The organism is Streptomyces sp. NPDC056527 (assembly GCF_042794475.1).
Lineage (GTDB): Bacteria > Actinomycetota > Actinomycetes > Streptomycetales > Streptomycetaceae > Streptomyces.
Genome location: NZ_JBHTTQ010000001.1, coordinates 110,174 through 166,682 on the forward strand (window position 1 = coordinate 110,174; position 56,509 = coordinate 166,682).

Annotated in this window: 50 protein-coding genes and 1 pseudogene (2 of these 51 cut by a window edge); 24 read left to right on the plus strand and 27 right to left on the minus strand. The window is 70.5% G+C overall.

Going from position 1 to position 56,509, the window contains the following annotated elements; translation table 11 throughout:
* Positions 1-256, plus strand: the 3' end of a protein-coding gene (locus ACFQ7Q_RS00575) for a hypothetical protein (protein ID WP_383547745.1). The gene continues 458 nt to the left of window position 1, outside the view; the window shows 256 of its 714 coding nt (coding positions 459-714); its start codon lies off the left edge, out of view; its stop codon occupies positions 254-256.
* A 581-nt stretch (positions 257-837) separates the two neighbouring features.
* On the opposite strand, the gene ACFQ7Q_RS00580 is transcribed toward ACFQ7Q_RS00575, so the two are convergent.
* The 10 genes and pseudogenes from ACFQ7Q_RS00580 to ACFQ7Q_RS00625 all read right to left on the minus strand — a co-directional run bounded on the left by ACFQ7Q_RS00580 (position 838) and on the right by ACFQ7Q_RS00625 (position 11,147).
* On the minus strand, positions 838-1,167 hold the full coding sequence (locus ACFQ7Q_RS00580; RefSeq protein ID WP_383547748.1) for a hypothetical protein: 330 nt from the start codon (positions 1,165-1,167) through the stop codon (positions 838-840).
* Between the two features lie 1,068 nt (positions 1,168-2,235).
* Positions 2,236-2,754, minus strand: a complete 519-nt coding sequence (locus tag ACFQ7Q_RS00585) for an RDD family protein (protein WP_383547751.1) — start codon at positions 2,752-2,754, stop codon at positions 2,236-2,238.
* A gap of 554 nt (positions 2,755-3,308) precedes the next feature.
* Positions 3,309-3,989, minus strand: coding sequence for a hypothetical protein (locus ACFQ7Q_RS00590; protein ID WP_383547754.1), 681 nt, complete (start codon positions 3,987-3,989; stop codon positions 3,309-3,311).
* A 1,420-nt stretch (positions 3,990-5,409) separates the two neighbouring features.
* Positions 5,410-6,195 (minus strand): ABC transporter permease, encoded by a 786-nt coding sequence (locus ACFQ7Q_RS00595; RefSeq protein WP_383547757.1) that lies wholly within the window; start codon positions 6,193-6,195, stop codon positions 5,410-5,412.
* Positions 6,192-7,154: an ATP-binding cassette domain-containing protein gene (locus ACFQ7Q_RS00600; RefSeq protein WP_383547760.1), complete on the minus strand. Its 963-nt coding sequence runs from the start codon at positions 7,152-7,154 to the stop codon at positions 6,192-6,194. The genes ACFQ7Q_RS00595 and ACFQ7Q_RS00600 overlap by 4 nt, the downstream gene beginning before the upstream one ends.
* Before the next feature lie 28 nt (positions 7,155-7,182).
* Positions 7,183-7,845, minus strand: a complete 663-nt coding sequence (locus ACFQ7Q_RS00605; protein WP_383548303.1) for a DUF4097 family beta strand repeat-containing protein — start codon at positions 7,843-7,845, stop codon at positions 7,183-7,185.
* Between the two features lie 1,008 nt (positions 7,846-8,853).
* Positions 8,854-9,141, minus strand: coding sequence for a hypothetical protein (locus ACFQ7Q_RS00610; RefSeq protein ID WP_383547762.1), 288 nt, complete (start codon positions 9,139-9,141; stop codon positions 8,854-8,856).
* Entirely contained in the window at positions 9,117-10,058 is a 942-nt protein-coding gene (locus tag ACFQ7Q_RS00615; protein ID WP_383547765.1) for an RICIN domain-containing protein, read from the minus strand. Before ACFQ7Q_RS00615 ends, ACFQ7Q_RS00610 begins: the two co-directional genes overlap by 25 nt.
* A gap of 172 nt (positions 10,059-10,230) precedes the next feature.
* A pseudogene (locus tag ACFQ7Q_RS00620) lies at positions 10,231-10,520 on the minus strand (transposase family protein); the annotation flags it as partial.
* A 99-nt stretch (positions 10,521-10,619) separates the two neighbouring features.
* Positions 10,620-11,147, minus strand: a complete 528-nt coding sequence (locus tag ACFQ7Q_RS00625) for a DUF6584 family protein (RefSeq protein WP_383547768.1) — start codon at positions 11,145-11,147, stop codon at positions 10,620-10,622.
* Positions 11,148-11,910: 763 nt separating this feature from the next.
* On the opposite strand from ACFQ7Q_RS00625, the gene ACFQ7Q_RS00630 reads away from it, so the two are divergent.
* Both ACFQ7Q_RS00630 and ACFQ7Q_RS00635 read left to right on the plus strand, forming a co-directional pair.
* Positions 11,911-12,288 (plus strand): hypothetical protein, encoded by a 378-nt coding sequence (locus ACFQ7Q_RS00630; RefSeq protein WP_383547771.1) that lies wholly within the window; start codon positions 11,911-11,913, stop codon positions 12,286-12,288.
* A gap of 132 nt (positions 12,289-12,420) precedes the next feature.
* Positions 12,421-13,209 (plus strand): hypothetical protein, encoded by a 789-nt coding sequence (locus tag ACFQ7Q_RS00635; protein WP_383547774.1) that lies wholly within the window; start codon positions 12,421-12,423, stop codon positions 13,207-13,209.
* A 207-nt stretch (positions 13,210-13,416) separates the two neighbouring features.
* Here the strand turns inward: ACFQ7Q_RS00635 and ACFQ7Q_RS00640 are convergent, their stop codons facing one another.
* From ACFQ7Q_RS00640 to ACFQ7Q_RS00670, 7 genes are all read right to left on the minus strand, one after another.
* Positions 13,417-13,722, minus strand: a complete 306-nt coding sequence (locus ACFQ7Q_RS00640) for a hypothetical protein (protein WP_383547777.1) — start codon at positions 13,720-13,722, stop codon at positions 13,417-13,419.
* A 19-nt stretch (positions 13,723-13,741) separates the two neighbouring features.
* Positions 13,742-14,128: an alpha/beta hydrolase family protein gene (locus ACFQ7Q_RS00645; protein ID WP_383547779.1), complete on the minus strand. Its 387-nt coding sequence runs from the start codon at positions 14,126-14,128 to the stop codon at positions 13,742-13,744.
* A gap of 72 nt (positions 14,129-14,200) precedes the next feature.
* Positions 14,201-14,524: a hypothetical protein gene (locus tag ACFQ7Q_RS00650; protein WP_383547782.1), complete on the minus strand. Its 324-nt coding sequence runs from the start codon at positions 14,522-14,524 to the stop codon at positions 14,201-14,203.
* A gap of 418 nt (positions 14,525-14,942) precedes the next feature.
* Positions 14,943-17,879, minus strand: a complete 2,937-nt coding sequence (locus tag ACFQ7Q_RS00655; protein ID WP_383547785.1) for an FtsX-like permease family protein — start codon at positions 17,877-17,879, stop codon at positions 14,943-14,945.
* Positions 17,880-17,881: 2 nt separating this feature from the next.
* On the minus strand, positions 17,882-18,619 hold the full coding sequence (locus ACFQ7Q_RS00660) for an ABC transporter ATP-binding protein (RefSeq protein ID WP_383547788.1): 738 nt from the start codon (positions 18,617-18,619) through the stop codon (positions 17,882-17,884).
* 382 nt (positions 18,620-19,001) lie between these two features.
* Positions 19,002-19,859 carry a universal stress protein gene (locus ACFQ7Q_RS00665; protein ID WP_383547790.1) on the minus strand — a complete coding sequence of 286 codons (858 nt, stop codon included), beginning with the start codon at positions 19,857-19,859 and terminating at the stop codon, positions 19,002-19,004.
* A 6-nt stretch (positions 19,860-19,865) separates the two neighbouring features.
* On the minus strand, positions 19,866-20,552 hold the full coding sequence (locus ACFQ7Q_RS00670) for a CBS domain-containing protein (protein WP_383547793.1): 687 nt from the start codon (positions 20,550-20,552) through the stop codon (positions 19,866-19,868).
* A gap of 220 nt (positions 20,553-20,772) precedes the next feature.
* Here ACFQ7Q_RS00670 and ACFQ7Q_RS00675 point away from each other — a divergent pair, with 220 nt between their 5' ends.
* From ACFQ7Q_RS00675 to ACFQ7Q_RS00700, 6 genes are all read left to right on the plus strand, one after another.
* Entirely contained in the window at positions 20,773-21,672 is a 900-nt protein-coding gene (locus tag ACFQ7Q_RS00675; protein WP_383547795.1) for a universal stress protein, read from the plus strand.
* 283 nt (positions 21,673-21,955) lie between these two features.
* A complete protein-coding gene (locus ACFQ7Q_RS00680; RefSeq protein WP_383547798.1) occupies positions 21,956-22,858 on the plus strand; it encodes a universal stress protein in 903 nt (300 codons plus the stop codon).
* Positions 22,855-23,706: a universal stress protein gene (locus ACFQ7Q_RS00685; RefSeq protein ID WP_383547801.1), complete on the plus strand. Its 852-nt coding sequence runs from the start codon at positions 22,855-22,857 to the stop codon at positions 23,704-23,706. The genes ACFQ7Q_RS00680 and ACFQ7Q_RS00685 overlap by 4 nt, the downstream gene beginning before the upstream one ends.
* A gap of 422 nt (positions 23,707-24,128) precedes the next feature.
* Positions 24,129-24,587, plus strand: coding sequence for an Hsp20/alpha crystallin family protein (locus ACFQ7Q_RS00690; protein ID WP_383547804.1), 459 nt, complete (start codon positions 24,129-24,131; stop codon positions 24,585-24,587).
* Positions 24,584-25,087, plus strand: coding sequence for a flavodoxin domain-containing protein (locus tag ACFQ7Q_RS00695; protein ID WP_383547807.1), 504 nt, complete (start codon positions 24,584-24,586; stop codon positions 25,085-25,087). The genes ACFQ7Q_RS00690 and ACFQ7Q_RS00695 overlap by 4 nt, the downstream gene beginning before the upstream one ends.
* 51 nt (positions 25,088-25,138) lie before the next feature.
* Complete coding sequence (locus ACFQ7Q_RS00700) at positions 25,139-25,732, plus strand: hypothetical protein (RefSeq protein ID WP_383547810.1); 594 nt, start codon at positions 25,139-25,141, stop codon at positions 25,730-25,732.
* A gap of 201 nt (positions 25,733-25,933) precedes the next feature.
* On the opposite strand, the gene ACFQ7Q_RS00705 is transcribed toward ACFQ7Q_RS00700, so the two are convergent.
* The 3 genes from ACFQ7Q_RS00705 to ACFQ7Q_RS00715 form a co-directional block, all read right to left on the minus strand.
* On the minus strand, positions 25,934-26,848 hold the full coding sequence (locus ACFQ7Q_RS00705) for a potassium channel family protein (RefSeq protein ID WP_383547813.1): 915 nt from the start codon (positions 26,846-26,848) through the stop codon (positions 25,934-25,936).
* A 208-nt stretch (positions 26,849-27,056) separates the two neighbouring features.
* Positions 27,057-27,707, minus strand: coding sequence for a CBS domain-containing protein (locus ACFQ7Q_RS00710; RefSeq protein ID WP_383547816.1), 651 nt, complete (start codon positions 27,705-27,707; stop codon positions 27,057-27,059).
* A 368-nt stretch (positions 27,708-28,075) separates the two neighbouring features.
* Positions 28,076-28,336 carry a hypothetical protein gene (locus ACFQ7Q_RS00715; RefSeq protein ID WP_383547819.1) on the minus strand — a complete coding sequence of 87 codons (261 nt, stop codon included), beginning with the start codon at positions 28,334-28,336 and terminating at the stop codon, positions 28,076-28,078.
* Between the two features lie 122 nt (positions 28,337-28,458).
* Between ACFQ7Q_RS00715 and ACFQ7Q_RS00720 the strand changes: the two genes are divergently transcribed.
* Positions 28,459-29,232, plus strand: a complete 774-nt coding sequence (locus ACFQ7Q_RS00720) for an HAD family hydrolase (protein WP_383547821.1) — start codon at positions 28,459-28,461, stop codon at positions 29,230-29,232.
* Positions 29,229-31,622: a glycoside hydrolase family 65 protein gene (locus ACFQ7Q_RS00725; protein WP_383547823.1), complete on the plus strand. Its 2,394-nt coding sequence runs from the start codon at positions 29,229-29,231 to the stop codon at positions 31,620-31,622. Before ACFQ7Q_RS00720 ends, ACFQ7Q_RS00725 begins: the two co-directional genes overlap by 4 nt.
* Positions 31,623-31,630: 8 nt before the next feature.
* Here the strand turns inward: ACFQ7Q_RS00725 and ACFQ7Q_RS00730 are convergent, their stop codons facing one another.
* Both ACFQ7Q_RS00730 and ACFQ7Q_RS00735 read right to left on the minus strand, forming a co-directional pair.
* Positions 31,631-32,620 carry an Acg family FMN-binding oxidoreductase gene (locus ACFQ7Q_RS00730; protein WP_383547825.1) on the minus strand — a complete coding sequence of 330 codons (990 nt, stop codon included), beginning with the start codon at positions 32,618-32,620 and terminating at the stop codon, positions 31,631-31,633.
* 23 nt (positions 32,621-32,643) lie between these two features.
* Positions 32,644-33,276, minus strand: coding sequence for a CBS domain-containing protein (locus ACFQ7Q_RS00735; RefSeq protein WP_383547828.1), 633 nt, complete (start codon positions 33,274-33,276; stop codon positions 32,644-32,646).
* Positions 33,277-33,528: 252 nt separating this feature from the next.
* Between ACFQ7Q_RS00735 and ACFQ7Q_RS00740 the strand changes: the two genes are divergently transcribed.
* On the plus strand, positions 33,529-35,265 hold the full coding sequence (locus tag ACFQ7Q_RS00740; RefSeq protein WP_383547830.1) for a GAF domain-containing protein: 1,737 nt from the start codon (positions 33,529-33,531) through the stop codon (positions 35,263-35,265).
* Between the two features lie 6 nt (positions 35,266-35,271).
* Here the strand turns inward: ACFQ7Q_RS00740 and ACFQ7Q_RS00745 are convergent, their stop codons facing one another.
* Positions 35,272-35,958, minus strand: a complete 687-nt coding sequence (locus ACFQ7Q_RS00745; protein WP_383547833.1) for a response regulator — start codon at positions 35,956-35,958, stop codon at positions 35,272-35,274.
* A gap of 163 nt (positions 35,959-36,121) precedes the next feature.
* Between ACFQ7Q_RS00745 and ACFQ7Q_RS00750 the strand changes: the two genes are divergently transcribed.
* Positions 36,122-37,372: an MFS transporter gene (locus tag ACFQ7Q_RS00750; RefSeq protein ID WP_383547836.1), complete on the plus strand. Its 1,251-nt coding sequence runs from the start codon at positions 36,122-36,124 to the stop codon at positions 37,370-37,372.
* Positions 37,373-37,424: 52 nt separating this feature from the next.
* Here the strand turns inward: ACFQ7Q_RS00750 and ACFQ7Q_RS00755 are convergent, their stop codons facing one another.
* The 3 genes from ACFQ7Q_RS00755 to ACFQ7Q_RS00765 are packed head-to-tail and all read right to left on the minus strand — an operon-like array spanning position 37,425 to position 40,367.
* On the minus strand, positions 37,425-38,663 hold the full coding sequence (locus ACFQ7Q_RS00755) for a cytochrome P450 (protein WP_383547838.1): 1,239 nt from the start codon (positions 38,661-38,663) through the stop codon (positions 37,425-37,427).
* Between the two features lie 38 nt (positions 38,664-38,701).
* Complete coding sequence (locus tag ACFQ7Q_RS00760) at positions 38,702-40,096, minus strand: NAD(P)/FAD-dependent oxidoreductase (protein WP_383547841.1); 1,395 nt, start codon at positions 40,094-40,096, stop codon at positions 38,702-38,704.
* Entirely contained in the window at positions 40,086-40,367 is a 282-nt protein-coding gene (locus ACFQ7Q_RS00765; protein WP_383547844.1) for a ferredoxin, read from the minus strand. The genes ACFQ7Q_RS00760 and ACFQ7Q_RS00765 overlap by 11 nt, the downstream gene beginning before the upstream one ends.
* A gap of 364 nt (positions 40,368-40,731) precedes the next feature.
* Between ACFQ7Q_RS00765 and ACFQ7Q_RS00770 the strand changes: the two genes are divergently transcribed.
* The 8 genes from ACFQ7Q_RS00770 (at position 40,732) to ACFQ7Q_RS00805 (ending at position 50,998) form a co-directional block, all read left to right on the plus strand.
* Complete coding sequence (locus tag ACFQ7Q_RS00770) at positions 40,732-41,775, plus strand: GNAT family N-acetyltransferase (protein ID WP_383547846.1); 1,044 nt, start codon at positions 40,732-40,734, stop codon at positions 41,773-41,775.
* 138 nt (positions 41,776-41,913) lie between these two features.
* Positions 41,914-42,810 carry an oxygenase MpaB family protein gene (locus tag ACFQ7Q_RS00775; RefSeq protein WP_383547848.1) on the plus strand — a complete coding sequence of 299 codons (897 nt, stop codon included), beginning with the start codon at positions 41,914-41,916 and terminating at the stop codon, positions 42,808-42,810.
* The gene (locus ACFQ7Q_RS00780; protein ID WP_383547850.1) at positions 42,792-45,056 is read left to right on the plus strand and encodes a tetratricopeptide repeat protein; all 2,265 of its coding nucleotides are present in this window, start codon (positions 42,792-42,794) and stop codon (positions 45,054-45,056) included. Before ACFQ7Q_RS00775 ends, ACFQ7Q_RS00780 begins: the two co-directional genes overlap by 19 nt.
* A 42-nt stretch (positions 45,057-45,098) precedes the next feature.
* Positions 45,099-46,637 (plus strand): phytoene desaturase family protein, encoded by a 1,539-nt coding sequence (locus tag ACFQ7Q_RS00785; protein WP_383547852.1) that lies wholly within the window; start codon positions 45,099-45,101, stop codon positions 46,635-46,637.
* Between the two features lie 158 nt (positions 46,638-46,795).
* Entirely contained in the window at positions 46,796-47,830 is a 1,035-nt protein-coding gene (gene tdh, locus ACFQ7Q_RS00790; protein ID WP_383547855.1) for an L-threonine 3-dehydrogenase, read from the plus strand.
* Positions 47,831-47,832: 2 nt separating this feature from the next.
* Positions 47,833-49,032, plus strand: a complete 1,200-nt coding sequence (locus ACFQ7Q_RS00795) for a glycine C-acetyltransferase (protein WP_383547858.1) — start codon at positions 47,833-47,835, stop codon at positions 49,030-49,032.
* A 25-nt stretch (positions 49,033-49,057) separates the two neighbouring features.
* A complete protein-coding gene (locus tag ACFQ7Q_RS00800) occupies positions 49,058-49,966 on the plus strand; it encodes a LysR family transcriptional regulator (protein WP_383547861.1) in 909 nt (302 codons plus the stop codon).
* Between the two features lie 123 nt (positions 49,967-50,089).
* Complete coding sequence (locus ACFQ7Q_RS00805) at positions 50,090-50,998, plus strand: proline iminopeptidase-family hydrolase (protein WP_383547864.1); 909 nt, start codon at positions 50,090-50,092, stop codon at positions 50,996-50,998.
* A 16-nt stretch (positions 50,999-51,014) separates the two neighbouring features.
* Here ACFQ7Q_RS00805 and ACFQ7Q_RS00810 read toward each other — a convergent pair whose 3' ends face one another.
* Positions 51,015-52,814 carry a serine hydrolase gene (locus ACFQ7Q_RS00810; protein ID WP_383547866.1) on the minus strand — a complete coding sequence of 600 codons (1,800 nt, stop codon included), beginning with the start codon at positions 52,812-52,814 and terminating at the stop codon, positions 51,015-51,017.
* A 170-nt stretch (positions 52,815-52,984) separates the two neighbouring features.
* On the opposite strand from ACFQ7Q_RS00810, the gene ACFQ7Q_RS00815 reads away from it, so the two are divergent.
* The 3 genes from ACFQ7Q_RS00815 to ACFQ7Q_RS00825 all read left to right on the plus strand — a co-directional run.
* On the plus strand, positions 52,985-54,091 hold the full coding sequence (locus ACFQ7Q_RS00815; RefSeq protein WP_383547868.1) for an NAD(P)H-dependent flavin oxidoreductase: 1,107 nt from the start codon (positions 52,985-52,987) through the stop codon (positions 54,089-54,091).
* Positions 54,091-55,641, plus strand: coding sequence for an acyl-CoA synthetase (locus tag ACFQ7Q_RS00820; protein ID WP_383547871.1), 1,551 nt, complete (start codon positions 54,091-54,093; stop codon positions 55,639-55,641). Before ACFQ7Q_RS00815 ends, ACFQ7Q_RS00820 begins: the two co-directional genes overlap by 1 nt.
* Before the next feature lie 71 nt (positions 55,642-55,712).
* On the plus strand, positions 55,713-56,509 hold the 5' portion of the coding sequence (locus ACFQ7Q_RS00825; RefSeq protein ID WP_383547873.1) for an aldo/keto reductase. 229 nt of this gene lie beyond the right edge of the window; 797 of the gene's 1,026 nt are visible here — the first part of the coding sequence; the start codon lies at positions 55,713-55,715; the stop codon falls past the right edge of the window.

The window sequence follows — 56,509 nt, forward strand, 5'->3', positions numbered from 1 at the left end:
CACCCGCCGCATCTTCAGCCTCCTGGGCCTGACCGTTCTCGCGGTCGCGACCCTCGCCTTCTTCGGCCTGCGTGAAGTCGCAGCGTCCATGGAGGCCACCCCCGGCGATGGTCACAGTCACGGCACCGCCGAAGAACCCGCCGCAGACGACCACGCCCCGTCCACAACCCCGGCAACCCCGGCGCCGGGCACGTCTGTCCAGCCCAAGCCCGTCTCCCCGCCCCCGCCTCACAACGACGGACACACCGGCCACTGACCGCTCAGGTCCGCCGGACGTGAGTCCCCTTGACCGTCAGCCTCAGGCTCCTCGGCGTCGAAGTCGATCGCGGCGCCAGATCGCGTAGTGACCGCAGGCCCTGAGCGGGGCCGCTGGCCGCGATGTCGAACAGGCAGCGGCCCAGCGCACGCAGCACCTTCACGGGCGCTTGCAGCATTCGCGGTAGCCGGATGCGGCAACGGCGGCAGCGTAGATCCGGGGTGAATCTGCTTCATTCCCCGCTTGATCCGGCTCGTGACAATTAGGGAGGTGGGGAGTACGAGCAGGCTTGAGCGGCCGCCGCCCTGACGGTCGGTGGCCCCTGGGCATCGGATGTCCTCTGAATCGCGCGCCATGTCCCGCGTGTGCGCGCCTTCCGGGAACGCGCTGGGCAGCTCCTCGACACGGAACTCGTGGAGATGGGCGGGTCTGGGAGGCCGTGGATCGGCTACCCGCACCGGGCCGGCCCCGTGGATGCCGTAGCGACCCTCGCTGCTCCGTGGGTTCTGGTCCGTTCCGGACCAGGACCCACGGAGTCGCAGAGCCCGTGCGGGCAGTGGGCGGCGATGCTGCAGGAGTGGTCAGGAGTACCAGTCGGCCTCCGTCGGACGCGCCCGCCGGGGGAGCTCCCGGGCGGGCATGGGCCTGCGTTCGCCACCCGCGAGCAGGGTGCTTGCCGGATCACCGCCGAGAGCGCCCGGAAGCGCCACCTCGACCTCGATGCCGCGAGGCGGGTCGGTGGGCAGGATCGTGGTCATCACCATCGTCTGTGCGTGGTGGCCATGGGCGCGGGCAGCGGCGACCTGCTTCCCATCCACGAGGAGCTCCAGCTCCCGGGTCCCACCCATCCGCAGGCCCACGGTGACCGAGCAGGCGGCGTACTCGCAATGAAAGTGATACTCGCGGCCCATGATCGCCTCCCTGAAGAGCCCGGCGACGAAGCCCCTTCCTCCCATCGTGGCACTGCGTGGTGGCTGCGCCAGTTCGGCACCGCCACCTGGAGCGTCAAGGCCGGCACCCTGATCCTCACCCGCTACGCCGCCTCTCCCGACCGACCACCGTCGCCGAGCACGGGCGGGCGCTGGCGCTTTTCCTCTCCGACACAGACAGCTACCACGACCCAAGCGCCGCGCCTCGCTGATGACCGATCCACCCACATACGGCGTCCCCTGAGCCCGGGATCGAGGGGCGACTGTCGCCCCCGCGCGAGCGGTACGCACCCCGTCGGCGCAATGCGCGGGCGCAGTCGACCGCAGCCAGTGGGAGGGAACAATCGGTATCGATCGGCCGTGCCGTCACCGCATCACGTATCGAGGAGGTCCGTGGACCAGGATCCCGTGGCACAAGAGGAAGCGGCCCTGCACGCCGGTGAAACAGCGCCTGCACCAGTGCTTCGACAGCTCCCTCGGTGTGCACACCGTTGACCGCGCGGTTGAGACAGCGCGGCGCCGCTTCAATGCGAGCCCTATTCGCTCGCTATCCCGATCCTCGTCGAACGGCAGCGCTTCATGGCCACGAACAACACCGCTGGCGATCACCGGACCGGACCGATCCGGCTCACCGCTGCCCGAGCGGCCACAGATCAGTCGCGCTCCGCGCGGCGGCGGAACAGCCTGGCTTGGCCCGTCGGCCGCTACCATCCCGGCAGGTCCTCCCGATTCTGAACAGTCACCGGGACTGACGCCCGTCGCGTGCCTCTGTGCCCTGTCCGTACCGTCCATCCGGACAGAGCCCCGGGCAGCGCTCGACCGTCTCTGAGCCGTTCTCGAACGAGACCCGGGGTGAGATCGCAGGGGGCAAGCGCTGAACCCGGCGATCGGGGCCACACCGTGGGCAATCGTGTTGCGTCTGGTCAACAGGGAGACTCTCGTGGGACGCAAGCACAGAGCGGCGGTGCGGAATCTCGACCAGCTTGGTCAGCCTCTGCCAGCAACCTTCTCGCCGCCCCCCCGGCGTCGCCGTCCGCCCTGACCGCGCATTCACCGGCGGCGGATCACCGCGCTGCCCGATGCCCTGTCGTGCAGGCCACGGCGGTCCTTGCTGAGGTTGATCGAGGAGACGTTGGCGACGCACAGCACCGGGATGCCGGTCACCACGAGGTTCGTGAGGTGCCGGGCGACGGCCGCGCCGTAGCCGATGCGCTCTCCGGTCTGAAGGTGCACTACTTCGAGGCGCAGGGCCCGTTTGCCCGGAGTCGCGCCCCAGCGCGACACGCTGAACGGGGAGTAGAGCAGGAAGAAGGCCGTGACCCAGAGGGCGGCGGTGGTACGCCAGATCACTGCGGCTTCACCGTCGGCGACACCGACTGCCGTGAGAATCCGGTCGAGGCCGACCAGCGGAACGAGAATGACCGCGACAGCGATGACCAGGTCGATGGCAGTTGCGGCGCACCGCGGCAGGAGACCCGCCGGAGAACCGGGACGGGTGGTCGGCGCCGCCTGGAGCCGACCGAGGTCGCTGCCGGAGGCCATGGACTTGAACATGTCGATCTCGCGCATCGGCGGAATCTTACATTCCGCTGGTATGGAGAGTTCCCCGGCAGGGGCCGCCGTGGCACCGCGAGGAATGCGATAGTCACGGCAGCGTGATCATTCTTGCGATCGGCGCGGCGGTTCTGCCCCCACGCACCTCCGGTCCATGGGGAAGGTGACGGCGGAGACGCACCGGGCGGCCGTCGAAGGGCCGGCTTCGGGAGGGCGAGGCGCTCACAGGGCCGCGCACGTGCGTACGTCGCGGAAGGCCTTGATGTGTCGGAGCGGACGGTGTGGCGCTGGCTCGCGCCGCCGAAGCCGGCCGCGCCCGCCGTTCGCCCGCGCTAGGAGCTGAGTGAGACCGACCGGGACGCGCTCGCCTTCTAACGGGGCAACGTCGCCGCTGTGGTCCGAGCCCGGCGCGCGGTGACCTACGGGGACGGCGCGACGGCCGTCGCCCCGGTGCCTCCCTGCGCTTCGACCATCACTGGTCGTCAGCATCGTGTGACGGAAGCATACGGAGGGCAGCACTCGGCTCCCCGAGGACGTTGGGGGCTGATCTATGCACCCGCGGGGGCCGATCACGGTCTGAACCGTCGGCCAGGACGAGCCACGGGAGAGCGCTGCCAAAGCAGCCGTACGCCCGAAATCCGGGCGATTGCACCCAGGTGGGCGCCTGTGTTGCCGATATACCAGATAGAGCGGTCTTCCCTCGCCCACGCATAGGCCGGCACACCCGCGTCCAATAGGCCCGCCAGGCGCGGCTCCTCAAGTGCCTCTGCCGAGAACTCGTACAGCGCCGGTAGACGGGGCGCGATCATGCCGTAGTCCAGCATGCGAGCAAGTGCATGCTCGTCAAGAATGGCCTGCGCAGTGGGCACCGTCAGCGGGTACTCCGACGGAAAGGATCGACCGAGGTCCAGGAAGAGCTTGACTGTCCGATGACGCGGATCCACCAGACGTGGGCCCAGCCTGGCCAGTCGCCCCAGCGCCAGTCGCGGATTCACCAGCATTGCGTGAGTGAACAGCACGCGGAGCAGAGCAACGTTCATCATGAAGCGCTCCACCTGTAGCTCTGCACGGGCCAGGTCTGCGTACCTTAGGTAGCCCGAAACAATGCTGGCATTGTGAGCGCGGTACCACAGAGCCGGCGACGGCTCCCGAATGAATTCCATCCAGTATTCGACGCTGCGGCTACTCGCTGTACCGGCACCAGCACCGCCACACCGAAGACCGGCTTCAGCCTTGTCCTTGAGAAGCACTTCGTTTACGGAACGCCACCATGGGCTGCCTGGAGGGTTGGCGGTCTCTGGCTCCAGTACTCCGCGAGCAGCAGACCAGCGTAGGAAGCTGAGTTCAGCGTGGCCGTACCGACGAAGAGGCTCGGAAGCGGACCTATAGAACTCTCGTGCCAGCGCAATGCGCCCAGCCGTGTCGTTCCGTACATGTCCGACCTGTCGCTCTGCGCGAGAGGCTGCATCAGTCACGGCGGTCCAATCAGGTTGGAATCATGCGAGCAACCTCAGCACGTCGAGAACGCCGCCACATGTGCGGGGCCGCTGGGCTACAGAGTGCGACGGTATCGCGGTCACGGCAGAACGCTACAGAGTGTCACTACGCGCCGCTTCCGAAGGGTGAATTCGCCCAGCTCACCAATGGAGGTTAGGAGAAGTGGCGGACGCCGGCGGCGATGTTGTGCTGCCCGTGCCGCCGGAGCGCACTGATCGCCAGGTTGCGCAGTGTCGCCATGTTCTCTGGCCCATGGCCGGTGCGGATCTTCAGCGTCCTCGCGGAACGCGGTGTCGCGGACGAAGTGGAGCTGGCTCTCGATAGCCCACTGCGACCCGTCGAGCTGGCCTAGCCGCTAGGGCGTGGCTTGATGCGATGTCAGGTCCGTGATCGCGTGGACCGTCTGGCGGCTGCACCTGCCGCTCTTGAGATCCGTGCAGTGAAGCAGGACGCGCACGGCCTGGACGGCGTGAGGGAAGTTCAGGCCGAGATCGGGACGGTGACGGCCCTGGTCGCGGCTCTCCTTGCGGCCATGGCCGCTCCACCGGCGACAGCCCTGCCACACCCTCCAGAGCAAGCGACTTGACGAGACAGATGGTGGCAGACCGACGGCACATCGAAGCTCTGGCGGTTCAGGGCGACTTGGGAAGGTCACCCCGTTCAAACGGAGCTTCGTTGCGTACGTGACGGGCCCGAACGGACCGCTCTGCCCTGCGGACCCGCGTGGTCGCCAGGGCTTTGAAATGCCCCTGGGCCTGAGGCGACACGCTGGCAGCGAGGTCCTGTACCTCCTTCAATTCGCCGGGCCTCGTGGCGCGCACAGTGCGCTCGATCGTCCGGCGGCGCCGGCTCAGCCGGGCGGGGACGGCTCGACGGGTGCCTGATCACCAGACCAGAGCAATGTCCGGCTTGGGTGAAATGCGGCTTGAGGTCGCGGTCGTGGCGCCGGACCGATGTGAGGCACGCGCCCCCGCCGAGTTTGCGGCATGACTCGCCCAACACCCCGACGGGGGAAGGCGCCACCCGGCTCCTACCGAACACGGTCTCGGTCGCGACCGCAGCTCCATTACCGGTCGGGGACAGCAGCGGGGCGGCGCACTCCGACGGGCGTCGGAGTAGCGCCGCCCCGGGGGTGGGACGGGGTGCGGGTGATGGCCCGCATCGTCATGGCGGTTACTTCGGGTCGCGGTTGAACGAGGCCTTCGACCAGAAGTAGCCGAGCACGGTCAGGCCCAGGCACCAGGTGACGGCGAGCCAGCCGTTGTGGCCGATCTCGGTGCCGAGCAGGAGGCCGCGCAGGGTCTCGATGGCCGGGGTGAAGGGCTGGTACTCGGCGATCGGCTGGAACCAGCCGGGCATCGCGTCGACCGGGACGAAGGTGCTGGAGATGAGCGGCAGGAAGATCAGGGGCATCGCGTTGTTGCTGGCGGCCTCGGCGTTCGGGCTGATCAGGCCCATGCCGACGGCGATCCAGGTGAGCGCCAGGGCGAACAGCGTGAGCAGTCCGAACGCCGCGAGCCATTCCAGGGCCGAAGCGTCGGTGGAGCGGAAGCCGATGGCGACGGCGACGGCGCCGACGAGGACGACGCTCATCACACACTGCAGGACGCTGCCGATGACATGGCCGATGAGGACCGAGCCGCGGTGGATCGCCATCGTGCGGAAGCGGGCGATGATGCCCTCGGACATGTCGGTGGAGACGGACACCGCGGTCCCGATCGTGGTGCCGCCGATGGTCATCATCAGGATGCCCGGGACGACGTACGCGATGTACGCGGAGCGGTCCGCACCGCCGATGCCGGCACTCATCACGTCGCCGAAGATGTAGACGAAGAGCAGCAACAGCATGACCGGCGTGAGCAGCAGGTTCAGGGTCAGCGACGGGTAGCGGCGGGCGTGCAGGAGGTTGCGGCGCAGCATCGTGTTCGAGTTGCGTACCGCGAGGGAGAGGGCGCTCATCGGACTGTCTCCTTGCGCTGGTTGGGGACGTTGGTGTCGCCGGTGAGGGCGAAGAAGACGTCGTCGAGGTCGGGGGTGTGCACGGTCAGCTCGTCGGCCTCGATACCGGCCGAGGCCAGCCGGTCGAGGATGTTGCGCAGGTCACGCTGGCTGCCGTCGCTGGGGATCTGCAGCGCCAGCGCCTCGTCGTCCCTGGTGACCTCGCGCAGTGCGGAGGCGGCGCTCTGGTACGCGGACGGGTCGGCGAAGCGGAGCCGGACGTGGCCGCCGGGGATCAGCCGCTTGAGCTCCTCGGCGGTGCCCTCAGCGGCGATCTTGCCGTTGTTCAGGACGGCGATACGGTCGGCGAGCTGGTCCGCCTCCTCCAGGTACTGGGTGGTGAGGAAGACGGTGACGCCGTCGGAGACCAGCTCGCGGATGATCTGCCACATGTTGTGCCGGGAGCGGGGGTCGAGGCCGGTGGTCGGCTCGTCGAGGAAGATGAGCCGCGGGCTGCCGACCAGGGTCATGGCGATGTCGAGGCGGCGCTTCATGCCGCCGGAGTAGGTGGACGCCGGCTTCTTCGCGGCCTCCACCAGGTCGAAGCGCTCGAGGAGTTCCGCGGCCGTGCGGCGGCCCTCCTGGCGGGAGAGCAGGTGCAGGTCCGCCATGAGGAGCATGTTCTCCTCACCGGTGATCAGGCCGTCGACGGCGGAGAACTGCCCGGTGACGCCTATCGCGGCGCGCACGGCCTGTGGGGCGGTGGCCAGGTCGTGGCCGCCGACACGGATCTCGCCTGAGCCGGGACCGGGGGAGATGAGGGTGGAGAGAATTTTGACGGCGGTGGTCTTGCCGGCGCCGTTCGGGCCGAGCAGGGAGAAGATCGCTCCTTCCGGGACGGCCAGGTCGACGCCGTCGAGCACGGTCTTGTTCCCGTAGGACTTGCGTAGTGCGTTCGCCGCGATGGCCAGGTTGGTCATGAGGGGTGCTCCTTCTGGAGGTTGCGGGTCAGAGGCTGCGGGCGGTGATGTCGCCGTGGGAGGTGGTGGCGCGGATGTCGAGTTCGGCGGTGCCGTCGTTCTTGAGGGCGTTGCTGATGCGGCCGTGGTCGGTACGGGCGTCCAGTGCGGCCGAGATGTCGGCGGCGGCGTTGACCGAGATGTCGCCGGACTGCGTGCTCAGGGTGAGCGTGCCGCGCGCGGCCTCGGCGATCCGGATGTCGCCCTTCTGGGTGCTGATCTCCGCGGGTCCGCCGAGGCGGCCGACCTCGACGTCGCCGTCGAGGACGCTGAGGCGGGCACTCGCGGCCTCGTCGAGCTTGACCGGGCCCTGCGCGGCCGCGAAGGCGACGTCGCCGAGCCGTCCGACGCCCCTCAGTTCGGCGCCGGCCGCCTTCCCCTCGATGCGGGAACCTGCGGGCAGCTGGACGGTCACCTCGATGGATCCGGAAGCGCCGAAGTACTCGTTCTTCACTGGGGTTTCGATCCGCAGGACACCGTCGGCGTACGCGACCGTGGTCTGCTCCGCCGTCTTCGCGTCCCGGCTCTTCGAGGCGTCCGTGGGCCGGACCTCGACCGTGGTGTCGGTGCGGTCGGCGGCGATGAACTGGATGCGTCCGGCGGGGATGTCGAGGACGGCGGTGACGGGGGCGGGGGTGTCGAACTTCTGCATCATGCTCTCCTGCGGCTTGTCGTTTCCGATGACGGAAAAGCTACGTTGCATTCACAGATCTGGCAACACCCGTGTTGCGCTCAACTGGCGTATGCGCAGGTGGAGATGGCAATATCGTTGCAGTGGGTTTGAAACTTAACGCAACGCCCCTCAACCGTGCGTTGCAATAGATTGAGAGTGAACGCTACGGGCGAGGTGCTGACGCCGACTCGGCCACGGCGCCGGAATCAGGGGACGGCCCGGCGCTGCCGAAACTCGTTCGCAGCCTGGTCGGCGGACGCGCGGGATCACCCCGCAGATTCCCCTGAAGGCGCTCACCAAAGGCGGCAGGCGGTCCCGGCCGAGGTGTGGGGAGGGCGGTTGCTCTGTCTGGATGGCTGATCAGCGAGTTGATCGCAGCTGCGGGACAGGGTCGCCGGCGCCAAGCAGTGATGCGGCCGTTGGCGCCGGTGAAGAGGGTCGCACGCGCCACTGGTTGCTCGACCTTCTCGCTTACGGGAGGTCAGCGCCCGAGGTCCAGCCGTACGTTCGCCGTCGTGGTTCCGTCGAAGGCGAATTCGAAGTTCCTCCGTTCTCCCGGCCGCATGCGCTGACCACCTTCCAGTGGTGCCCTCCGCCCGGCCAGACGCTGACATTGGCACAGTCACCCTCTTGCCGAGTGTCCTCGACCCAGCCGTAGGTCTTGAGCGTCTTCCCGCGGCAGTGGGAACCGCGGCCGACGCCGCCACGGTGGGGTGTAGTGGACGACAGTGGTCTCGCAGGTTTCGATGTAGCGGCAGTGCGAGTCGGGCAGCGGCGGGCATCCACTCGGCGGGGTCCTGGTCGGCCATGAGCGGTTCGTCCGCGCGGCTTACTGCTACCTGGTCAGTGGGGGTGCCCTGGTCGTTGGCGTACGCCTCACGGCGCTGCGGCGTCCAGGCGGAGGCGCCAGCCGGCGGGGGGCGCCATTCGAGAAGTGCCGTAATCCGCTCCGACCCCGCATCCGACTCGTGTGTCCGTCTGAGACGACTACGGCAATGCGTCCACCTTGCCGATGAGTTCTGCTGGGGTGGTGTCGGGTGTGATCACCAGGTCGACGTTGAAGGCCTGATTGCAGAAGATCACTTCGATGGACCCTGGCACGTACTGACGGAATACACAGGCGATCTCGGCCGCGTCGGCGTCGATGGAGAGACGTCCGGCAAAATCAAGACCCCACGATCCTCTGGCAAACAGGGTCAGCGGCTCTGTGGCCGAATGCCCGCGTCCACGCCCAGGACGGCGACAACGAACTAACTGGCGTGTCGAATGTTCCATGCCTGGTTGGAGCCGCCGTGACAGGGCCAAATTTGCAGATGACCCCCTAGTTGTGGGGTGCCTGATGGGCTGAAGATGTCGAGGCATTTATCGCTGTGGGAAGAGCGGATCTCCCATTTGTTGTCGCTGCGACGCCAGAGATACCATTTCTGATTGATGTTTCCGGAACATCGGAACTGCTGGACTCTCGTGCCGCTCTTTGTGCTTCCCCACTCCACGTCCAGGCATTTCCCACTGTGCTTTGCCACAATTTCGAAGCGATTCCGATAGACGTTTCCGTCACCAGTGCGAGGCGCTCTGAAGCGGAACTTCTGGTTGTCCCCGAAGTGCAGTCCCCACACGCCCAACTTTATCTCGTCGGCGGTGCTTCCTGCGAACACGTCCACCGCGAGAGGATGCCTGGGGTCCGTGCCCCCACTGGTGATCGTGTATGCACCGCCTCCGTCCCAGTTGAAGGGGTGCAGGACGGTGCGGGTTTCGGGGTCCCGGCTGGCCGTTCCTGCCCACCCGTAGGCGACGTGCGCGTTCTGACGACGCGTGCGGCTATACGCTGCGTTGTCAACGCAAAGCCTATCGCCGGGAACAGCGTAGCGGTGCCTGTATCCGTTCAGGCACTCACCTGCGCCATTCGTGTTCCCTCTGGCGTTTATTGCGTCGACGGTGAGGAGATTGGTCTCTTGCCATGGGATGCAGACGTAGTCAGATGGAGTGATCTGACGCCACTTGTAACCTTCGCGGCATTGGCTGGGACTCTGCGGCACCATCGTCGGTGCCTCGGCGGTGGCTGTTCCGCCTACGAAGACCGAACCTGCAAGGACGGCCGCAGCGAGCACGCCAGCCTCCACGGGGGTACGGCGTTCCGCACGGTTACGTCCATTCTTCCGCGCACTCTCGGCGCGCAGCCCCAGGTGGAACATGGTGCACCTCACCTGCTCGCGGGAACAGGGTTCCGCGTTGGTGATTGGCTGTCAGGGAGTCTGCTGGCGGGCGGACGCCCACCCACCTTTGACACTCCCATCTTCGCATCGCCCTCGGTGGGGTGCCCTGTTGAAAGTTGGCCGATCGGTCCTGCGAGCCCGGCAGCGGTAGTCTGCGGGGCTTGAGTGCGAGCAGGGGACCGAGACGGCTGATGATGCGGTCAGCCGACGGATGTCGAGACGCCGAACAGCGGTGCGAGCTGCCGCAGCGTCAAGTTGGTGCGCCAGTACGCCGTGACAGCTGCACCAGTCCTCCAGCGGCAGGCTCCATGGCCGACCCTTGCGGACCGCATCAGCATCCTCGTGCCGCAGTACGGTCACCAGCTTGCCGAACAGCCGAGGGCTCAGCCCGGTCAACGGAGCTATCCAGGGCGGCTCCGAAGCCGTGATCACAGCACACACCGCGCGAACATCTCACTCGTCACAGAGCATCCCGTTCGCGACAGTTCTGGACCGTCCACCGACCCTGCGCGGCGCCCCTCACCCGCCCGGTGACCTGATTCAGTCGAAGAGAGCAACGACTCCGTTCACCCAGATCGCAAGGAACGCAAGGCCCCCCATCAGACAGCCGACGCCCGCCAGTACACCGCTGACCGACCACGGCTCGGAGGGCGCCTCGTACTCCTCCTCCAGGCCGTCCCGGTAGGAGGCGGGGTCGTCCCAGTCGACGGGGTGCCCCAGCTCCTCGGCGCAGGCGGTCCGCACCGAGACCAGCTGCCCCTCCGCGAAGGCGGTGGCAGCCATCGCCTCCTCGCCGGGCCAGGCAAGGGCCTTCATACGCCACCCGGGAGACCCGTACCGCGTCTCGAAGGCGGCGGTCTCGTCGGCATTGCGGCCCTCTTCAAGGTACATCCAGCGTCCAGCCTCGGCGGCGTCGCCGTAGAGCCGGTACACCTCGGCCAGACGCCGGCGAAGCGTCAGGTCGTACGGGAAGGACGAGACGAGACCGCGCAAGCGCTGGCGCGCGACGGGAACCCGGCCGGCGGCCAGGTCTGCATCGACTCGGGCGAGGGTCTCTCTCAGGGGCATGAACGCATGATCGGGTACCGCACTGATCTACGTCGACCTGGTTTTGATGCTCAGCACTCGCTGGCTCTCAACGGCATCGGCTGAACCTCACTGAGACGGGACACCGCCACTTACGGGACCGGCCGGAGACAGTGAGCAAGGGCCGGATGCGCTTGACGAAGATCCGGAGTTGCCTTCGCCGACGCGGGATCCGCGCCGGCATGTCCTAGGCCGTTTCGTTTGGATCACCGTTCGGACCAGAGGAAGATGCCCGCGATGTGTTGTCCGACCAGGTAGACGGTTGTGGACTTCTCGCAGCGGGTGGCGATGCCCCGCCACTGCTCTAAGCGGTTGATGCAGCGTTCGAAGGTGTTGTGCTGCCGCCCCGGCTGCCATGCCGCAGACGGTGGCCGCATTGATCGGCCGGAACGGGGATAACCACCCGGCGGCAATCGGGCTCGAAGCCGTCCTTCCACTCATCGTCGTCGAGTAACGCCATACCTTCTGGCTTGTTCAACTACCAGTGAGAGTACGGACGATAGGGCGGTCAGGCCCGACCCGACCTGACTCGCAACTCCCGGCAGCGTGTGCCCATACTTGAACGAGAGTTCATGCCGACTGCCAGTGCGGGACGGCCTCCACGTCCCAGAGGTGATGGCGCCGCCAATGGGGACGCGCGCTTCGACGAGCGGTAGCTGTCGGCAGGAGGCCGGGGGTGGCTGGCGACGGCAGGCGCGCGCAGTCCAGGAGGGCTACGTCACGTCGGATCGCATCCTGTACTACGGTGCCTCTGCAGCGCGTGGAGTCATCGGTTCCATTGATTCCAGCAATGCCACCAAAGGCCTCACCATCATTCCTGCGGGCAGTTTCGCGAGTGACTGGACACAAATTGTCGGACTCAGCGGCGACCGCATCCTTTTCTACGGTCGTTCCGCCGGGCGTGGAGTCGTCTTCTATTGATTACAGCAACGCCATCGGTGACGTCACCGTCATCCCCCCGGGTGGTTTCGCAAAGGACTGGTCGCAGATCACTGCACTCAGCGGTGATCGTATTCTCTTCTACAGCGCCACCACCGGGCGGGGATCGGTCTGCTCCGTCACACCCAACAACGTGATCAAAGAGGTCACGCCCATCCTGGCAGGTGGATTCGCGAAGGATTGACGCAGATCACTGCACTCAGTGGCGACCGCATCATGTACTACAGCGCCTCCACTTCGAGCGGCATCATTGGCTTTCGGCGGAGGTCTCGAGTACGGGGACAAGTGGGACATCATGAGTACCCGCGGGGTATACATGGCGCCCCATCCGGTCTTCACGGAGCTCGACAGCAGTGGATGGGTGATCTGGAGGGTCGGCCCGGGCCTCAATGCCGCCAACATGTGGGGGAGGGGCCGGCTCGAACGGGCCTGGCAGGCGGCCGAAACGGAGTCCGACACGATTGTCGACCTGCGGCCGCTCCACAGACGTGACCTCGCCGGGCACCTGTGCGCCAGGGTCGGACGGTACTTCTTCGAACTTCGTGTCAGAGAGCGCTGGGACGCGGCGATTCCCGAGCCATGTGTGCTGGTGCACGAGTTCTACAACGGCAGGTCGTATCTCCTCACGGCGACCAGCGGCAGGCGGGATCTACGGAAGGGCGACGAGTTCGTCCGCAAGGACCCGTTCGATCCCACGGGGCCAAGGCTGCGGGTCAAGATTCTGTACATTGACCCCGTTGGGCGGACGGCCAGGCTCAGTGTGTATCGGCGACCGGCGATCATCTTCTTCGATGGCACCGCAGATCGTCTTGGTGCGGTGGACGACGACGGCGGACTGATCATCATCGGTGGGAAGGTCGTGAACGTGCCGTCCAATTCACCCCTTTACGCCAAGGTCGAAGACGTCGCGCAACAGCTCCAGGAGGCCGAGATCACCTTCGACGGCCAGGGCCATGACCTCCTGCACCACGGCAGCCTGCGCGCGATGTCCGCCCTGACAGAGCTGCTGGCCCGGAGGGAATCGCCGCACGAGCCTCAGAACGTGATGCAGGCTGCACAGATCCCACCGTCCCTGGCCCATGTCGCGGAGCCGGGCGAGGGCTGATGCGGCTGCGAGACACGGTCGGCCCAGCAGGCATCTCAGGTCAGGCTGTCGAACTGGCCGAGGAGGTCGCCGACCACCGCCGCGACGGCCCCGCCGGCGAAGAGGAGTGAAAGCAACCAGGATGGCGTCCCGTATCCACCGGCCCCGCGACTGCAGCGGAGGTACGCGGCCTTCGAACTCCGCAAGAACCTGCCCGTGTTGGCTGCGTCAGTTGCCGGAGAGCTCATCCTGCAGCCAGTCGAAGACAAGATCGCAGTGCTGCTGTGGGGCCATCGGAGAACAGTGCAGCTGCCCGCCGGTGGTCGCGTCGAACTTCGCCAGGAACCTGGAGGCACCGGTCAGCTTGTCGAACATCTGGCGCGTCTGGCCGGGATAGAACTGCTCGTACTCGTAGTCGTAGAGCAGTGTGGGCACCTCGATGCGGCTGACGACATTCGTGATGTTCATCGATTCGATGAATTTGGCGGGGGTCCAGAAGTCGGTGAACACCTTGCCCTTGCGGGCGTCGAGCATCGCCGGCAGAGAGAAGGGCTCAATGCGCTTCTTGATCGTCGCAGCTGCAGAGCAACTGCCCCTGGCCCGGCCCGTCGTACACCAGGGCGTTCCAGCCGCGCGCCAGAGCGGTCGGGACGCCGTAGGTCCACATGTCGACGTTCTGCCCGTCGCTGCCGTTCGTGAGGATCACGGTGGGGCGCCGCTCGCCCGAGGTGTCCGGCCGGAAGTACCACACCGGCAACGGCTTCGTCCCGTACGGGGCCTTCGCCTTCACCGGCGCCGGGTCGCACAGGCCGCAGAACTTGTCCCAGGCGCCGCGCCCAGCCCTGTACAGCTGCTGCTCCTTGCCCGGGTCGTCGGAGCCCAGGACGAAGAACAGCGCCTGGCCGTAGTACTGCGCGGCCCGCAGGGCACGGAAGCGCATGGTCTCCGGGTCGTGCGTGAAGCCCTGGGGCGACGTCAGGAGCTGATCGCCGAGTCTCCTGAAGGTATCGGTCTACGTCTGGGCCGAGAGGCCGGCCTTGTTGATCGCGTTCACGGCGGTGAGCACCTCGCCCACCTCGGCGGCACGGAATGCGGACGCGCCGAGTGCCCAGAGCCCGTTGAAATTGAAGGCCGGATCCTTGAACAGTGTCATCACGCCGGGCGTGGCTCCGGCTGTGGGGCCGGCAGCCGACTCCGAGGGAGCGAGGGCGGGCGCATTCGCGGGCGCAGTTCCCGACCGGGTGCACCCGGCGGTCAGCACGGCCCCGCCGACGAGCCCGGCAAGCGTGGTGCGACGGGTGGGGCCGGAGCCGGGATCGCTCGGTGCGTACGTCATGGAAGTCGAACGTAGGAGCCGCACCTGCGACCCTCCTGTGCGCGACACTCGCTGCTCCCCCGAACAGCTCTTCAGGCAGTGCCTGAATGCCCCAACCGCCAGAACCGCGACACCGCTGGGTTGCCGCGCGGACGCTTGCTCCGCGGCCAGCGCCACCTGCACCGGGGCCGCGCTCGCCGCCCGCGCCGTCCGCGGACCCATCAACCCTGTGACCGGCCCTTCCGGCTGCCTCGTGCGGCCAGGAGCCGGGGCAGGGCCGTTCATCCTTCGGGCGCTATTCCGGCACGTTCCGCCTGGATCGGATCGACGCGCGGCCGCGAGCACCTGCCACTGCTCCGCACCGACACGGCACGCAATCCGACGGCATAGGTGTACGTGCCTTGCACGGAGGTGGCCCCGGTCGGACCCGGGCCGCTCGTTATTCGGCGACGCGAACGGCGAGTGCGGGGCGGATCGCTGCCGCGCGGCGTGCCGGTCCGATCGTGGCCAGGAGTGATGCGGCGAAGGTGGCTGCCGCCAGTCCGCCGACGCCGGCCCATTCGACGGGGAACCCGCCTTCGAGGCCCTCGAACGCAGCGCTGTTCTGGTACATCAGCCAGGTCGTCAGCACCCCCAGCAGGGATCCGAGCACGATGCCCTCCACCGCGACGAAGGCGCTCTCCCACAGGAACGACCGCTGCACGGTCCTGGCCTGGAAGCCGAGTCCCCGCAGGATCCCGATGGTGCGACGGCGTTCGCGTACGGCCCGGACCATGACGACTCCGAGACCGGTGATGCCGACGCCGAGGCCCAGGGCGAGGAAGCCCTGCATGAGCCGGAAGAAGGCGGTGCTGGAGTCGAACTGCCGGCGTATGTCGGAGGCGATCGGCGTGGCGACCAGGCTGGACGACAGCTGTTCGCCCTGCAGTTGGGGTGCCAGCGCGTCGGGGGATGTTCCGGGCCGGGTTCTGACGAGAGCGGACGCGTTCTGGGCCTGGTCGCCGAAGAGTCCGCGCATGCCGCCCTCGCCCATCACGACGGGATACGTCGTCGAACTGGCGCCGGTGCCCGGATAGAAGACCCGGCCGTTGTCGAGCACACCCGCGATGACCTTCTGCTCGCTGCGGCCCGTACGGGGATCCGTCAGCGTGAGGGTGTCACCTGGGTCGTAGTAGTCGCCGGCCGGTCCACCCGTGCTACCGAAGAACCCGTCGAGAACGACGTAGCGGGGGTCGGCGGCGAGGGCACGCCACACCGCCGGATCGTCCGCGAGACCGGTCAGCCGCTCGCGGAAGGTGATACCGGTGATGGAGCCATCGGGCACCCCGACAGCGGCGACATCGAGAGGCTGGGTGCTGCGGTTCCCCGGGTCGGTGGCACGGCCGGTGGCGTTCAATAGCGGTGTGACGGCGGAGATCCCGGCGGCCGATGGGCCGTTGCGCAGCTCCGCCGCGAGCCGGTCGCCCGCGACCTGGGGGTTGTAGTCGAGCCGGAGGGAGTAGCCGGCCGTGGCATCGGCGACGACTCCGTCGACGCCGGCGCGGAGGACGCCCGAGATCTCCGTCAGGAGGACGAGGACGAACACGATCAGCGTGTACATCACCAGAGTCGCACCGGTCCGGAACCGTTTGGCCAGCGGGTACGCGACGGCCAGCCGCGCCGCCAGCCCCGACTCCGACGGCTTCTCCAGGAACCCGCGCACCGGACGGAGCAGCGTCCTCTGGTTGTCGCTGACGAGAACCACCGCGGAGAAGGCGGCCAGTGCGCCCTGGATCACGTACACCGACATCGAAGGCGTGTCGAAGATCCGGGGACGTACGACGGGCGCCAGCAGCGTCCAGAGCAGTACGGCTCCGGCGACCAGCGTGGTGGTCGCGTGACGGGGGAGGACGCGCAGCAGCGCCGGAGTCGCGAAGGCGAGGGCGAGCGCAGGCATGAGGTACGTCGCGTCCGGCTGGCTGCGTGCCACGGCCGGGACGGCCACGAGTGCGCACAGCACAGCCAGGGTGCTGGACACGATCAGCAGCCGGCGACGCGGCCGTCGTCCGGGCGACGCCGGGAGGTCTCGGATGGCGGCGATGATGTTGAACCTGCTGATGCGCACGCTGGTCGCGAGGACCGCGGCGAGGGCGATGAGCAGGCCGAGGGCCAGTCCGTTGAGGATGCTGGTGGGCGTGACGGCGAAGGCGATCCGGATGCTGCTCCCGCCGACCGACCAGCCGCGGAAGATCTCCGCCGCCACCACGGCGACGCCCCAGCCGACACCGACGCCGATTGCCACGCCCGGCACCGCGGACAGCAGGGCGTACGCGGCGCCTTCGAGGGTGAAGGACCCGACCAGGCGCGAGCGCTTCATGCCGACGGCGCGCACCATTCCCATCTGGGACTTCCGCTCCTCGCCCAGCATGACGAAGATGTTCACCAGCAGCAGCGCGCCCGCGATGATGCTGAAGCTGCCGATCATGAGGAACAGCGCGCCGAGGGAGTCCCCAGCCTGCTTGGCGTCGCGCAGCACCGTGTGCTTCGGGGTCTCGATCGCCGCCTGGCCGGAGAGAGGGCCCAGCGCCTGGCGGATGTCCGCCGTCACCCGGGCGGTCAGGGCGTCACCGCTCTCGACGCCTCCGCGGTTGGACACGAACGTGACCGAGCGGGGCTCCGCTCCGGCGGCCCGCGCGGCGGAGTCCAGCGTTCCGGGAGCCAGGAACGCGTCGCGGTTCAGTCTGCCGCCCAGGCCCACACCGGCCAGGCCCTGCTCCGGCACCACCCGGTCCACCCGGTATGTCTGCGGTGTGCCGAACAGGTACAAGGTGATCGGCTCTCCGGCCCGAACCCGCAAGGACCGGGCAAGCGGTTCGTTGATGACGACCTGGCCAGGCTCCGGATTCGGTCCTCCGAGCCCGGGGTCGCCGCCCGGCGCGCCGAAGCGGGATGCCTCCTTGAAGTCCATCTGCCAGGCCAGTACGCGTGGTTCGGCGACCGTGCGGCTGTCGGTGCGGCCGACGGCCGACGCCTGGGTGGCCTTGGCGTTCAGGACGCCGTCGACGTCGGGGGAGTCGGCCAACGCGGCCAGCCGTTCGGTGACGGTACGTCCTGCCGGGCCGGGCGGCGCGACGACGCGCTCGTCCACCGGTCCCAGGGTTCGGTACGCCTCCTGGCGTACGGAGAAGTTCAGGGTGTCGCCAACGACCAGGGCCCCGATGATGATGGCCGTTCCGAGCACCGATCCGCCGATCACCAGGGCGGCCTCGGTACGTCGGCGGGCGAGTTGCCGGAAGGCCAGCCGCCGTGACACCGGCTGACGGACGGCGACCAGAACGAGGCCCGCGAGGGCGCACGCCAGGGCGATGAGCAGCGGAGCCAGCAGGTTCGGATACATGGTCAGCCCAGGGGGACATCGCTGACGGTGTCAGGGGAGGGGGTGCGCTGGGGGACGTCGTCGACCAGGCGTCCGTCGCGCATCCGGATCAGCCGTGGCACGCGGGCGCCGATCGTGGCGTCGTGCGTGACCAGCACGATCGTCTGGTCCTCGTCCCGGTTGAGCTCGCACAGCAGGTCCATGACCTGGTCGGCCATCGCGCTGTCGAGGTTGCCGGTGGGTTCGTCCGCCCACACGATGGCCGGGCGTCCGGCCAGGGCGCGGGCGATGGTCACCCGCTGCTGCTCACCGCCGGACATCTCGCTCGGCCGGTGCTCGACCCGGTGGCCGAGGCCCACCCGGTCGAGCATGGCCAGCGCTCTTCGGCGTGCTTCGCGCGGCCGCGTGCCCACGAGCAGCAGGGGGAGTTCGACGTTCTCCACCGCGGAGAAGACCGGGATGAGGTTGAACGCCTGGAAGACGAAGCCCATCGTCCGGGCCCTGTGCTCCGTGCGTGCGGCGTCCGACAGCGCGAAGAGGTCATGGCCTTCCACCACCACCCGGCCGCCGTCGATGTCGTCCAGGCCGGACAAGCAGTTCAGCAGAGTGGTCTTGCCGGACCCGGACGGGCCCATGACCCCCACCAGTTCTCCGCGGCGCACGACGAGGTCCAGGTCGAGCAGGGCGGTGACCGTCACGGAGCCGGTCCGGTAGATCTTGCGTACACCGGTGGCTTCGAGGAGTGGCTGGTCGCTGTTCATGCCTTCCATACGAGACCCCGGACGAACCGCACGCTACGGCCACCCAGGCCCGGTCGGGGGGCCGAAGGACCCAATCCGGCACACGAGCGTCGTACGGCGGCGACGGCGCCTCGATCGTCCGCATCACGAGGCCCGGACGAAGCCGCCGGGGGCACCCGCCCCCGGACCACGCGCCGCCCGGACGAAGCCGCCGGGACCACCCGCCCCCCGGACCACCCGCCGCCCCGACCACCCGCCCCCCGACCACACCCGTCGCCGATCCGACGCGCTCGGCCGTCCCCGCGACCTCCGACGGCCGACGGGCCGGACGTCCGTCGACCGGCGACGAGTGATCGGCCGGACCTCCGTCGACCGGCCGACCAGGTGGATCGATCGTGCTGGATCAGTCGTGCGGAACGAGGGCGACCGGGGCAGGGCTGTGGTGCAGGACCGCGTGCGCCACGTGCCCGATGTGCGCGCCGAGCGGGGAACGAGGGGTGCGCCGGCCGACCACCACGAGATCCGCGTCGGCCGAGGCCCGGACGAGCTCCTGACCCGCCGATCCGGCCACTACATGACAGGTGGCGTCGACATCCGGGTACTTCGTCTGCCACGGCTCCATCATCTCGCTGAGCCAATGCCCGATCTCCGCGGCCACGGAGAGCCGCATGTCCGGTACGACCGTCGGCCCCAACGTCGCGTAGAGCGGGATCTGCTGTGTGTACACGGCGTTCACGGCGGCCTGTCTCCGAGCCGCCGCGTCGAACGCGAACGCGAGCACGCTGTCGCACGGCTGCCGTACGTCGAGCCCGACGAGCACCTGTCCGTGCGTGGTGGCATCGCCCGCCGCCCGCACAAGGACCACAGGCTGTACGACCCGCCCGACCACGGAGAGGCCGACCGAACCGATGACGGACCCCGCGACCCTGCCCAGCGCGCGCGAGCCGAGGACCAGCAGATCGGCCTCGCTCCCCGCGGCGACGAGGCCCTGAACAGGGCTCGGCGGCATCAGTCGGGTCGTGACCGGGAGCCCGGCATGGCGTGCGCGCAGGGCGGTCGCGGACCTCGTCAGCAGATCTTCGGCCCACTTCTCTCTCGTCACCGGGGCCCCCTCGTGCAGGATGTCCTCCGGCCGCGGCTCCATCACATGCACGAGGCGCATGACGGTGCCGCGCAGCAGCGCCTCCTGTGCCGCCCACTCCGCGGCCGCCGCACTCTCGGCCGTACCGTCCAGACCGACCACGATGCCGCGTGTGGTCATGGCCGTTCACCTCCTCGTCCGCAGGCCCCGTGTGTCGTCCGTGTCGTCCGTGTCGTACGAGATTCGGGTGGAGACCGAGACCACCCCGTCGACCGTGGCGCACATGCGCTCGATGGCCGGGATCATGCCTCGGAACGGCAACCGGCCGTCGATCTGCACACGACCGCTCCGCACCTCGACCGTGAGGGTGGCCGGATCGAGGTTCAGCGTGTCGCGGAGCAGGTCGTCGCGGATCTCGCGGCGGATGTCGCCGTCGTCACGGAGGAAGATCCCCAGGAGGTCCCGTCGGCTCACGATGCCCACGAGCCGGTCCTCGTCGTCGACGACGACGAGACGCTTGACGCCCTGCACCTCCATCAGCCGTGCCGCCTCCACCACGGTCCAGTCCGGGCGGGCGCACACAACCGGCGCCGACATCAGCTCCTCGGCACGCGTCCCCTCGGCCTTCGCCCGCTCCCACGCCTCAAGACCCGGCACGGCAGGACGGTCGCCCGGCGCGGCGGCCTGGTCGGCGGTCTTGCGCAGCAGATCCCCTTCCGACACCACCCCGATCACCTGATTCGCGCCGTCCACCACCGGGACCGCGGTCACCCGGCGCTCGGAGAGCACCCGCACGATCTCCTTGAACGGCGCTTCGCCGCGGACGCTCACCACCTCACGGGTCATCAGCTCGCCGATCCTGCGATGACGCATCACGCACTCCTTCCGCCCCGGGGAGCCCCCGGCCCGGCATTTCTCACCCTCACCCGCCCGCCGCTCCCGCAGGCAGTGCCGAATGGTCCCCTTCGGGGACGGTCGGCCCCATGACGGCGGGCCTGGGGCGCCGGTGGTACCGACCGGCCCTAGCCCTGGTCCGCGGCGGGATGCGAGCGTGGGAGCAGGCCACCTCACACCCGGAAAGGCGGTGGGGACCATGGAGACCCCGCTGGTGGTTGGAGTCGACGGTTCCGACGCCAGTCTCACGGCGGCGGACTGGGCCGTCGACGAAGCGGTACGGCACGGCCTTCCGCTGCGCATCGTCCACGCCTCGCTGTGGGAGCGCTACGAAGGGACCGCGCCGGCCTGGACCGCGGACCGGCCCTCGGGGCAGGTGCTCGCCGAGAACATCGTCAGCGTGGCGGCGGAGCGGGCCGGTCGCCGCGCACCCGACCTTGCCGTCACGACGGCGGTCCTCGCCGAGGACGCGTCGAGTGCGCTGCTCAGGGAGGGGCGCGAGGCCGTGGCCCTGGTCGTCGGCTCTCGGGGCCGGGGGGAGCTCGCCGACCTTCTGCTGGGATCCGTCGGCCTCGTCGTCGCCTCTCGGTCCCACTGCCTGGTCGTCGTCGTCCGAGGCGACCGGCAAGCCCTGGAAGCACGCCACGACAGGGTCCTGCTGGGCATCGGCGACCACGACGTCGACGCGCCGGCCGTACGCTTCGCCTTTCGCGAGGCGGCGGCTCGGAACGCGGAACTCGATGTCGTCCGCACCTGGCGACGGCCGCCTCCCGAGTCGGTCGACCATCCGCTCCTGACGGGTGAAGCGGGGCCGTACTTCGAGGGACGGGCGTCCGACCTGCTCGACAAGGCGCTCGAGGCGGTGGTCCGCGACCATCCGCAGGTGCGCCTGCGAAGGAGCACGGTCGAAGGACCGGCCCACAAGATGCTCGTGAAGCGTTCCGCCGCCGCCGACCTGCTGGTGGTCGGGGCGAGACGGCGGAACGGCATCGTCGGCACGGGGCTGGGGAAGGTCGCCCATCGCGCACTGCACCATGCATCGTGCCCGGTCGCCGTCGTCCCCCAGCACCACGATGTGTCCACGGAGGCAGACGGTTGATGAAAGCAACCGCCCCGACAGCGCCTCGGTCGATCACCGGGAGGCGGCCTTGAGCCGTCCGGACCGGCGGTGGCCCGGGCCGTCGTGACGAGCCTCCTCGCCTTGGCTCCGTACCGGATTCGACTGCCGGCGTCCCGCCCCGGTCGTCTCCGGGACAGGGGCCGACAGGACTGGATCGGGGCCGAAGGGCCCATCCCCAGGAGGCCAGGCCAGGCGTCAGTGTGGAAGGCGTCGCCCTGCGAATCGCCTTCCCGAGCCCGGGACGTGCGCCCGAGGAGGAGCCATGACCAGCGAGATCCCCAGGACGGAGCTCGGAAACGTCATCGTCGGGGTCGACGGATCCCCGTCCGCCAGGACGGCCGCTCTCTGGGCCGCCGCCGAGGCGGAGCGCCGTGGCCGCCCCCTGCACCTCGTCCACGCCGCCGACACCGACCGGCGTGCCCTGTTCGCCGCCGCCGAGACGATCCAGGCGGTGCGTGAAGCGGGCCGCGACCTGCTGATCGAGACGGCGAACGCCGTCCAGGAGCGCTATCCGGCTCTCCCCGTCACCAGGGAGCTCAGCCGTCGGGAACCGGTCTCCGGCCTTCGGGACTCCGCCGGCGACACGGGCACGATCGTGGTGGGCAGCAGGGGCCTCGGCGGCTTCGCCTCCCTCATGCTGGGTTCGGTCGGTCTCGGTGTGGCGGCGCGGGCGAAGGTGCCCGTGATCGTCGTGCGTGGTGACGGTGACCGCCCCGAGTTCGGCTCGGTGACAGCAGCCGTGCACGGCGCTTCGGATCTCGGCTGGCTGCTCGTCGCGGCTGCCGAGGCGGATGCCCGCAAGGCGGCGTTGCGCCTGGTGAGTGTCTGGAACGTCCTCGCGCACGTCGGCAGTGTCGCGACCATGCTCGACGATCTCGACGAGATGGCGCGGCGACGTGTGCGTGAGACCAAGGCCCTGGCCGAGCTGGTGCGTGGGTTCCATCCGCAGCTGATCGTCAATCACCACGTCGAGACGGGCACGAGCACGCCCGGGATCCTGGTGGAGGCGAGCGCCCACACCGATCTGCTCGTGATGGGCAGAGAACACCATGCCTTCGGCGCGGGCCCGTCCCTGGGCCGCGTCGCGCACACCCTGCTCCACCACGCCCACTGCCCGGTGGAGATCGTCCCACCCGCCTTCGCCACCCGGGATGAGGAGACGTGAACGAGATACTGCTCGGAGTCGACCCCCAGGAGCAGTCGATCCCGGCTCTCGTCTGGGCCGCCGACGAGGCCGTACGAAAAGGGCTGGCGCTGCGCCTGGTCGTCGCCGTACCGCCGGTCCACGACGGGTTGCGTTACGACGCGCTCGCCCACCAGAGCGCCCTGCGCATGCGTGCGGAGTCGGCGATCGCCAATGCGGAGGACCTCGCTCGCGAACTGCACGACGGTCTGCGGATCGCGACGGACCTGGTGAACGGTGTGCCGGCGGCCGCGCTGCGCGACATGGCGGCGCGTGCCGCGCTCGTCGTCGTGGGCTCGCGCCGTCTCGGCAGGGCGGCCGAGATGTTCAGCGAGAGCTCTGTGGCCGTCCCGCTCACTGCGCGGGCCGACTGTCCCGTCGTCGTGGTCCGCGCACCTGAGCACACCGCCGTACACCCACCGACCCTCGTCGTCGGCGTGGACGGAAGCGAGTCCTCACGGGCCGCGGTCGCCTTCGCCGTCGAGGAGGCGAGCCTGCGCGAGGTACGGCTGCGGGCCGTCTGGGTCTGGCCCCGTTCCGTTCTCGCGCGTGACGACGGCGAAGAGGGCCTGGCCGAGCGGCATCGGCTGCTCGCCGAGTCGGTGGCGGGCTGGGCGGAGAGGTACCCGGACGTCGGCATCTCCGAAGAGGTCGTACGGGGACATCCTGTCGAGCAACTCGCCCTGGCGTCCCAGGAGTCCCAGGCTCTGGTGGTCGGTCGCGTGGGCCGCGGCGGCTACTCGGGCATGCGGATGGGCTCCACGGTCCACGGCCTGCTGCACCGCGCCATGTGCCCCTTGATCACCGTCCCCCTCCCGCGCCGCGCGTAGCGGACCGTCGCCGACCCGGGCTCGCCGGTCCCGTTCCGGTACGGACCGACCGGGGCCCGCCGACCCGATCGATCCGCGCACCCGTCCGGCAGACCGCTCCCGTACCGAGGGCGCCGACGGCCATGGAGAACGCCATGGGGCCGATGCGGCGATCCGTACCGCTCACGGAATCGGGCCGGTCGGACGTGGCCCCGTGACCGGGGGACCGGCGAGACGCGTGACGTCGTGCTTGGGCCGGTCGGTCCCTTCCCGGTCGGGCCCGTTCGGCCCTCCTCGACGGCCCCCTTGGGCACTGCACCGTGCCGGGGCCGGGCGGAAGAGTGGGATACGGAGTCGGACCCGGCTCCGTGACCCGGTCCGCAGTCCAAGGCGGCGACCCACCCACGGTGACCGTCCTCGGACCCACACACCAGGAGCAGAAAATGACCGGAGGCAAGGTCGAGCGCAGGCGCAGTCATTTCCCCGACTTCAACGACTGGTTCAACAGGGAGTTCCCCGGGCTGCCCGGGTGGCGTCCCGCCGCGGCCGCCCACTCCATCCCGATCGAGATGACCAGCGGGGACGGCGTGTACGTACTGCGCGCCGAACTGCCGGGAATGGACCCGGCCGACGACATCGGCATCACCGTCGACGACAACCTCCTCACCGTCAGCGCGGAGCACCGCGAGAGCACGGAGGACAAGGAGCACTCGGAGTTCCGCTACGGCTCGTTCCGCAGGACCGTGCGCCTCCCGGCCACCATTCCCGCGGACGACGTCGACGCCGCTTACGCGGACGGCATTCTCACCGTCCGCATCCCGATGCCCGACAAACAGACCAGGACCGCCAGGAGCATCCCCGTCAAGCGGTCCGACCCCACGGATGAGGGAAGGTCGTCATGAACACCCGACGGGTCGTGGTCGCCTACGGCAGCAAGGCCGGCGCGACCGCCGGAATCGCCGAACAGATCGGCCGGACGCTCCGGGACGACGGTTTCGACGCCGTGGTGCTTCCCGCCGACACCGTCACCGACGTCAGTGGCTACGACGGGGTCGTCCTCGGTGGGGCCCTCTACGCCGGGCACTGGAACGGCAAGGCCCGGCGGTGTGCCCGGCGCAACGCCGAACAACTCAGGCACCGGCCTGTCTGGCTGTTCAGCAGCGGACCCGTCGACAGTTCCGCAGAGGAGCACGACATCCCGCCCGTACGCGGAGTCGCCCGGCGGATGAAGAAGCTCGGCGCTCGTGAGCACATCACCTTCGGCGGCGCCGTGACCGCCGAGACGTCGGATCCGGTCGCCCGGCACATGGTGAGCCGAGGCAAGGGCGGAGACTTCCGCAATCCGGAAATGATCCGGATGTGGGCCCATCACATCGGAACCGAGCTCGGTGCCACCCACTGATCGGTGCCGCTGACACGTCGGCGGGGCCACCCCACCACCCGGAGGTGCGCCATGCTCCACCACGAGCCGTCGGGCAGTGGGGCCACCCCACCCGCGAGAGGACCGCACGCCCGCGCTGCCCTGATCTTCGTCACGATGATCGCCGTGATCTGCGGCGCTGTCGCAGCCGGGGTGCTGTGGAAGGCGAGTGCCGAGGCCGACCGTGAACTCGCCGCCCACCGCCACAGAGTGACGGCGACGACCACCGATCGCGCCGTGGATCCGTCCTCGGCCACCCGGTACGGCGCGCAGCCCCACTCCCTCGCGTCCGCCGCATGGGAGTACCCCGACGACGTCCGGCGGTCCGGGACCATTCAGGTTCCTCCGCAGACGCCCGCAGGCCGCGCCCTGACGATCTGGGTGGACGACACCGGCAGGCAGACCCGAGCACCGGGCAACGCAGCCCAGCGCGCCTTCACCTCGCTCGCGGGAGGAGCGGCTGCGGCGGGTGTCGTGGGGGCCTCGGGAGCCGCGGCTGTCGCCCTCGTACGACGGGGAACCCAAGCCCGTAGCCTCGCGGCCTGGGAACGCGAGTGGGAGCAGGTGGAGCCCGTCTGGTCCGGCCGGCTCCGCCGGGGCAGCGGTCCAGGAGCCGGCGACGACTGACCGTGCCGGAAGCCGCAGCCACAGGGAGCGGGCCACCTCACCGACCGAGGAACCGTCCTTCGACCCCGGCGAGCCGCTGCCGAGACTGCGCCGCGAACTCGGCACGGGGACCGATGGGTTGTCCGTACGTGAGGCCGCTCGCCGTCCACGGGCGGTCCTCGTGTGGGGCACGGACAAGTTGCGGCGCACGCGGCGACGCCGTCACCGATCGTCGACGCTGCCCGAGGGAGGAGCGTCCGGCTCCCTGCCCGGGGAGCGCCCGTGGTCGGCGGCGTAGGCCGCGAAGACGTGTTCCGGGCCTTCTCCTGTGCGGAGAAAGCGGTCGTCGAGCACGACGGACAGGTCCTCCAGCGCCGTGCGCAGCACCGACGCGGAGAGCCGGACGTCCGGGTGCCGCGCATCCGCGGCCTGTTCGGCCAGACCGGCGGCGTAGCGGAGCTGCTCGGGAAGCGACGTGTGCACGTCGCCGTCGCGGAAGTAGTACGACTCGGCGTACTGCATGAAGTCGACCGTGACGACGGAGAGAGCCGAGGCGAGTCCGTCCAGGAGCGCGGCGCCCCCGTCGGAGTCGAGGGCCTTGGAGGCGGCCCGGCTGCGGCGGATGTGGGACAGCCGTAGCGCCAGTGCCCTGCGACGGGCGAGCGCAGGGTAGATACCGAGGATCCAGGCGACGGTCGCCGACAGCAGGACGAATCCCGCCAGGGCCTCCATGGGGGCCAGCACGCGCAGCCATCCCGAGGTCGGCGCGATGTCTCCCAGACCGAGCGTGGCCAGGGTGACCAGGGAGACGTACAGCGCATCCACCGGGCCGGCGTGCTCGGAAGGGACGAGTCCCGTGGCGTACGAGAAGTTCTCCGGCATGTGGGGCCAGTAGATGAGCGCCCACCCCAGGGCCACGGTCAGTGCCCAGGCGGCGAAGACGGTCACCATGCCCAGCGGGCCCGCGAGACCGGCCGGCCGGCGCCCGGCGCCGAACCGGGCGGACAGCCGCCACATGGACATCATCACCAGCCTGCTCAGACCTCCGTGACGGGTCGGGTGCCAGAGCGTGTGGAACACGTCCCGGAGGATGAGCAGGACCAGCACAGCGCCCGCGAGCATCGGAAGCCACGTCATTCAGGCACCCTTCCCGCACGAGGCGTCGGAGTCCGCTCCGAGCCGGCGATCTCAGCCCGGTGGCGGCGCCCGCCCGCCCCTTCGGGCGCGCCGGCCCTGCCGAGCACCCGTGGGGCCTACCGCCCGTGCGCCGCCCGCATGCCCTCCCGCGGGTACGAGATCGCCATCGTGACCTCGTACAGATCGGCGTCCGTGACCTCGGACATGCTCACGACCCGCTCGCGGTGAGCTCCCACCGTACGTCCACCACCCCTTCGACGGCCCGCGCGAGGCGGGCCGCGAGGGGGACGAGGGCGCTGTCGTGGACCTCGCCGGACAGGGTCACGACGCCGGCGTCGACACGGACCTCCACGTGCGGGTGCGGAGGCGGGAACAGGTGCTCGACGACGTCGTGGCGTACCTCCGCCGCGAGATCCTCGTCCGGGCGGAGGAACACCTTGAGCAGGTCGGCCCGGCTCACGATCCCCTGGATCGTCCCGCTCGCGTCGACCACCGGCAGCCGCTTGACCCGATGGGCGGCCATGAGCCGGGCTGCCCGAGGCAGCGGCGCGTCGGGAGCGACGGTGACGGCGGGCGAGGTCATGAGGTCCTGAGCACGTCGGGACCCGGCCTTCGCCGTGGCGTCGAGACGCCGCATCTGTTCGAGGAGGCCGAGGCGGTGGTCGTGGAACTCCTCCTTGAGGAGCAGGTCCGCCTCCGAGACGACCCCGACGACACGGCCGTCCCCCTCGACGACGGGGACGGCGGTCACCCTCCACCGCTCCATGGCGGCGACGATCTCCTTGAAATCCGCGCCGGGCAGGACGGCGACGACCTTCTTGGTCATGACATCGGCGACGGTGAACGGCTGGGAGGCCATCGCTCATTCCTTAGTGTGGAGTCGGCGCGCCATCGCTGCGGCGACGGCCGTGGACACCGCCGCTGCGACGGAGAAGTCCTGTGTTCGCAGCGCTCCCTGACAGCCTGCCCGTCGAACTCCAGGGCGCGCACCTCGGCCGTCGCCGTGGCACCGAGGCGCCAGTGGTGCGGCGGGGTCGACCAGGAGCAGCTGGGGAGGTCGCCCGACACGAGTGTGTCGACGAGAACTCTGCTACGGGGAGGGAGTCCGTTCGGCAGCTTCGTCATGGTGCTCATGGCATGCTCCAGCCCTCCCCCCACAGACTCCCGCCCGACCGAGCGGCGCCGGCAGGGCCTCGCGGGTCATACGGCGGGCCCGAACGGCCCCGGTCAGCGGACCGGAACGGCCTCTCGGAACGCGGGACGACGGGCGTCGAGACACGACGGCGTGGATGCCCGCGGCCTCGGGTCGAGCCGCTCCCGGTTGCGTCGTCGCAGCTCTGAGAAACCCTGGAAGAGTCCGCAGCCGAGGAGGATCCGCGCATGGTCGCTCTCGACCGGGAACGTGCTTCCGGTGACCGTCCCCACGCCCCCGAGGAAGCCGAGCAGAGCCGGTGCGGCGGAGGCGGTATCCAGGGCTGCCTCGGGCATGGCCGGCCACCCTTCGGGGAGTGCGGCGGTTACCGGAAGGGGCGCGCCGGAGGGGGCCGAGCGGCTCCCTTCCCGGGCCGACCGGTCCATGCGGTCACCCGACGGGCATCGGAGGCGGGACGGTGAGCGGGCCCACCCCGGGCTCCCGGGCGCCGCGCGGGGTCGTCTTCGACACCGACGGCGTTCTGCTCGACTCCGCCACCCTGCATGCGGCCGCGTGGAAGGTCGCGTTCGACGCCTGTCTCGAACTCACAGGCCGGGGAGACAGGGCGCAGCCGCCCTTCGACGCCGATGCCGAGTACCGCCGATTCGTCGACGGAAAGTCCCGCTTCGACGGGGCAGAGGCACTCCTGACCGCCCGGGGACTCGGACTCCCGGCGGGAACGCCCGACGATCCGCCCGGCTGCGACACGGTCTGGGCGGTCGCCGCACGCAAGGAGCAGGTGTTCCTGGAGGCGCTCCGCACCGAGGGAATCGTGGGCTTCGCGGATGCCGGCCCGGCACTTGCCGTCCTGCGGGCGGCCGACGTGCCGTGCGCCGCCGCGTCCGCCTCCCGGCACGCCCGGGCGTTGCTCGAGGCCGCGGGGCTCGACCGACTCCTCACCGTGGTCGTGGACGGCGAGGACACGGCCCGGCTCGGCCTCGCCGGGAAGCCGGACCCCGCGCTGTTCCTCCACGCGGCCGCCCTCCTCGGCACACGTCCCGGGAACACCGCAGTGGTCGAGGACGCGGTCTCGGGAGTCGCGGCGGCGCGCCGCGGACGCTTCGGACTGGTCGTCGGTCTCGACCGCACCCCCGACCGGCGCCACGCGGCCCGGCTCCGCGAGCAGGGCGCCGACCTCACGGTTCCCGATCTCGCGGCGCTGGTCCGGAGTGTGTGGGGTGAGTCCGGATGACCGCGGGCTGGACGTGGACCGGGAGCGATCGCTACGACCCGGAGCGCGAGAGGCTGGTGGAAGCCCTCTGCACGCTCGGCAACGGCAGGTTCGCCACCCGCGGCTCGGCGCCCGAGTGCGCCGCCGACCCCACGCACTACCCGGGGACCTATCTGGCGGGCTGCTACGACCGGCTCACCTCGGTCGTCGCGGGCGAGCGGGTCGAGAGCGAGGACCTCGTCAACCTCCCGAACTGGACGCTCCTGCGCTACCGGTGTCTGCCGGAGGACGCCCCGCCCGGCGACTGGCTGACGCCCGACTCCGAGTCCCTGCGCAACTACGGCGTACGGCTCGACCTGCGCACGGGAGTGCTCACCCGGCGGCTGTTCTTCCGGGACGAGCGTGGGCTCGGCCTGCGCGTCGGCCACACCCGGATCGTCCACATGGGAGACCCCCGGCTGGCGGTCCAGCGCACCATGTTCCGTGCCTACGGCTGGAGCGGTGCCGTCGAGGTGGAGTCCGTTCTCGACGGCGCCGTCACCAACGCCGGAGTCGAGCGATACCGACACCTCGACGGGCGTCACCTCAGGGACCACCGGACCGGATTCGAGCCTGACGGGATCGGCTGGCTCACCTGTCGAACGGTGGATCCCGGCATCCGTATCGCCCTGGCCGTGCGAACGGTCACCCGTCCGTCGTGCCCCGTCGAGGAGGCCGCTACGAGGACCGGCACCGTTCAGACGTACCGCCTGCGCGTCGGGCCCCGGCGCTCCGCGACGGTCGTGAAGACGATGGCGCTGCACACCTCGCTCGACCGGCCCACCACCGACCTGTTCACCGAGGCCGTGGACGCCGCCGCGCGAGCCCCGGCCTTCCCCCGGCTGCTCTCCACGCACAGGGCGGCCTGGCGGCGGCTGTGGGAGCAGGGCGAGTTGCACGTTCCCGGGGAGGCGGGGCGCATCCTCCGCCTGCACCTGTTCCACGTCCTTCAGACACTCTCCCCGAACACCGCGGAACTCGACGTCGGCGTCCCCGCCCGCGGCCTGCACGGCGAGGCGTACCGGGGGCACGTCTTCTGGGACGAACTCTTCGTGCTGCCCTACCTCACCGTCCACTTCCCCGAGGTGGCCCGCGCCCTGCTCATGTACCGCCACCGTCGACTCCCGGCCGCACGAGCGGCGGCGCGCCGAGCCGGCGGCCGGGGCGCCATGTACCCGTGGCAGAGCGCGAGTTCGGGACGGGAGGAGACCCAGACGCTGCACCTCAATCCACGCTCGGGCCGTTGGCTCCCCGACCACTCGCACCTCCAGCGCCATGTCGGTTCGGCCGTGGCCCTCAACGTCTGGCGGTACGCGCAGGCGACGGGAGACCGGGGATTCCTCCACTCGGCAGGTGCGGAGATCATGCTGGAGGTCGCCCGCCACTGGGCCGCCGCCGCCACCTACGACGCCGAGCACGGCCGGTACCGGCTCCGCGGCGTCGTGGGCCCCGACGAGTACCACGACGCCTATCCCGATGCCACGACTCCCGGCATCGACGACAACGCGTACACCAACGCGACAGCCGCCTGGGTCCTCGCCCGCGGGCTGGACCTGCTGGGCGAACTGCCCGACGCCCGACGCGCGGAACTGACGGAGAGGCTGTCGCTCGACGACGAGGAACTCACCCGGTGGGAAGAGGTCTCCCACCGTCTGTACGTTCCCTTCCACCGGGGCGTGGTGAGCCAGTTCGAGGGCTACGGAGACCTGGCGGAGCTGGACTGGGACACGTACCACGACCGGTACGGCGACATCCGCAGACTCGACCGGATCCTGGAGGCCGAGGGCGACACGGTCAACCGCTACCAGGCGTCGAAGCAGGCCGACACCCTCATGCTCGGCTACCTCTTGCGCCCCGCGGAGCTGCACGGCCTCTTCTCCCGGCTCGGGTACGCGCTGGACGACGAGGTGTGGCGCGCGACCGTCGCGTACTACCTTCGACGCACCAGCCACGGCTCGACGCTCAGCAGCCTCGTCCACGGCTGGGTGCTGACCCGTCGGAAGGGTGCCGACGCCTGGCGGTACTGCGAGGAGGCGCTGCTCGCCGACGTCGCCGACGTGCAGGGCGGAACGACCGGCGAGGGGATCCATCTCGGCGCGATGGCGGGCACGGTCGATCTCGTCGAGCGAGGGATCACCGGCCTGGAAGCGGGTCCGGAGGGGCTTCGCGTCGCGCCCGTGATGCTGCGGGAGATCCCCCGGTTCTCCTTCTCCCTCTGCGTCGGCGGGCATCGAGGGGTGCGCCTGCGGATGTTTCCCGGCCGGCTCGTCATCGGGGTTCCGGTCTCGTCCCAGGGGCCGCTCGCCGTCGTGCTCCCCGAAGGGCGGAGGGTCACCGTCGCTCCAGGGCAGGAACGCTGGTTCCGGATGTGACGGGACGATCAGACGAACGTGAGCACGTCGGCTGCGGGGCGGCGGGGCGTGGCCCGGCCCGGGGGGCCGTAGCCCAGGCGGAACATCATGTGGACGAAGCCCAGAGCGGAGCCCGGATCCCGTGCGACGGAACGGAGTTCGGGCCACTCCAGGGGCTGAGACATGAGGGAGGCCGAGAGCCCGTCGAGGGTGGCCCGCAACAGCACCCGGTGCATCGCCTGGCCGGCCTTCAGCCAGTCCTCCCGAGTGTCCTCGACCGTGCCGAGCAGCGCGATCCGGGGCCTCTTCTCGAACACCGCGGACGCGCGGCCGGGGACGCGACGGCGGGAGTCGAAGTCCCGGACCGGAGCGGTCACGTCGTACTGACGGGGGCCGAAGGCGTACGAGGGGATTCCCTCGGTCTCGGGGCCTTCCCCGGCCGCGCCCGTGCGCGTCCAAGCGGCGATCTCCGCACGAACCGCCGCGTCCGCGGCCTCGAACATCTGGGACTCGTGCACGAGCCGGAGCACGGTGTCGGTGTGCCAGGCTCCCGGCACGATCAGGCCGCAGCCTTCCAGGAGGGCCGCGGAGCAGAGCCCGTCGACGACCTCGGAGGGGATCTCTTCCTCGGAGAACGGGGAGCGGCTGGTGTGCCGCCGCGGCAGAGCGGGGTGGAGTGCGTCCAGGTCGCTGTCGGCGCCCTCGGGACCACCGAGCCGAACGTCGGCGAGATGCCAGGGGTCCGCCGGGTCGGGGAGCAGCCGCGTGCCGGCGGGCCGGCCGTGGTGGGCGGCGGCTACGCGGAGACCGAAGAGGGCGGCGCCGCAGCCGAGATGGAGGGCGCGGTGGTCGCGGTCCTCGTGCGGCATGGCGCGTTCGGGATCGCCGTGCAGCTCGATGGTGTCGGTGCCCGTCCGGTGGACGAACTTCCAGGGCTGGGCGTTGTGCATCGAGGGCGCGGTGACGGCGTCCTCGATCAGCGATGTCACGAGCGGTCGGGTCAGGGCGGTGGTGGACACGGTGCGTCCTGTCTGTGAGGGAGTCACCAGGAGATGTCGTGTGCGGTCCGTGCGGTCCGTGCGGGGGGTGCGAGGGGCGATCCGCCCTCACGGGCGGACAGCAGATCCACGACGGCGACGACGCCGTCCACGAGCGTGGTGAGTCGCGGGAGCATCACGGCCTGACTCCGCAGCCGGACGCGGCCGCCGAGCGTCACCACGCCGTCCAGGACATGCACGTCCACCGCGTCCCCGGGCAGGCCCATGGCGTCCTCCAGGACGTCCTCCCGGATGCGACGCCGTATCTCCGCATCCGGACGAAGGAAGACACAGAGCAGATCACGTCGGGTCACGATGCCCACCAGACGCTCCTCCTCGTCGACCACCGGAAGGCGCTCCACTCCCCGGCGCACCATCAACCGCGCGGCGTCCCCCACCGCTTCCTCGGCATGAACCGTGATCGCGGGTGCGGTCATCAGCTCCCGCGCGGTCAGCTCGCGACGAGCCAGGAGGTCGCTCTCCGAGACCACTCCGAGGACGTGGTCGTCCTCGTCCACGACGGGGACGCCGCTGATCTCGTGTTCGGCGAGAAGTCTCACGACCTCCCTGAACGGTGTGGCAGGAACGGCGGAGACCACTTCGTCGGTCATCAGACCGCCGACCTTCATATGCCTCATTGCCGCGCCTCCTGTTCGAGCATCCGGACGGTGCACCCCCGCGCCACCACCGTCCATCGCACGCACGGGACCCGCGAGGGCCGAACGGTCCACCGTCGGGACCGACCGGGCCCGACCCTGTCCGGTACCCGCACCCGCGTGCTTCCGCCGTACGGGACCCGGGCGCTCGACAGGAACGGGTGGTGCATCCGGATTACGGTGAAAATGCGTGCTTCGGGTGCCGTCCGTGCCCCCGATGCGCCGGAGGTGTCGATGGGGCGTGAGGACCCGGAGCCCGCGGAGAACAGGATTCCGCGGCTGAGACTCGACGAGCTGCTCGACGAGCTCCAGGTACGCATCGACGAGGTGCGCGGTACGAGGGGCCGGCTGGACGGGCTGCTGCAGGCCGTCATGTCCGTGGGCCGGGAACTGGACCTGGCTCAGGTGCTGCGCGGCATCGTGGAGGCGGCGGTGACGCTCGTGGACGCGGAGTACGGAGCCCTCGGCGTCATCGGCGACGACCGGAGGCTCTCGGAGTTCCTCCCCATCGGGATCGACGACGACCAGCGGAAGCGGATCGGCGACCTGCCTTCCGGGCACGGCATCCTCGGGGAACTGATCCGCAATCCGAAGGCGCTGCGGCTTTCCGAGCTGTCCGAGCACCCCGCCTCGTACGGATTCCCGCCCCACCACCCGCCCATGCACTCGTTCCTCGGCGTGCCCATCCGGGTCCGCGACGCGGTCTTCGGCAACCTCTACCTCACGGAGAAGCGGGGAGGGGCTGACTTCGACGCCGACGACGAGGCCGTCGTGACGACCCTCGCCGTCGCCGCCGGCATCGCCATCGACAACGCCCGGCTCTACGAAGAGGGCCGGCTCAGACAGCTGTGGCTGGCGGCGAGTGCGGACCTCACCAGTGCTCTCCTCTCCGGTGCCGAGGAGTCCCAGGTGCTCGACGGGATGCTGGAACAGGCCGTGGAGATCGCGGGCGCCGACATGGGCGTCTTCTACCTGGTGGGTACGGGTGGCGAGCTGCGGGGCTCGCTGGCGCGCGGCGAGGGGGCCGACGCGCACCGGGGAGTCGTCCTGCCGAGCAGCGAGGGGACGATGGCCGCCGCCGCACTCGCGCATGAGGACGGGCTGGTCACGGTGGGAGACGTCGAGAGCGACGAGCGGGTGACGGTGCAGCCGGAGCGCTGGAAGGGGTTCGGGCCGGCGGTGGCCGTCACGGTCGGCACGAAGGAGCGGCTGAGCGGTGTGCTCATCCTCGCCAGGCGTCGTGGGCGGTCCTCCTTCGAAGGCGCCGAGATCGCTGCGCTCCCCGGATTCGCGGGTCAGGCCGCCCTGGCCCTCGAACTGGCCGACCGGCGCCGTGACGCGGAGCAGGTGAGCCTTCTGGAGGACCGCGACCGGATCGCGCGGGACCTGCACGATCTGGCGATCCAGCGTCTCTTCGCCACCGGCATGACGCTGCAGAGCGCCCGGCGCTTCGTCGAGCACCCTGAGGCCGTGGACCGGCTGACCCGGGCGATCGACGACCTGGACGCCACCATCAAGATCATCCGATCGACCATCTTCGGCCTGCGGGCACACGACACCCCCGGAACCGCCCCGAAACTGAGAAACCGCGTGGTCAAGGCCGTCGACTCGGCCGCGTCGACGCTCGGATTCGCTCCGGCGCTGCGCATGGAGGGCCTGCTCGACACGGACGTGCCGCCGGATGCGGCCGAGGAGGTGCTCGCCGTCCTCGGGGAAGGTCTGACCAACGTGGCGCGGCATGCCCGGGCGGGCCGTGCGGAGGTGTCCGTCGTCGCCGACGACGGCGTGCTGGCGGTGACGGTGAGCGACGACGGCATCGGCATTCCGCGGGGTGGCAGCCGCAGTGGACTTCGGAACCTGTCCGAACGGGCCGAACGGCTCGGCGGCACCCTGTCGGTGTTCGCACGAGCGGAGCCGGGCGGCGGCACCGTGCTGGAGTGGCGGATCCCGCTGCCGGCCGGGCGGGAGTGAGCGGGCCTACGTCTGCTCGGCCTCGTGTTCGTGGGCCTGCGCGGCGATGACGGCGGCCTGTACGCGGCGCTCCACTCCGAGCTTGCCGAGCAGCCGTGAGATGTGGTTCTTGACCGTCTTCTCGGACAGGTAGAGCCGCTTGGCGATCTGCCGGTTGGTGAGCCCCTCGCCGATGAGATCGAGGACGGACCTCTCCCTCTCCGACAGCACCGCGAGCCGCTCGTCCTCCGGTGGCTTCGCCGCCTCGGGATCGCGCAACGAGTGCATCAGCCGGGCGGTGGTGGCCGGGTCGAGCATCGACTGGCCCGTGGCCACGGTCCGTACCGCCGACACCAGGTCGGAGCCTTTGATCTGTTTGAGGACGTACCCCGCCGCTCCCGCCATGATCGCGTCGAGGAGTGCGTCCTCGTCGTCGAAGGAGGTCAGCATGAGGCATGCCAGCTCCGGCATCCGCGAGCGCAGCTCCCGGCAGACGGAGATCCCGTCGCCGTCGGGCAGCCGGACATCGAGAACCGCCACGTCCGGCCGCAGAGCGGGGCCCCTGGCCAGGGCCTGGTCGGCGGTGGCCGCCTCGCCGACCACTTCCATGTCGGGCTCGTCGTCGATCAGGTCGCGAAGACCCCGGCGGACGACCTCGTGGTCGTCCACGAGGAAGACGCGTGTGCGTGCGGTGGCTGCCGGTAGATCGGACATGGCGACCCCTGCGGTCGGTCGGGCACGGACGGAATCGCCCCTATGAGGATTGTCCGTCATGGAACGGCTCACGGGGCGGGGTCGAGATCCATCCGGGCGTCGACGACCCCCTCCGACATCGCCCGTCGGGGGCGGTGTCCGGGTCCGTTGCTAGCCTGCTGCCATGATCAAGAGCAGTCCGGACGGGCGAATAACCCGCATGGTGGGGGACAGCGGGCCGGAGCGCGTGCTGATCGCCGCCAGTTTCGTCAACCGGGTCGGCAACGGGCTGTTCAACGCCGCGTCGGCGCTCTACTTCACCTTGGTCGTGGGTCTGCCCGCGGTGCAGGTCGGTGCGGCGCTCACCATCGCCGGACTGATCGGCTTGTGCGCCGGGGTGCCCGGAGGGCATCTCGCCGACCGGCGCGGGGCGCGCACGATCATGATGCTGGCCCTCGCGGTCCAGACGCTGTCGATGGCGGCCCTCGTCCTCGTCGAGAGCTGGGCCGCGCTCACGGTCATCGCGACGGTCGACCAGATCGCCGCGGCGGTCGGCGGGGCGGCCTGGGGCGCTCTGGTGGTCCGGGTCGGGGGCGATCGTCCGGCCCTGTTCCGGGCGAGGCTGCGCACGTTCGTCAACCTGGGCGTCATCCTCGGGACGGTGGGCGCCGGGCTGGCGCTGGCGGCGGACACCCGTGCCGCCTATGTCACCCTGATCCTCGGCAACGCGGCGAGCTTCGCCCTGTGCGCGGTACTTCTGCTCCTGCTGCCCCGCTATCCGGTGCTGGCGGCACCGCCGCGGCAGCGTCGCTGGCTCGCCTTCACGGACCGCCCGTACCTGACGTTCACCGCCCTCTACGGGGCCATGGGCCTGCAGTACCCGGTGGTCTCCCTGCTCCTGCCGATCTGGATCTCCGAACACACCCAGGCACCACGCTGGACGGTGGCCGCGCTGTTCGCCGTCAACGCCGCCTTCTGCGTACTGATGCAGACCAGGATCGGCTCCCGTATCGAAACCCCGTACGACGGCGGCAGGGCGTTCCGTACCGCGGGGCTGCTCTTCCTCGTCAGCTGCCCGATGATGGCGCTGGCGGCGTACACCCCGGTCTGGGCGGCAGCGGGACTGGTCCTGGCGGCGATCTTCGTCCATAGTCTGGGGGAGGTCTGGGAGTCATCGGCGGGCTTCGCCCTCGGCTTCGGTCTCGCCCCCGACCATGCCCAGGGCCAGTACCAGGGTGTCCTCGGCCTCGGCTTCAGCGCGGGCCAGGCCCTTGCTCCCGCGATCCTCACCACGGTGGTGCTCGGCCTCGGCACGGCAGGCTGGCTGCTGCTCGCGGTGTTCTTCGCGGCGCTGGGCGCTGCCGGCCCGTCTCTCGCCCGCTGGGGAGTGCGGACCCGGCCGCAGCCGCCCGTGGCCGCCGAAGCGACGGGATGAACAGGAGTAGGCCACGACCCCCCTGCCGAGCCGACGCCTCGCGGCGGGACGCTCAGGGGCGGACCCCGTCGATGCCGATGCGCAGATGGCGCGGGCCGCGCAGCACCGCGTTGTGGCGGTACGGCGGTGGGTCCTCAAGCAGCCGTGGGTTGTCGAGGCGGCGGGCCAGTGCCGACAGGGCGAGCTGGGCCTCCAGGCGGGCCAAGGGCGCGCCGAAGCAGGAGTGGATGCCGCTTCCCAGGCCGAGGTGCTGGATGTCCTCGCGGTCCGGGTCGAAGCGGTCGGGATCCGGGAAGCGCTCCGGGTCCCGGTTGCCCGAGGCGAGCACCAGCCAGATCACCGAGCCCTTCGGAATCGTGACCCCGCGCAGCTCGATGTCCGTGATACAGGTGCGCTGGGGCACCAGTTGCACCGGCGGCTCGTAACGCAGCAACTCCTCCACGATGTTGACGGCGAGCGCCGGATCGTCGCGCAGTCTGTCGAGGACGTCCGGGTGGCGGAGCAGCGTCAGCATGCCGTTGGTGATGAGGTTGACCGTCGTCTCGTGGCCCGCGATCAGCAGGAGGACCGCGGTGCTGAGCACCTCCATCGTCGTCATGGGACCGTCGTCGCCGCGACTCGTCACCAGCTCCGACAGCATGTCGTCGCGGGGTTCCTTGCCACGCTGCTCGACCAGTCCGGCCAGATACATGCCGAGTTGCAGCCGCGCCTCCCGCGCCTCCTGCCGCCGCTCGGCGGTGTCACCGCCCGCGTCCGGGTCCAGACCGGCCACGATCGGGTCGACCCAGGAGCGGAATCGCGGCTCGTCCTCGCGCGGCACGCCGAGCAGCCGGCAGATCACCGTCACGGGAAAGGGGTACGCGAACTGGTCGACCAGGTCGATCTCCCCTGCGTCCCCGAGGTCGTCGAGCAGCCCGGAGACGATCTCGGCCAACTCGTCGCGCATGGAGTCGACCCGGTGGGGGCTGTGCGGCGGGCCGAACGGGCGGGTGGCGATCCGCCGCAGCCGGTCGTGCTCGGGCGGATCGAGCCGGATGAAGCTCGGTGGCAGCCCGGTCTCCTCCGCGCCACCCATGTCGTCGGGGCTCGCCACGGCGAGGTTGGCGGCGTCCGAGCTGATTCGGGGGTCGTGGAGCAGATGGAGGATGTCGTAGTAGGAGCTGATGACGTAAGGGCCGCCCTCCTCCTCCTGGAGCACCGGGGTCTCGCGGAGCTTCTCGTACAGCGGGTACGGGTTCGCGCGATTGGCGTAGTCGGTGATCTGGCGCAGGAGCGGGGTGGCGTGCGTCATGAGGTGTCCTCGGGGCGAGAGGGCCGGACGGGTGTCGGTCAGCTGTGGGCCGGGGTGAAGACCATCTGTTGGTCGGTGGGCGAGTAGCCGCTGAGGGTCACCGTCGGGCCATGGGTCGGCAGGGACGGGTCGGGGAACTCGGCCGGGACCGGCCCGCGGCCCTCGGGCCGCCGGTCCACCGTCGGGAAGTCCACGGGGAACGGCGCGCCCGTCCGGATCAGGCGCTCGTAGAACTCCAGCCACCGCGAGTTGTCGAAGCTGACGGCCGCGATGACGCGGCCCTGGTGGCCGTACACCCCGATGAAGCGCCGCTCACCGGGCGACCCCTGGGTGAACATGATCTCGTCGCCCATCGAGGGCACGCCGACCGACTTGATGTTCACCCCGAACTGGGATGACCAGAAGGAGGGCACCCCCATGTGGGGTCGGCGCTCCGCGCTGACACTGATCATGTTGTGCGCGGCGATCTCGGCCTGCGCCACGGCGTTGCCCCAGTGCTCCAGGGCCAGGAACTGGTAGTTGAACAGGGCGTTCGGAGACCGCGCGACATCACCGGCCGCGTAGACGTCGTCCGTGACGATGCCCCGGATGTCGAAGGCCCGGCAGCCGGCGTCGCAGGCGATGCCGCGGGGGCCGGCGCCGAGACCGGAACCGGCCAGCCACTCGGTGTTGCGGATCGCTCCGAGGGAGACGACCACGACATCCGCCTCGACGACGCTGCCGTCGGAGAGATGGGCGCACCGCACCCGGCCCGCCGCATCGCCCTCCAGGGCGGTGACCGTGACGCCCGTACGCAGATCCACGCCGTTCTCGCGGTGCAGGTCCGCCGCGACCGCACCGATCACGCCGCCGAGCGCACCCACCAGCGGAGCGTCGGCGCGCTCCGTCACGGTGACGTCGATGCCCCGGTCCCGGCAGGCCGAGGCGATCTCCGAACCGGTGAACCCGGCGCCGACGACCAGGACACGACGGGGCGAGGCAGCCATCCGGCGGTGGAGGCCGACCGCGTCGTCGCGGGTCCGTAGCGCGAAGACCCCGTCCAACTGGGCTTCCGCCTCGTGCGGCCAGGGCCGGGCGCGCACCCCGGTCGCGATCAGCAGCCGGTCGTACTCCACCGCGTCCCCGTCGGCCAGGAGCACGCGCTTGGCCACCATGTCCAGACCGCTCGCCGGGACTCCGAGCCGCCAGGTGGCGTCGAACTCCCGGCGCCGGGGGAGTTCGGTGTGGGCCGGCGATGCCTTGCCCAGCAGGACGGCCTTGGACAGCGGCGGCCGGTCGTACGGCTCGTACGGCTCGTCCCCGATCAGGGTGAGCGAACCGGTGAAGCCTTCCGCTCGCAGCGTCTCAGCCGCCCGCAGACCCGCGAGCGAAGCCCCCACGATTACGATCCGGCCCTCGCGCCTGAGCCACGCGTGGAAGTCGTCAACGGCCATCGAACCGCTCCTGCCCCGGCCGAACGGCCTGCGCGGAGCGAGCGGACCGGCCGGGATGCCCGGGGCTGTGGTCCGTTCCCGCCAAGCCCTCCGCCGTGATCGCCTGCACCGGACAGGCGGCGACGGCGCGCGCCACCTTCTCCCGATGCTCGTCCTCGGCGTGGGGGTCGTAGACGAGCGCCTCCTCCCCGTGCATCGTGAACACCTCGGGCGCGAGGAAGGCGCACTGCGCGTATCCCTGGCATCTGTTGAGATCGACGACAAGCCTCATCAGTGCTCCGGTCTTCCGCGGCCAGGTCCGAGGAGCCAGGGTTCGACGGCGGCCTCGGACAGCGGTCATCTCCCCCCGGACCAGCATGGAAGCCGCATCGGGTTCGCGCTCGCCGAGGGCCGCCGAAGGAGTGGCCCACCGTGGGACGAGCGACCCGACGGTCCGCGCGGCTCGAGAAAATCATGCCCGGGCCCCGTCTTCGGCCTGGCATCGTGTACGAGGCCGCGCCCCGTGGACGCGCGTCCACGATCCGCTGACGAGGCCGCGCGTCGCGGATGCGCCGCCGCCCCCGATCGGCCCCACTGTCCGCCTGCCGAGCAGCGCGCGACACACTGTCCAGGTTCACCGCACGAACGGAGACCCCATGACGGACGTACCCGAACAGTCCGAGCACACCGAGTCCGCCGACTCGACGGACCCGGGCGCCCCCGTACACCCGCAGTACCCGGTCCGGACGAAGCGGCTGAGCCTGCGCCCCGTGCGCGAGGACGACCTCGAAGCGATCTACGCCCACCGCTCGTTGCCCGAGGTCGCGCTCTACCTGCCGCACGAGCCGCACACCAGGGACGTGACCGCGCAGACGCTGGAGCGCCTGATCTCGGGTGAGGCGCTCGCCACTCCCGGAGACTGGCTCGGGCTGGCCGTGGAGAACGAGTCGGGGCGGGTCGTCGGCGAGGTGTTCCTCCGGCGGGAGCCCGACGAACCGGCCACCGGCCAGGTCGGGTTCGCGTTCCACCCGGACGTACACGGCACGGGCATGGCCACCGAGGCGGTCACGGCGGCGCTCGACATCGCCTTCGAGAGCTTCCGCTGGCACCGCGTCATCGGAATCTGCGACGTACGCAACGTCGCCTCCGCGGCCCTCATGCGACGCATCGGGATGCGCCACGAGTCCGTTCTGCGTGACGGCACCTTCCTCAAGGGCGCCTGGTGCAGCGACTCGGTGTTCGCCGTGCTGGCCGGTGAATGGCGCCGGAACCCGCCGCCTGCCCGGGAACGCGCCGTCGACAAGGTGGTCACCACCTTCCTCTCCGCGTTCACCCGCCGCGAGGGAGGGCCGGTCAGCCTGGACGCGGCCAGGGCCGTGTTCGCTCCCGAGGCGGTGATCGAGTTCGTGGCGCAGGACGGGCAGGTGACCCGGATGGACGTCGACGAGTTCCTGGTGCCCCGTCAAGCCTTCCTGAACGGATCCGAGTTGACCGACTTCGAGGAGTTCGAGGTCAGCTTCTCCACCGTCGTCGTCGCGGGACGCGCGCTGCGGTACTCGCTCTACCACAAGCACGGCGTCCGCGACGGGGTGCCGTTCGCCGGATGGGGACGCCAGCACTTCGAGCTCGCCGCCGACGCCTCGGGGGACTGGCTGATCCGCTCCCTCACCTGGACCGACGATCCCGAGGCGCGGAACTGAGGGGCCGCGCTCGGGCCGCCCACCTCGATCCCGAGGTGGGGAACCGAGGCGCCGCGCTCAAGGCCGCCCACGCCGTCGTCCCGCTTCGCCCCCACCTGGTGGGGTCGCTCCGGCGACAGCACCCGTAGCCTGAACGGTATGAGGCAGGACGCCGATCCCGGGCTCTTCGGACCCGATTCCGTCACCTGGCAGCTGCACGGCGACCCGGTGATGTGGATCGCCGGCGTCCGCGCTCTCTATCTGCAGGCACTGCATCCCGTCGCCGTGCGCGGCGTGATGATCAACAGTGATTTCAGGAAGGACGCCTGGGGCCGGCTCCTGCGCACGGCGAACTTCGTCGGCACGATCAGCTACGGCACCACCGACGCCGCCGAGGCGGCCGGTGCCCGCGTGCGGAAGATCCACCGGCTGCTCGGCGTCGACGACCCCGAGCTCCTGCTCTGGGTGCACTGCGCCGAGGTCGATTCGTACCTCTCCGTCGTCCGTCGCTCCGGCATCCCCCTCACCGACGCCCAGGCCGACCGCTACATCGACGAACACCGCACGTCCGCCCGGCTCGTCGGGCTCGACCCGGGAGAGGTGCCCGCCACCGCGCGCGAGCTCGCCGACTACTTCGACGGCATACGCCCGCGGCTCGCCGCGGGCGAGGACGCGCGGATCGTCGACGCGTTCCTGCGCCGTCCCCCGGTCGAACCCGCCCTGCGCCCGGCGCGCGAGATCGTCTGGCGGCGCGTTGCCGCACTCGCGTACGGCGCGCTGCCTCCCTACGCCCACGCGCTGTACGGCCGGCCCGCACCGCCGCCCGACACCGTCACCCATCAGCTCACCGTGGCGGGAAACCTGCTGCGCTGCATCCCGGCACGGATGCGCTGGCGGCTGCCGCCAGGTCACATCTTGAACGCGATGGCCCGTCTGGGCCCCGCCACGCGCCCCGCCCCGTACAAACTCCGCAGCCAGACGGCCATACTGGACGAGCCGGGGAGGGCGCAGCGAATCGACGGGGGCGACAGCACGCGATGGCGGAAACCAGGCTGATCCAGGGCCGGTACCGGCTGCACGACGTGATCGGACGCGGGGGCATGGGCGAGGTGTGGCGCGCCACCGACGAGTCGCTCGGGCGCCGCGTCGCGGTCAAGTGCCTCAAGCCGCTGGGACCGCAGCAGGACGCGAACTTCGTGACGGTGCTGCGCGAACGCTTCCGCCGCGAGGCGCGCGTCGCCGCCTCGCTCCAGCACCGCGGCGTCACCGTCGTGCACGACTTCGGCGAGTCCGACGGTGTCCTCTTCCTCGTCATGGAGCTGCTGGAGGGCCACAACCTCAGCCAGATCCTGGAGGAGAACAAACAGCACCCCCTGCCGGTGCCGGACGTCGTCGACATCGCCGAGCAGGTCGCCGACGCCCTCGCGTACACGCACCGGCAGGGGATCGTGCACCGCGACCTCAAGCCGGCCAACATCATGCGGCTCGGCGACGGCGCCGTGAAGATCTGCGACTTCGGGATAGCGCGACTGGGCGCCGACATCGGCTTCACCTCCCGCCTCACCGGCACCGGCATCGCCATGGGCACCCCGCACTACATGTCACCCGAGCAGATCAGCGGCGGCGAGGTAGACCACCGCAGCGACCTGTACTCGCTGGGGTGCGTGCTGTACGAGATCGCCACCGGCGCCCCGCCCTTCGACCTCGACGACGCGTGGGCCGTCCTCGTCGGCCATCGCGACACCCCGCCGGAGCCGCTGCGCACGCACCGCGCCGAACTCCCCGACTACCTGGACCGGATCGTCCTCGACCTGCTCGCCAAGACGCCGGAGGGGCGGCCCACCGACGCGACCGACCTGCGTCGTCGGATCGTCTCGGCACGGACCGGATCGCAGCGGGTCTCCGCGGAGGTACGGGTGCCGGAGGCGGCCGCGCCCCGGCTCCCCTCCTGGGCCGGCCGGATGACGCACGGCCACCGGGCCACCGCGGCCTCCCTCGCGCTGCGGACCGTGGCCTTCGACCCGGCCGCCGGGCTCACGGGGGAGTGGACCGCCGCGTCACGCGTCCTTCCCGCGTCGGACCGCGACGTCCCGCGGTCCACCCCGTCGTCCGCAACGCCCGCGCCGGGCTTGGTCCCGCGGTCCACCCCGGCCCCCGAACTCCTCGCCGTCCTCGCCAGCCGGCACAAGGCCGGGCTCAGTCTCGGTCGGCTCGGCCGCTGGGAGGAGGCGGAGGACGTGCACCGGTCCGTCGCCGAGGACCGCGAGAGGGTCCTCGGACCCGACCACCCGGAGACCCTCACCAGCCGGTACGAACTCGGCTTCACGCTCAGCCGGCTCGCCCGCCCCGCCGACGCCCTGCGTGCCTTCGCCCGGGTCGCCGAGGCGCGCGAGCGCGTCCTCGGACCCGACCACGCCGACACCTTGGCCGCGCGCCAGGAGACGGCGTACGTGCTCGGGCGTCTCGGACGCCACTTCGAGGCGCACCAGGTCTACGCGACGGTGCTCGCCTCCCGCGAGCGCACGATGGGCCCGGACCACCCCGACACCCTGCGCTGCCGCCACAATCTGGCGTTCAACCTCGGGCGGCTCGGGCGTCTGGACGAGTCCTATCGAATGGCCCGGGAGGTGGCCGAGGCGCGCACCCGCCTGCTCGGCGACGAGCATCCCGACACGCTCGTGACCCGCTACGAAGTGGCTTACACCCTCGGGCAGTTGGATCGCTGGCCGGAGGCGCTCGCGACGTACCGGGACGTGGCCTCCGCGCGCGGTTCCGTCCTGGGTCCCGACCACCCCGACACCCTCGCGGCCCGCTACGAGGTCGGGATCTGTCTGGGCCGGCTCGGCCGGAGCGCCGAGGCCCTGGAGCTCTACCGCGACCTGGTCGACGCCCGTACCCGCGTGCACGGCCCCGACGATCCCGAGACGCTGCGCGCCCGCCACGGCCTGGGCGTCAATCTCGGCCGGCTCTCCCGCTGGGAGGAGGCCGTGGAGGAGGCGCGGGAGGTGTGCGCCGTCCGCGAGCGGGTCCTCGGCGCCGACCATCCCGACACGCTCGTCAGCCGCCGCGAGATCGCCGTCGGCCTCGGCTGGCTTGCGGACTGGGCGGCCGCCCTGTCGGTCTACCGCCAGGTCGCCGACGCCCGGGAGCGGGTCCTCGGTGCCGACCACGTCGACACCCTGGCCAGCCGCCACGACGAGGCCCACTGCCTGGAGCAGCTCGGCCGCCACGCGGAGGCCGTCGACCTCTACCGGCGCGTCGCCGCGCTGCGCCGGACGGACGGGGAGCCGAACACGGCCTAGACGCGGGGTTCCGCGGGCGATCTTCGCGTGTTAGCAAGAGACATGACCGCACAGCGCTCGTACGACGCCGTCATCGTCGGTGGTGGCCACAACGGACTGGTCGCCGCCGCCTACCTGGCCCGCGCCGGACGCACCGTCCTCGTCCTGGAACGCCTCGGCTCGACCGGCGGGGCGGCCGTCTCCACGCGGCCCTTCGACGGGGTCGACGCCCGGCTCTCCCGGTACTCCTACCTCGTCTCGCTCCTGCCGCCGAAGATCGTGCGCGAACTCGGGCTGCGGTTCGCCGTGCGGAAACGGTCCATCTCCTCGTACACCCCCAAGGGCGACAGCGGGCTGCTCGTCGGCGGGGGCGCCGACCGCACCCGCGCCTCCTTCGCCGCGCTCACCGGCTCCGACCGGGAGTACGAGGCATGGCAGGCGTTCTACGGCCGTACGGGAGAGGTCGCGCAGCGTGTCTTCCCCACGCTCACGGAGCCGCTGCCCACCCGTGAGGAGCTGCGCGCCCGGGTGGCCGACGAGACCGCCTGGCGGATGCTCTTCGAGCAGCCCATCGGCGTCGGTGTCGAGGAGAACTTCACCGACGACCTCGTCCGCGGTGTCGTCCTCACGGACGCGCTCATCGGGACCTTCGCCGACGCCCACGACCCCTCGCTGCTCCAGAACCGCTGCTTCCTCTACCACGTCATCGGTGGCGGTACGGGTGACTGGGACGTTCCCGTCGGCGGCATGGGAGCCCTCACCGACGCCCTCGCGGACGCCGCCCGTGCGGCGGGTGCGGAGATCCGCACCGGGCACGAGGCCACCCGGATCGAGACCGACGGCAGGCGCGCCGAGATCACCTACCGCACGGCGGAGGGCGAAGGCGTGGTCGCGGCGGAGCACGCTCTGGTGAATGCCTCCCCGAAGGCGCTCGCCGCCCTGCTCGGCGACACACCCCCGCCGGCCGCCGAAGGCGCCCAGCTCAAGGTCAACATGCTCCTCACCCGGCTCCCCAGGCTCCGGGACCGGTCCGTCGACCCCCGCGAGGCATTCGCGGGTACGTTCCACATCGCCGAGGGGTACGAGCAGTTGGCCACCGCCTACGCCGAAGCCGCCGCGGGCCGGCTGCCGAGCGCGCCGCCCTCCGAGATCTACTGCCACTCGCTGACCGATCCGAGCATCCTCGGCCCCGAACTCGCCGAGAGCGGCCACCAGACCCTCACGCTCTTCGGCCTGCACACCCCCGCCCGGCTGTTCGCCGCCGACAACGACACCGCCCGCGCGACGCTCCTCAAGGCGACGCTCGCCGAGCTCGACGCCGTACTGGACGAGCCGCTCGCCGACTGCCTCGCCGTCGACGCGGAGGGACGGCCCTGCATCGAGGCCAAGACCCCGCTCGACCTCGAACGCGATCTGCGGCTGCCCGGCGGCCACATCTTCCACCGAGACCTCTCCTTCCCGTACGGGGAAGAGGGCACCGGCCGCTGGGGCGTCGAGACCGAGCACGCCAACGTCCTGCTCTGCGGCGCGGGCGCCGTGAGGGGCGGCGGAGTGAGCGGCATCCCCGGCCACAACGCGGCGATGGCGGCGCTCGGACGGTGAGGGCCCGGCCTGGCGTGAAGCTCACCTGTGACCGCGCTTAAGAAAACCTCGATGGACCCCGATGCAGGACATACGGAAGATTCTCTTCGAGGATCTTGGGCGCGAACCCGTGCCCGAACCCCGTAGGTCACAGGACACGCACGTCGGGAGCCAAGGCATTGAAGGCGCTGGTCAAGCAGAAGGCGGAGCCGGGACTCTGGCTCACGGACGTACCGGAGCCGGAGATCGGCAGCGGAGACGTACTGATCAAGGTCAAGCGCACCGGCATCTGCGGAACGGACCTCCACATCCGCTCCTGGGACGGCTGGGCGCAGAAGACGATCTCCACGCCGCTGACCCTCGGCCACGAGTTCGTGGGCGAGGTCGTCGAGACCGGCCGTGACGTCGCGGACATCGCCGTCGGCGACCTGGTCAGCGGCGAGGGCCACCTCGTCTGCGGCAAGTGCCGCAACTGTCTGGCCGGCCGCCGCCACCTCTGCCGCGCCACCGTCGGCCTCGGCGTCGGCCGCGACGGCGCGTTCGCCGAGTACGTCGCCCTGCCGGCGTCCAACGTCTGGGTCCATCGCGTCCCCGTCGACCTCGACGTCGCCGCGATCTTCGACCCCTTCGGCAACGCCGTGCACACCGCGCTGTCCTTCCCGCTGGTCGGCGAGGACGTCCTCGTCACCGGCGCGGGCCCGATCGGCATCATGGCGGCCGCGGTCGCCAAGCACGCCGGAGCGCGCAACGTCGTGATCACCGACGTCAGCGAGGAGCGCCTCGCGCTGGCCCGCAAGGCGGGCGTCTCGCTCGCGCTGAACGTCGCCGAGCAGACGATCGCCGACGGCCAGCGCACGCTGGGCCTCAAGGAGGGCTTCGACGTCGGCCTGGAGATGTCCGGCAACCCGCACGCCATGCGCGACATGGTCGCGAACATGACCAACGGCGGCAAGATCGCCATGCTGGGCCTGCCCAGCGAGGACTTCTCCGTCGACTGGGCGAAGATCGTCACCTCCATGATCACCATCAAGGGCATCTACGGCCGAGAGATGTTCGAGACCTGGTACGCCATGTCCGTGCTGCTGGAGGGCGGACTCGACCTCGCCCCGGTGATCACCGGCCGCTACGCGTACACCGACTTCGAGGCCGCCTTCGACGACGCCGCGTCCGGCAAGGGCGGCAAGATCATCCTCGACTGGACCACTGGAGCCTGAACATGTTCGATTCCGTACGCGACGACCTCCGCACCACCCTCGACGAGATCCGCGCCGCCGGACTGCACAAGCCCGAGCGCGTCATCGGCACGCCCCAGTCCGCCACCGTCGCCGTCACCGCCGGGGGACAGCCCGGTGAGGTGCTGAACTTCTGCGCCAACAACTACCTCGGCCTCGCCGACCACCCCGAGGTGATCGCCTCCGCCCACGAGGCGCTCGACCGCTGGGGCTACGGCATGGCGTCCGTGCGCTTCATCTGCGGTACGCAGGAGGTGCACAAGGAGCTGGAGGCGCGGCTGTCCTCCTTCCTCGGCCAGGAGGACACGATCCTCTACTCCTCCTGCTTCGACGCCAACGGTGGTGTCTTCGAGACGCTGCTCGGCCCCGAGGACGCCGTCATCTCCGACGCCCTCAACCACGCCTCCATCATCGACGGCATCCGCCTCTCCAAGGCCCGCCGCTTCCGCTACGCCAACCGCGACATGGCCGACCTGGAGCAGCAGCTCAAGGAGGCCACGGAGGCCGGGGCCCGCCGCAAGCTGGTCGTCACCGACGGTGTGTTCTCGATGGACGGCTACGTCGCCCCGCTCGACGAGATCTGCGACCTGGCCGAGCGCTACGACGCCATGGTGATGGTCGACGACTCGCACGCCGTCGGTTTCGTCGGCCCCGGCGGCCGAGGCACCCCCGAGCTGCACGGCGTCATGGACCGCGTCGACATCATCACCGGCACCCTCGGCAAGGCCCTCGGCGGCGCGTCCGGCGGCTATGTCGCCGCCCGCGCCGAGATCGTCGGCCTGCTGCGCCAGCGCTCCCGCCCGTACCTGTTCTCCAACACCCTCGCGCCGGTCATCGCCGCCGCCTCCCTCAAGGTCCTCGACCTGCTGGAGTCGGCCGGCGACCTGCGCGACCGGCTGCGCGCCAACACCGAGCTGTTCCGGACCCGCATGACCGCGGAGGGATTCGACATCCTCCCCGGCGACCACGCGATCGCGCCCGTCATGATCGGCGACGCGTCCGAGGCCGGCCGCATGGCGGAGCTGCTCCTGGAGCGCGGCGTGTACGTGATCGGCTTCTCGTACCCCGTCGTCCCGCAGGGCCAGGCCCGCATCCGCGTCCAGCTCTCGGCGGCGCACTCGTCGGATGACGTGAACCGGGCCGTGGACGCGTTCGTGGACGCCCGCGCAGCCCTGCGGAGCTAGTCCCGCGGCCTGCGACACTAGGGGCATGATCGAAGCGCGGCGGCTGCACATCCTCCGTGCGGTGGCCGACCACCGCACGGTCACGGCGGCTGCCGCCGCGCTCTATCTCACCCCCTCCGCGGTCTCCCAGCAGCTCGCGGCCCTGGAGCAGGAGACCGGTCACCGGCTCGTCGAGCGCAACGCCCGAGGGGCGCGGCTCACCCCGGCGGGCGAGATCCTGCTCAGTCATGCCAACGCCGTCCTCGCCCAGCTGGAGCGCGCCGAGTCCGAGCTCGCCGCCTACGGCTCCGGCGAGGCGGGCACGGTCACGGTGGCGGCCTTCGCCACCGGCATCGGCCTGGTCGTCGCGCCGGCGATCACCGGCCTCGCCCGCACCTCGCCCGGAATCCGGGTGCGGGTGCGGGACGCGGAGGGCGACGAGAGCCTGCTGATGGTCCTGGACCGGCAGGTCGACGTGGCCGTCGCCGTCGAGTACCGGGGCGCGCCCGGCGAGGACGACGCGCGGCTCACCCGCCTACCGCTCTACGCGGAACCCTTCGACGCCGTGCTTCCCCCCGGGCACCCGTTGGCGGCCGGCGATCGGGTCGCCCTCGCCGACCTCGCCAAGGACGCCTGGATCGGGCAGTCCGCGGGCAATCCCTGCCACGACGTGACCGTCCTGGCCTGCGAGTACGCCGGCTTCGAACCCCGGCTCGAGCACTCCTCCGACGACTTCCGCGCTGTCGTCGCCCTCGCCTCGGCAGGCGCGGGCGTGGCGCTCGTACCGCGTTCGGCGCTCAGCGGCATGGCCCTCGACGCGGCGGTGATCCGGCCGGTCGACGGCGTCGCCCCCACCCGCCGCGTCTTCGCGGCGGTACGGCGCGGGGCCGAGGACCATCCCCTGATCAGCCCAGTGCTCGACGCCCTGCGGACGGCCGCCGAACCGGCCGCCTGACCGACGTCACCGGGCCCGCCGGCCCACGTCGGAGACCGACGCCGACGACGGCGCATCGCGTGGCGCCGCCGTCCCCGGCCTGCCCATGATGGGAGGGAACCCCGGTTCTCCCCAGGAGGCTCCATGCCCGTCACCGAAGGCACCGTGCCGTTCCGCGATCACCACACCTGGTACCAGGTCGTGGGCAAACTGCGCGGTCCCGGAGGGAAACTCCCGCTCCTCGTCGTGCACGGCGGCCCCGGTCTGCCGCACGACTACCTGGAGGACCTCGCGGCGCTCGCCGAGGACGACGGGCGTGCAGTCGTCTTCTACGACCAGCTCGGCTGCGGCAGGTCCGACCAGCCGGAGGACCCCGCCCTGTGGACGCTGGAGACCTTCGTGGCGGAGATCGACGCCCTGCGGAAGGAGCTCGGGCTCGACCGGCTCCATCTCCTCGGTCACTCCTGGGGCACCCAGGTGGCGCTCACGTACATCCTCGGCAGGCCGTCCGGAGTGGCCGGCCTCGTCCTGGCGGGCGTCGTCGCCGACGCGCCCTCCTACGCCGCCGAGGCGCGGCGGCTGAAGGACTCCCTGCCCGCGGAGGTGCGCGAGGTCATCGACAGATGCGAGGCGGAGGGGACGACCGACGACGACGCCTATCTGGGCGCCACCATGGCCTTCTACCAACAGTGGTTCTGCCGTCTGGACCCCTGGCCCGAGCACGTGGTGCGCTCCGTCCTCACCATGCGGGAGGAGGTGAACGCGGCGCTCTGGGGCCCGGAGTGGAACGTCACGGGCAGTCTGAAGGACTGGAGCGTCACCGACCGCCTGGGGGAGATCGACCTCCCCGTCCTGGTGACCTCCGGCCGCTACGACATGGTGACCCCCGACGTGGTCCGTCCCGTGGTGGAAGGCATTCCCGGCGCCGAGTGGGCGCTCTTCGAGAAGAGCGCCCACATGGCCTCCGTCGAGGAGCCGGACCACTTCCGTCAGGTGGTGGAGGACTTCCTCACCCGGGCGGAGAAGGAGCCGCCGGAGGCGTCGGGCAGGTGACGGTCGCGCGGACGGGTCAGTCCGCCGACCTGGTCCACCCCACCGCCTCGATCCGGGACCCGTCCGCCGGCCGGACCTCCTCGAACACCCGGCGCCCGGAGGCGTCCAGGACCCGCAGGCCGTCCACGTACACCCCGCGTCCGACGTAGAGCCGGTCCGTCGCGTACCGCCAGCGCAGGCGTACGGCGGCGGCGCTCCAGGCCGTCAGGTCGGCTTCCGCCCGGTGCCAGACGCGCCCGGACCAGCCGCTCACCGAGCCCGCCGGACGCTCCTGCGGCTCCTGCCCCTTCCGTACGGTGGTGAACGGCACCGGACCCCAGGTCGCGCCGCCGTCCGTCGACGCTTCCAGGAAGGCGGCGTCCGCGCCCGGTTCGGTGTCCCACCACAGCGCGCACTCCAGGCGGCCTGTGCCGCTGAGCGGCGGCAGCGTCAGCGTGGCCGTCGTCGTGCTCGCCATGCCCGAGAACCAGGAGTCCCGTCCGTGCGCCGGACGGACCGGGACGGCACGGGCCAGGTTGTTCGCCGCGGCGACGCGGGGAGCGGAGCCGGAGCGCCAGGTCCGGACGGGGTGGACGGAGTTGCCGAGGACGACGAGGAACGCGTCCGTCGTCGGGTCCAGGACCAGACTCGTGCCGGTGAAGCCGGTGTGGCCCGCCGTCTGCGGGGTGGCCATCGCGCCCATGTACCAGTGCTGGTGGAGCTCGAAGCCGAGGCCGTGTTCGTCACCGGGAAAGGCCGTGTTGAAGTCGGTGAACATCAGCTCCACGGACTCGGGGGAGAGGATCCGGGCGTGGCCGTACGCCCCGCCGTTGAGGAGCGTCCGGGCGAGTACGGCGAGGTCCCAGGCGCAGGAGAAGACCCCGGCGTGGCCGGCGATCCCGCCGAGGCTGTACGCGTTCTCGTCGTGGACCTCGCCCCAGACCATGCCCCGGTCGAGGCCGGACCAGGGGAGCCGGGAGTCCTCCGTCGCCGCGATCTTCGGCTTCCAGGAGGGCGGGGGGTTGAAACGGGTGCGGTGCATCCCGAGCGGAGCGGTGATCTCGTTGTGGAGCAGTACATCCAGAGTGTGACCGGTGATCTCCTCCAGGATCAGTTGAAGGGAGATCAGATTCAGATCGGAGTAGAGGTATTTGGTGCCGGGCGGACTCGGCAGGGTCTCGTTCCACAGCAGCCGCAGCTTCCCCTCCCGGGTCGGCTCCTTGTACAGCGGGATCCATGCCCGGAACCCCGAGGTGTGGGTGAGCAGCTGACGGACCGTGACGTCCTGCTTCCCGCCGCCCCCGAACTCCGGCAGATAGGCGGTGACCTTCGCCTCCAGCTCCAGTGCCCCGCGCTCGATCTGCTGCACCGCCAGGATCGAGGTGAACAGTTTCGACACGGACGCCAGGTCGAAGACCGTGTCCTGTGCCATCGCGATCCGCTGCTCCGCCGGCAGCTCGATCCCGCTGTCCGTCGTCTCGTCGTACGCCGAGTAGCGCACCGCCGACCCGATCGGCCGGTGCAGCGCGACCGTCCCTCCCCGCCCGGCCAGCAGTACCGCACCCGCGTACCACGGGCGCTTCGGAGAAGGGCCCAGGAACGCCTCGGCGTCGGAGACCAGCCGGTCGAGGTGCGCGGGCAGCAGTCCGGCCCGCTCGGCGGACCCGTGCCGCAGGGTCGTACGCCCGCCCCCGGGCGCGGAGGCCGCGGCGGCCCCCGGAATCGAGCCGACCATCACCGCACCTCCCAGGGCGAGGAGCCGGCCGCCGAACGCCCGGCGGCTGAGTCCCCGGCCCGCCGCATTCCGTGCCGAACCACCTGCCGATTCCTCCGTCATCCCTACCCTCTCCCACACCTCTGAAAGAATCCTTCGGCCACACGCGCAACGCCTGAAACTTTCTTACCGGGGTGAGGGCGAGTCAAGGAAGCGGGCGGCAGGGCAAAGAATCTGACACTGCATCAGAAAATCTCTTCCCTCGGCCGTTCCGCTGCGGCATCCTGCCGCCCATGAAGACGGAGCTGAGCCAAAAGCTGGGGATCGAGCACGCCATCTTCGGCTTCACACCCTTCCCCGCGGTGGCCGCCGCCATCACCAGAGCCGGCGGATTCGGCGTCCTCGGCGCGGTGCGCTACACCGCCCCCGACGATCTCGCGCGCGACCTCGACTGGATGCAGGAGCACACCGACGGCCTGCCCTACGGCCTCGACGTCGTCATGCCCGCGAAGAAGGTCGAGGGGGTGAGCGAGGCCGAGGTCGAGGCGATGATCCCGGAAGGGCACCGGGAGTTCGTCCGCACCACCCTCGCCAAACACGGCGTCCCCGAACTCGCCGAAGGCGAGGCCTCCGGCTGGCGCATCACCGGCTGGATGGAGCAGGTCGCCCGCAACCAGCTCGACGTCGCCTTCGACTACCCCATCAAGCTCCTCGCCAACGCCCTCGGCTCCCCTCCCGCCGACGTCGTCCAGCGCGCCCACGACCACGACGTCCTCGTCGCGGCCCTCGCCGGCAGCGCCCGGCACGCCCGCCACCACGCCGAGGCAGGCATCGACATCGTCGTGGCGCAGGGCTACGAGGCCGGCGGCCACACCGGCGAGATCGCCTCCATGGTCCTGACCCCCGAGGTCGTCGACGCCGTCTCCCCGCTGCCCGTCCTCGCCGCCGGCGGCATCGGCAGCGGCGAACAGATCGCCGCCGGGCTCGCGCTCGGTGCCCAGGGCGTCTGGCTCGGCTCCCTCTGGCTCACCACCACCGAGGCCGACATGCACTCCCGCGCCCTGACCGCGAAGCTCCTCGCCGCCGGCTCCGGCGACACCGTCCGCTCCCGCGCGCTGACCGGCAAGCCCGCCCGCCAGCTGCGCACCGAGTGGACCGACGCCTGGGACGACCCGGACGGCCCCGGCACCCTTCCCATGCCCCTGCAGGGGCTGCTGGTCGCCGAGGCCGTCTCCCGTATCCAGAAGTACGAGGTCGAGCCGCTGCTCGGCACCCCCGTCGGGCAGATCGTCGGCCGGATGAACTCCGAGCGCAGTGTGCAGCAGGTCTTCGACGAGCTCACCAGCGGGTTCGAGAAGGCCATCGACCGCATCAACCGCATCGCCGGACGGAGCGAGTGATGAGCCAGCCCCCCAACGGTTTCTGGTCCCAGGCCGCCGCCGACCCCTCCCGTACGATCCTCATCGCGCCCGACGGCGAGGAGTGGACGGCCGGACGGCTCCACGCCGACGTGAACCGGCTGGTCCACGGATTGCGCGCGGCAGGTCTGGAGCGAGGAGACGTCTTCGCCGTCGTCCTGCCCAACGGGGTCGAGTTCCTCACCGCCTATCTCGCCTCCGCACAGGCCGGGTTCTATCTCGTCCCCGTCAACCACCACCTCGTCGGGCCCGAGATCGCCTGGATCGTCGCCGACTCCGGCGCCAAGGTGCTCATCGCCCACGAGCGGTTCGGGCCCGCGGCGACGGCCGCCGCCGACGAGGCGGGCCTGCCCGCGACCCAGCGCTACGCCGTGGGCTCCGTGGACGGCTTCCGCCCCTACGCCGAACTCCTCGAAGGACAACCGGAGTCGGCCCCCGAGAACCGCACCCTCGGCTGGGTCATGAACTACACCTCCGGCACCACGGGCCGCCCCCGCGGCATCCGCCGCCCGCTGCCCGGCAAGCTCCCCGAGGAGACGTACCTCGGCGGCTTCCTCGGCATCTTCGGGATCCGGCCCTTCGACGGCAACGTCCACCTCGTCTGCTCACCGCTCTACCACACGGCCGTGCTGCAGTTCGCGGGCGCCGCTCTGCACATCGGCCATCCGCTCGTCCTCATGGACAAGTGGACCCCCGAGGAGATGCTGCGCCTCATCGACGGCCACGGCTGCACCCACACCCACATGGTCCCGACCCAGTTCCACCGGCTGCTCGCACTGCCGGAGGAGGTGCGGAGCCGGTACGACGTCTCGTCCATGCGCCACGCCATCCACGGCGCCGCTCCCTGCCCCGACCACGTCAAGCGGGCGATGATCGACTGGTGGGGGAGCTGTGTGGAGGAGTACTACGCGGCGAGCGAGGGCGGCGGCGCCTTCGCCACCGCCGAGGACTGGCTGAAGAAGCCCGGCACGGTCGGCAAGGCCTGGCCCATCAGTGAGCTCGCCGTCTTCGACGACGACGGCAACCGTCTCCCGCCCGGCGAACTCGGCACCGTCTACATGAAGATGAGCACCGGCGGCTTCTCGTACCACAAGGACGAGGCGAAGACCGCGAAGAACCGCATCGGCGACTTCTTCACCGTCGGCGACCTGGGCGTCCTGGACGAGGACGGCTATCTCTTCCTCCGCGACCGCAAGATCGACATGATCATCTCGGGCGGGGTCAACATCTACCCCGCCGAGATCGAGTCGGCGCTCCTCACCCACCCCGCGGTCGCCGACGCCGCCGCCTTCGGCATTCCGCACACCGACTGGGGCGAGCAGGTCAAGGCCGTCGTCGAAGCGGCCGAGGGCCACGAGCCGGGCGAAGCGCTCGCCGCGGACATCCTGGCGCACTGCGAGGAGCGCCTCGCCGGCTACAAGCGCCCCAAGTCGGTCGACTTCATCACGACCATGCCCCGCGACCCCAACGGCAAGCTCTACAAGCGCCGGCTGCGCGAACCGTACTGGGAGGGCCACGAGCGTCCGCTCTGAGCCGCCTCCTTCCTGGGTCACGTACAGTCGAACTGTCGTATGTACCGGCCCAGGAAGGTGTGTTTCCCGCTGTGCGCTACCGACTCTTCGGCCGTACCGGCCTGCGCGTCTCCGAACTGATGCTCGGTGCGATGACCTTCGGCGAGGAGGGCGGTGTCGGCGTCTCGCCCGAGGAGTCCCGTCGGATCGTCGATCTGTACGCCGAAGCCGGCGGAAACGCCATCGACACAGCGGTCAACTACCGGGGCGGCGAGAGCGAGAGGATCCTCGGCGAGGTGCTGGCCGGGCGCCGCGACCGGTTCGTCCTGGCGACGAAGTACACCGTCACCCGCGACGCCACCGACCCCAACGCCGGCGGCAACCACCGCAAGAACCTCGTCCTCTCCCTGGAGACCAGCCTCAAGCGGCTTCGCACCGACTACATCGACATCTACTGGGTCCACATCTGGGACCGGCACACGCCGATCGAGGAGACGATGGGCGCCCTCGACGCCGCCGTGCGGTCGGGCAAGGTCCTCTACGTCGGCATCTCCGACGCGCCCGCCTGGGTCGTCTCCCGAGCCAACACGCTGGCGGAGTGGCGCGGCTGGCAGCCCTTCGCGGGCCTCCAGGTGCCCTACAGCCTGCTCCAGCGCGACATCGAGCGGGAGCTTCTGCCGATGGCCGAGGCGTTCGGCATGAGCGTCACCGCCTGGAGCCCGCTCGCCGGCGGAGTCCTCTCCGGCAAGTACACCCGGCCGGGTGGACCGGGTGCCTCCGCGCGGCTCTCCGCCGACTCCCTCTCCGACCGGGACCGCGCCGTGGCGCGCGCCGTGCAGGACACCGCCGACGAACTGGGTGTGACACCCTCGCAGGTCGCGCTCGCCTG

Bases quoted from the DNA above. Each gene is read 5' to 3' on its own strand.
- ACFQ7Q_RS00580 (WP_383547748.1), bottom strand. From the start codon at position 1,167: ATGGGCCGCGAGTATCACTTTCATTGCGAGTACGCCGCCTGCTCGGTC.
- ACFQ7Q_RS00585 (WP_383547751.1), bottom strand. From the start codon at position 2,754: ATGCGCGAGATCGACATGTTCAAGTCCATGGCCTCCGGCAGCGACCTC.
- ACFQ7Q_RS00595 (WP_383547757.1), bottom strand. From the start codon at position 6,195: ATGAGCGCCCTCTCCCTCGCGGTACGCAACTCGAACACGATGCTGCGC.
- ACFQ7Q_RS00600 (WP_383547760.1), bottom strand. From the start codon at position 7,154: ATGACCAACCTGGCCATCGCGGCGAACGCACTACGCAAGTCCTACGGG.
- ACFQ7Q_RS00605 (WP_383548303.1), bottom strand. From the start codon at position 7,845: ATGCAGAAGTTCGACACCCCCGCCCCCGTCACCGCCGTCCTCGACATC.
- ACFQ7Q_RS00610 (WP_383547762.1), bottom strand. From the start codon at position 9,141: ATGGAACATTCGACACGCCAGTTAGTTCGTTGTCGCCGTCCTGGGCGT.
- ACFQ7Q_RS00615 (WP_383547765.1), bottom strand. From the start codon at position 10,058: ATGTTCCACCTGGGGCTGCGCGCCGAGAGTGCGCGGAAGAATGGACGT.
- ACFQ7Q_RS00625 (WP_383547768.1), bottom strand. From the start codon at position 11,147: ATGCCCCTGAGAGAGACCCTCGCCCGAGTCGATGCAGACCTGGCCGCC.
- ACFQ7Q_RS00635 (WP_383547774.1), top strand. From the start codon at position 12,421: ATGGCGCCCCATCCGGTCTTCACGGAGCTCGACAGCAGTGGATGGGTG.
- ACFQ7Q_RS00640 (WP_383547777.1), bottom strand. From the start codon at position 13,722: ATGCTCGACGCCCGCAAGGGCAAGGTGTTCACCGACTTCTGGACCCCC.
- ACFQ7Q_RS00645 (WP_383547779.1), bottom strand. From the start codon at position 14,128: ATGCGCTTCCGTGCCCTGCGGGCCGCGCAGTACTACGGCCAGGCGCTG.
- ACFQ7Q_RS00650 (WP_383547782.1), bottom strand. From the start codon at position 14,524: ATGACGTACGCACCGAGCGATCCCGGCTCCGGCCCCACCCGTCGCACC.
- ACFQ7Q_RS00655 (WP_383547785.1), bottom strand. From the start codon at position 17,879: ATGTATCCGAACCTGCTGGCTCCGCTGCTCATCGCCCTGGCGTGCGCC.
- ACFQ7Q_RS00660 (WP_383547788.1), bottom strand. From the start codon at position 18,619: ATGAACAGCGACCAGCCACTCCTCGAAGCCACCGGTGTACGCAAGATC.
- ACFQ7Q_RS00665 (WP_383547790.1), bottom strand. From the start codon at position 19,859: ATGACCACACGCGGCATCGTGGTCGGTCTGGACGGTACGGCCGAGAGT.
- ACFQ7Q_RS00670 (WP_383547793.1), bottom strand. From the start codon at position 20,552: ATGCGTCATCGCAGGATCGGCGAGCTGATGACCCGTGAGGTGGTGAGC.
- ACFQ7Q_RS00675 (WP_383547795.1), top strand. From the start codon at position 20,773: ATGGAGACCCCGCTGGTGGTTGGAGTCGACGGTTCCGACGCCAGTCTC.
- ACFQ7Q_RS00680 (WP_383547798.1), top strand. From the start codon at position 21,956: ATGACCAGCGAGATCCCCAGGACGGAGCTCGGAAACGTCATCGTCGGG.
- ACFQ7Q_RS00690 (WP_383547804.1), top strand. From the start codon at position 24,129: ATGACCGGAGGCAAGGTCGAGCGCAGGCGCAGTCATTTCCCCGACTTC.
- ACFQ7Q_RS00695 (WP_383547807.1), top strand. From the start codon at position 24,584: ATGAACACCCGACGGGTCGTGGTCGCCTACGGCAGCAAGGCCGGCGCG.
- ACFQ7Q_RS00700 (WP_383547810.1), top strand. From the start codon at position 25,139: ATGCTCCACCACGAGCCGTCGGGCAGTGGGGCCACCCCACCCGCGAGA.
- ACFQ7Q_RS00705 (WP_383547813.1), bottom strand. From the start codon at position 26,848: ATGACGTGGCTTCCGATGCTCGCGGGCGCTGTGCTGGTCCTGCTCATC.
- ACFQ7Q_RS00710 (WP_383547816.1), bottom strand. From the start codon at position 27,707: ATGGCCTCCCAGCCGTTCACCGTCGCCGATGTCATGACCAAGAAGGTC.
- ACFQ7Q_RS00715 (WP_383547819.1), bottom strand. From the start codon at position 28,336: ATGCCCGAGGCAGCCCTGGATACCGCCTCCGCCGCACCGGCTCTGCTC.
- ACFQ7Q_RS00725 (WP_383547823.1), top strand. From the start codon at position 29,229: ATGACCGCGGGCTGGACGTGGACCGGGAGCGATCGCTACGACCCGGAG.
- ACFQ7Q_RS00735 (WP_383547828.1), bottom strand. From the start codon at position 33,276: ATGAGGCATATGAAGGTCGGCGGTCTGATGACCGACGAAGTGGTCTCC.
- ACFQ7Q_RS00740 (WP_383547830.1), top strand. From the start codon at position 33,529: ATGGGGCGTGAGGACCCGGAGCCCGCGGAGAACAGGATTCCGCGGCTG.
- ACFQ7Q_RS00745 (WP_383547833.1), bottom strand. From the start codon at position 35,958: ATGTCCGATCTACCGGCAGCCACCGCACGCACACGCGTCTTCCTCGTG.
- ACFQ7Q_RS00750 (WP_383547836.1), top strand. From the start codon at position 36,122: ATGATCAAGAGCAGTCCGGACGGGCGAATAACCCGCATGGTGGGGGAC.
- ACFQ7Q_RS00755 (WP_383547838.1), bottom strand. From the start codon at position 38,663: ATGACGCACGCCACCCCGCTCCTGCGCCAGATCACCGACTACGCCAAT.
- ACFQ7Q_RS00760 (WP_383547841.1), bottom strand. From the start codon at position 40,096: ATGGCCGTTGACGACTTCCACGCGTGGCTCAGGCGCGAGGGCCGGATC.
- ACFQ7Q_RS00765 (WP_383547844.1), bottom strand. From the start codon at position 40,367: ATGAGGCTTGTCGTCGATCTCAACAGATGCCAGGGATACGCGCAGTGC.
- ACFQ7Q_RS00770 (WP_383547846.1), top strand. From the start codon at position 40,732: ATGACGGACGTACCCGAACAGTCCGAGCACACCGAGTCCGCCGACTCG.
- ACFQ7Q_RS00775 (WP_383547848.1), top strand. From the start codon at position 41,914: ATGAGGCAGGACGCCGATCCCGGGCTCTTCGGACCCGATTCCGTCACC.
- ACFQ7Q_RS00780 (WP_383547850.1), top strand. From the start codon at position 42,792: ATGGCGGAAACCAGGCTGATCCAGGGCCGGTACCGGCTGCACGACGTG.
- ACFQ7Q_RS00785 (WP_383547852.1), top strand. From the start codon at position 45,099: ATGACCGCACAGCGCTCGTACGACGCCGTCATCGTCGGTGGTGGCCAC.
- ACFQ7Q_RS00795 (WP_383547858.1), top strand. From the start codon at position 47,833: ATGTTCGATTCCGTACGCGACGACCTCCGCACCACCCTCGACGAGATC.
- ACFQ7Q_RS00800 (WP_383547861.1), top strand. From the start codon at position 49,058: ATGATCGAAGCGCGGCGGCTGCACATCCTCCGTGCGGTGGCCGACCAC.
- ACFQ7Q_RS00805 (WP_383547864.1), top strand. From the start codon at position 50,090: ATGCCCGTCACCGAAGGCACCGTGCCGTTCCGCGATCACCACACCTGG.
- ACFQ7Q_RS00810 (WP_383547866.1), bottom strand. From the start codon at position 52,814: ATGACGGAGGAATCGGCAGGTGGTTCGGCACGGAATGCGGCGGGCCGG.
- ACFQ7Q_RS00815 (WP_383547868.1), top strand. From the start codon at position 52,985: ATGAAGACGGAGCTGAGCCAAAAGCTGGGGATCGAGCACGCCATCTTC.
- ACFQ7Q_RS00820 (WP_383547871.1), top strand. From the start codon at position 54,091: ATGAGCCAGCCCCCCAACGGTTTCTGGTCCCAGGCCGCCGCCGACCCC.